The sequence below is a fragment of the Nitrospira sp. Vd2 genome (assembly GCF_979581665.1).
On sequence record NZ_CEFZSK010000017.1, the window covers coordinates 1 to 55,378 of the forward strand.

A 55,378-nucleotide genomic window follows, 5' to 3' on the forward strand; every position below is an offset into this window, starting at 1 on the left:
ATCCTGGCCAGCGTGGCTCGATTTTGTCAGCGCACTTCAGAGACAGGACACTAGGTATGGAAGATTCCGATATTTTTGCTGGTAGTCCAATCCATAGCCCACCACGTACTGATCAGGAATTTCGAACCCGACATAGTCAATCGTGACGTGTTTGCTGCGGCGCGTCGGTTTGCTCAGGAGCGCGCACACCTTGATCGACTTGGGCTTTCGTTTCTCGAGCGTGTTGATGAGAAATTGGACGGTCAAGCCGGAGTCGACGATATCTTCCACCAACAGCACATCGCGGCCCGCGATATCCTCGGTCAAATCGGTCACCATTTTCACCTTGCCGGAACTCTTCGCTTTGCCGGCGTAACTGGTGACCACGAGGAAATCCACCCGGAGCGGAATCCGAATCGCACGGGCCAGGTCCGCGTAGAACGCATAGGCGCCTTTCAGGATCCCGACGAGAATCAGATCGCGCCCGTCGTAATCGGAGGTAATTTGCCGGCCGAGTTCGCGAATCCGCGTCCGCATCTGCTCTTGCGTGACGATCGGCCGTCCGAAGATCCGTTCCGTGGTCATGGCTTCTCCTTCGCGACGGTCGCGGTCTGTTCACTCACGGTCAGACGCAAGACGCGCGTGGTGGAATCGGTCACGCGAAACCGATGGTCGAGGTGATGGCCGACGACCCACACGATACCCTCCGGTGCGACGACGAGTGGAACGCGATGCCGGAGATCACGCGGGACCCGTCGATCAGTGAAGAGATCTTGCAGCTTTTTTTGCCGTCCGCCCAATCCTAACGGGCAAAACCGATCCCCACGCCGCCAGCCACGAACGTTCAGCGTTAAGGTCAACCGGTCGGCATCGACCATGGCACGCAATGGGTCGTGATCCATGCAAAACGGCTCCTTTCGATCCCAGTGTACCAAATCAGCCGAGATCCGCTGACGTGTTGCCGGCCAGTCGATCATGGACGGAACGGGCAGCGCGACGCTCTCCTCCTGATGAATGGACGGGAGCCGCCCCTCAAACTCCCCCCCATCCGTTAGGCGCAAGATCCGCAACTTGTCATAGTCATGACTGACGTGGATGCCGGCGAGAACAGCCGAACTGCCCGATGGGAGATCCCCGGCGCACCGCAGCGTCTCGGATACCGCGGCCAGTGAGGGAGGATAAGCAGTGCCGGAGACTCGCTGCAGCGCCTGGCGGACGATCCGGCGTTGCAGTGCGAGAGGCTGTAACAACAACAAGTCACGATGCAGCACCAACTGCCCAGACGCCTCTTCCGCCGTCAGGGACTGCAACGCTCCCGCCGCAGTGTGATCGAGATATCGGTCCTCATCTCGCAAGATGGCCGCCTGGCGGGCGAGCACCTCGACGATCGAGGGATTGACTTCACGGAACAGCGGTAAGATCCGGTGGCGAACGAGATTTCTTCGATACTTCACCGTGCGATTACTCGAATCCTCGCGATGGGCAAGGCCGCGTTCGCCAAGGTACTGGAGAATCTGCCGACGAGTCACCTCAAGCAACGGCCGGATGAAACCGGGCGGCCGCGTCCACGGGATGCCGGCCAAGCCGCGAGTCCCCGTCCCGCGCAACAGCCACAAGAGCACGGTCTCCGCCTGGTCGTCGAGCGTATGGCCGAGCGCCACTTTCGTCCAACCCTCTCGTCGCTGGATAGTTTCCAGCGTCTGATATCGAAGAGTCCGTGCCGCCGCCTGTCGCGAGGCACCGTGCCTGGCATCCGACGGAAACGAAAGTGATGTGCAGAGACACGGGATGCCGAGTCGACGACAGAGATCGACGACGAACTTCTCATCCGTATCGGACTCCTCGCCACGCAGCCCGTGATTCAGGTGCACACCTTTCAATGTGAGATCAAACGAAGGAGCCAACTCGTGAAGGACCGACAACAGGGCGACTGAATCCGCACCCCCCGAAACCGCGACCAGGACGCGATCACCACGCTGAAGAAGGCGGTGGGCACGAATCGCCTGGACGACCAATCTCCTCATCGCCGGTTGCCGTTCCGTTACCATGGTCATTCGGTTACTCCAGCGCCATTGTCGGTACAGCCTTCAATGCTTCGCGTGCCTGGCGTACATCGAGGCTGATTTGAGCTGAGAGTTCCGCCCCGGTCTCAAACACCATATCGCCCCGCAAGCGATCGACGAACCGCACGCAGATCTCTTCTCCATAGAGTGCGGCCTGCTCATCCAGCAAATAGACTTCGAGCAACCGCTCGCCCGGACCGAACGTCGGGCGCGTGCCGATATAGGCCACCGAATCGTAGACACGCTCCTTCCACAGCGTCACGGCCGCATAGACGCCGTCACCGGGAATGACGCGCTCCGGCGGCAGGCGCAGGTTTGCGGTCGGCCAGCCCAAGCTCTGCCCGCGCTGCTCCCCGTGCAACACGCGACCTTTGAGCTCATAGAGCCGGCCCAGACAGGCCGCCGCCTCTCGGACTTGTCCTTGCTGAATCAGCGTCCGAATCCGTGTCGAGCTCACGATTTCTCCCTCGACGGTAACCGGGGGGACGGCATGCACCATGAAGCCGCCCTGCGCGCTGAGCCGCACGAGATCGGGCAGACGACCCGCACGCTTTGCGCCGAAGGCAAATTGCTCACCGACGAACAACTCGCGCACCCGCAGCGTATCGTGAAGGATGCGGGACACAAACGCTTCCGGCGCCAGCGCGGCAAAGGCCGGATCGAACGGCAGGCACAACGTTTCGTCGATTCCGAAATCCTGAAGTCGCGCCAGTTTTTCCTCCATCGAGATCAACAGCCTCAGCGGCGTCGTGGGGGAGAGCACGCGGAGCGGATGGGGATCGAACGTCAGCACCATTGCGGTGCCGTCTTTGGCCCGCGCCGTCTTGATCACCGTGTCCAACAGCTGCTGATGCCCGCGATGGAGGCCGTCGAAATTACCGATCGTCAAGACGGGATACGGTTTCGGGGTATAGTCGGGCAGGCGGCGGATCAGATTCATGGACAGAGCGCACTCACCCGTTTAACACCTTGGCCGCATCTTTCGCGAAGTAGGTCAAAATCAGATCGGCTCCCGCGCGCTTGATCGAGGTCAATGACTCCATCATCGCTCTTGGTTCGTCGAGCCAGCCCGCCCGCGCCGTCGCCTTGATCATGCTGTACTCGCCGCTCACCTGATACGCGGCGACCGGATGCTGAAACCGCTCCCGCGCCGCGGCAATGATATCCAAGAACGGCAGGGCCGGCTTCACCATGATGATGTCCGCGCCCTCCTCGATGTCCAGCTCGATCTCCCGGATCGCTTCCCGTGCATTCCCCACATCCATTTGGTAGGAGCGGCGATCGCCGAACTTCGGGGAGGAGTCGGCGGCATCACGAAACGGCGCATAGAAACAGGACGCGAATTTCGCGGCATACGCCATGATCGGCACATCGGTGTAGCCATGACGGTCCAGCTCATCGCGGATGGCCGCGACGCGTCCATCCATCATGTCGGACGGTGCGACTATATCGGCACCCGCCTCGGCGTGCGTCCTCGCCATGGCGCGAAGACAATCGAGCGTTTCATCGTTGATGATTCGGCCGTCCCGGACGATCCCACAGTGGCCGTGCGTGGTGTACTCGTCAATGCAGACATCGGTGATCACGACCAGGTCTGGCAGCCGATCCTTGAGCGCGCGCACCGCTTGCTGCACGATGCCATTCTGGTCGTAGGCCGACGTCCCGCGCTCATCCTTCCGATCCGGGATGCCGAACAGGATGACGGCCGGCACCCCGGCCAGATGCACCTCGGCCGCTTCCTTGATCAAGAGATCCACCGACCACCGGTATTGCCCGGGCATCGAGCCGATTTCTTCGCGCCGGTCCCGGCCGGTGGTGACGAACATCGGATAGATGAAATTCGAGGGCGAAAGCGTCGTCTCGCGCACCATCCGACGCAGCCCTTCACTCTGCCGGAGGCGCCGCAGACGTTGAGAGGGAAAGCCCATGCTATTTCCTCGGCAGATTCGTCAGAAAGACGACGAGATCACGCACGGAGATCATGCCGACCAACTTGCCGTCGCGTGTCACACCCAGATGACGCAGGTGCTCGCGGGCCATGAGGTCATTGGCGTCCAACAAGGTCTTGTTCTCCTCGATCGTGACGATCGGCGCCGACATGATGTGCTCGACGACGATTTTCGAGGGATCGCCGCCGACCGCCACGGCGCGGCGGACCATGTCCGTATCGGTCACGATCCCGATGATGTCCTTCCCACGTGTGATGAACAAACTGCCGATGTTGCGATCGCGCATGATCTCGGCGGCCTTTCGGACATCCGTATCGCGATCCACCGTCACGAATTTTTCTGCCGGGATCATGAATGACTTCACGGGCACCATGCGTTCATCCTCCTTCTCCTTCTCGAATGCCTATGACCGATGTGAACGAATGTATTCCACGACACCGTCCACCATCGCTGGGATCGTATTTTCCTTCGCCAGAATGGCGACTCGTAACCCTTCTGCTTCCGCCGTCTGCGCGGTAATCGGCCCGATGCAGGCGACCGACACGCCAGCCGTCAAGGCGGCCAACTCGTCCCGGGTCTCGAACAGCGCGCAGAAATTCTTGACCGTTGAGCTGCTCGCAAACGTGATGACGTGTATCGCGTGCTCGCGCAACTGTGCCTTGAGCCGATCGACTTCCAGCGCCGGCCGAATGGTACGGTAGACGGTGACGACGTCGACGTGCGCGCCCGCGGCACGCAATTGCTCAGGGAGTATTTCTCGTGCGACCGCGGCCCGGGCAATCAGGATGCGTTGCCCCCGCACAGTGCCTTGCGTGATCGCCGAGATCAAGCCTTCCGCCTGAAATTCTTCGGGCACGAGGTCGGCTTTCAATCCATACCGACTGAGCTCCTGCGCCGTCCGAGGCCCGATGCATGCGAGTCGCAGCCCGGCCAGCGCCCGAGCATCGCGACCGCGTTCGGTGAGGCGGGTCATGAACGGCCGGACGCCGTTGACACTCGTAAACACGAGCCACTGATAGCGGCTCAAGTCCTCAATGGCCGCATCGACCTCTCGCCAGTTTTCCGGCGGCACCATTTGAATGACCGGATACTCGATCGGCTCCGCACCTTGCTCGGCCAAGAGAGAGGACAGTTCACCCGCCTGTTCGCGTGCACGGGTGACAAGAATGCGGGTCCCGAACAAGGGGCGCGTTTCGAACCAATTCAACTTCGGTCTCAGCTTGACCACGTCGCCGATCACAATGGTCGTCGGCGGCTCAAGCCCCGCGCGCTGCGCCTTCTCCACGATATCGCTCAGCGTTCCCGTCACGGTTCGCTGGTCGGCGCGACTCCCCCACCGGATCAATGCGACCGGAGTATCGTGGCGCTTGCCTTCCTTCGTGAGTTGTTCAACGATGGTCGGCAAGTTCTTCATCCCCATGAGGAAGACGAGCGTCCCTTCCGCCGTTGCCAGGCGCGGCCACTCCAACGCCGAGGCTCCCTTGACCGGATCTTCATGACCAGTCACGAAGGTCACGACTGAGGCCAGCGTGCGATGGGTCACGGGGATGCCGGCATAGGCCGGGACGGCGACCGCGGACGTGACGCCGGGCACGACCTCGAATGGGATCGACGCATCGGCGACCGCTTCTGCTTCTTCCCCTCCCCGCCCGAACACGAACGGATCACCGCCCTTCAACCGCACCACGGTCTTTCCTGCCCGCGCCTTCTCGATCAGCATGCGATTGATGGCGTCCTGAGATTCATAGTTCCCTCGACCGCGCCGGCCGACATAAATTCGCTCCGCTTCTGCTGGTGCATACTGGAGCAAGGCCGGATTGGCGAGGTAGTCATAGACGATGACGTCGGCGCGTGCTAAGCAATCCCGTCCCCGCAAAGTCAGTAAACCGGGATCTCCGGGGCCGGCTCCGACAAGAAACACCTTTCCGGCTGCGTGTCTGATGGCATCAACCTTGAGCGTAGATCTCGCGGAGAATGCCGTCCCCGCCCTTTGCAAGCAAGCGTTCCGCCAACTCGGTCCCCAACATCCGAGCGTCCGAGACGCTGCCTACCACCGTATCGCGAACAATCCTCTTGCCGTCCACACTCGCGATCAATCCATCGAGATGCAGCCGGTCATGATCGATTCGCGCGTGCGCCGCGATCGGGACCTGGCACCCGCCCTGCAGCCGATCCAGCACGGCCCGTTCGGCTGCGACGGCCACATGAGTGACCGGATCATCGAGGGTCGAGAGCAACTGACGCACGAACTGATCGTCTCGTCGCCCTTCGATGCCAATCGCCCCTTGCCCCATTGCCGGCAGGCTGATGTCCAACGGCAGGTACTCGGTCACCCGGCCCTCCCATCCCATCCGTCGCAGGCCGGCCGACGCAAGAACGATCGCGTCGTAATCCCCTTGCTGCAACTTTCGCAACCGCGTATCGAGATTGCCGCGCAGCATCTCGATGTGCAGATCGGACCGCACATGCAGAAGTTGCGATTGGCGACGCAGACTACTCGTACCAATCTTGGCCCCCGTCGGCAATTGGCTGAGCGGCAGATGATCGCGGCTGATCAATGCGTCCCGCGGATCTTCGCGCGGCGGAATACAGAGGATCTCCAACGGCTCCGGCAAGACGGTGGGTACATCTTTCATGCTGTGGACGGCGAGATCGATCTCTCCGCGGACCAGCGCTTCCTCGATTTCTTTGACGAACAGCCCTTTGCCGCCGACCTTCGCCAGCGGGACATCGAGGATTTTGTCCCCGGACGTCTTGATCCGCTGGAGCGTCACGGTGACGTGTGGAGCAATGTCGCGGAGGCGCGATTGCACCCACTCCGCCTGCCAGATCGCGAGTCGGCTCCCGCGTGTGCCGATGACCAGCGAGGCGCGTGATGCGGCCGCGTGGGCCGTCATCGCCTTCCCTCGTCATAAGGGCTGTGAAAGGGGGCGTCACGGGCACCGGGTAGCTTTTCACGGTCATCGACCTGTTTCGTCGGGATCGGCACCATTTCCCGGTAATAGGACGACATCAGCACAAAACTCAGCAGCGCCATGATCACGACCAAGTACGCGAGGACGTCCCAGCGAAAGCCTGGCTTCGGTCGGTAATCATGGCCGCAGCGCGGGCAGTCCGGAACGGGATCGTGGCCCAAATAGGTATGCCGGCATGACGGACACGTAAAAAGTTTGGGAGGCGGCACGGATCACCACACCTGTTCACATCGTACAACGATTCGGCGGCGTGGCTTTGGGCCGATCATCCTCAGTGCCAGCACACGCCCTCGGCGCATCCTTGACCGGCGTCGAGCCATGCGGTGAGAGACCCGGCTCATCGACGAGGCTGAAGAACCGCCGAGCGGCTTCGATGAACAAGGCGCCACTGGCGGAGTCGGCTTCCGCTTTGAGCGTCACAACCGGCCCGTGGAGCAATTTGTTCACGACCGCTCCCGCCAATGCTTCGATCGCTTCGCGATCCTGGAGGGACAAATGCTTGAGCCGGCTCAAGGTTCGTTCCAGTTCGGCCTGTTTGATCTCTTCGGCGCGCTTGCGCAAGGCGACAATCGTCGGCGTGACCTCCAACGATTTCATCCACTGGCGGATCACGTCGACTTCCTCTTCGACGAGACGTTCGGCCTTCCCCGCTTCGGTCCGGCGCTCTTCCCGGTTTTGCTCGACGCGCAACTCGAGATCGTCGATATCGAACAGAAAGGCATTATCGATCTCCTTCACGCCGGGATCGATGTTGCGGGGCACAGAAATGTCGATGAGAAAAATCGGCCGATTCATGCGCAGGCGGACCGCGCGTTGGACGTCCTCGGCTCGGATCAAAGAGTGCGAGGCGCCGGTTGAGCACAGCACGATATCGGCTTCCACCATTTCCTGCCGAAAATCTTCGAATGGAATCGCCGTGCCGTTGAAGCGCTTGGCGAGATCGATCGCACTCATGGCATCGCGGGTCGTGATCATGACCCGACGGACGCCGTTGTTCACCAAATGCCGAGCCGCCAGCTTCGCCATCTCCCCCGCCCCCACGAGCAAGACCGTCTTCTCACCGAGGTTCGAGAAGATCTTCTTGGCCAGTTCGACCGCCGCATAGCTGACTGACACGGCCGCCTCCGCAATGCGAGTCTCCGTCCGGACGCGCTTGGCGACCGAGATGGCCTTCTTCACGAGCTTGTTCAGGATCATCCCGCTCGACTTATGAGTCAGCGCGGCTTCGAAGGCATCTTTGAGTTGACCGAGGATCTGCGGCTCGCCGACGACCATCGAATCCAGACTCGAGGCCACGCGAAACAGATGAGTGATCGCCCGTTCACCCGTGTGCCAATAGAGATGTGGCGTGAGTTCTTCGGACGACAAGGCCAGATGCGTATCGGCGAAAAACGCCTGGACGCCGGCGTAGCCGACCTCGACCTCGTCCACAACCGCGTAGACCTCGACTCGATTGCACGTCGAGAGCAACATGCCCTCTCGGATCCCGGCATAGCCTGACAGGCGGTGCAAAGCCTCCCCAAGCCGGCTCTGCGGCACCGCCAGCTTCTCCCTGATTTCGATCGGGGCCGTCTTGTGGCTCAGTCCGACGACGATGATCTGCATCCTGCTAGACCCCTGAGCCGTGCCCTTTGAGCACAATCCCCATGAACGTCAGGATCACGCCGGCAAAACCGATGATCGTCAAGTACGCCGCCCGCTTCGCCCGCCAGCCCACGGTCAATCTCCCGACGAGCACTGCGAAATAGAAGACCCACGTGACCAATGCCCAGGTCTGCTCGGGATTCCAGTTCACGAAGGTGCCGCGCGCAAACTCCGCGGAGACCGCACCGACGATGATGCCCAATGTCAATAACGGAAAGCCGAGCACGATGGATTGCTGGTTGAGATGATCCAAAAAATCCAGCGGGGGTAGCTTCTTATAAAGGATGTTAAAACGCTTGGACTTGAGCAACCGATCCTGAATCAAGTACATAATGCCGGCGACGAAGGCGACGGCGAAGCCGACGGTGCCCAAAATGCTCAACGTCACGTGCAGCCACAAGGTCTTTAAGACCGGCTCCAGTGTCGAGACCTCTTTCGGCAGTGCGGCGGCCGACAGCAACGAAATCACGGCGAGCGGTAGAATGAACGACCCGAGAATATGAATCCGGTGCCGCAACTCGACGAACAGAAGAACGAAGACCAGACACCACGAAAAAAACGACAGCGCGTCATGCGAACTGGAAAGCGGGATATGGCCCCCGCCCATCTGACTGATCAGCGCGGCGGTGTGAGAAGCAAAGCCAATGGCGGTCACGATCAACGACACCTGGGACAGCGCTTCCGAACGCCGGACGAGATACGCGAGGTAGAACCCGGTGCCCACGAAATAGAGCACGAGCGTGGTCATAAAAAGAATGACCGACATGAATCTATCCTCGCAGAACTTCTGGCAAAAGAATAGTGATGGATAAGCGGTGGATTATAGCTGCTTAAAAAATAACGCGTCAAGGAATCGCGCGGAGATCGATCGATGCGAGATAGTCGCGCAGTGCTTGCGCGGTGCTGGGAAAGGCCAAGTCGCTCCACGGGAGATCAGAAGGAGGGAAGATCTTCGCCTCGAGAGTTTCATCACCGGCGGCGACGGTGCCGCCGATCGCTTCACCTATGTAGACAATGATGATGACGGGGTGCTCGGCATACGAATAGATGTTCAAGAGGCGCGTGACCTTGACCTCCAGGCAGCTCTCCTCGCGCGTCTCTCGAACCGCCGCTTCCTCGACCCGCTCTCCACGGTCGACGAACCCGCCGGGGAAGACCCATTTCCCGTATGCCGGCTCGATGGCGCGGCGGACAAGGACCAAACCGCCGTCCAGTGACACGATCGTCCCGACGGCCACTTTCGGGTCAAGAAAGAAGATGAAGCCGCAAGCCAAACAGACGAGGCGGTCGGGTTCGCTCGACTTGACCGAACGCCGCGCGAGGCTCCCGCCGCATTTCGGGCAAAATGAGTAGTCGGCCTTGGCCCAATCTTCGTGGGTCTGTACGAGACCCTCGGGTTCCATTCGGCGCCATTCCATTCGGACTGGGGGCCGATCTTAGCACAGTTGACGGGACCGGCAAAACATCAGCACTGCGACTGGATTTCAGTCGCGATTCTGTCGCGCACACCGGCTCCGCGAGCGTGGGGCCGTAGTTCATGGCCGGGATCCTCTACGTCGTGGGGACACCACTGGGTCATCTCGATGACCTATCGCCTCGCGCGCTTTCAATACTTCGCGACGTCGACTTTATCGCAGCCGAGGACCCGGCCGTGACCAAATCGTTGCTCGATCGCCATGATATCGCGACGCCGGTCACGAGCTACCAAAACCTCAACAAGGAGGCCAAGACGCCGGTCATCCTCAAGCGCCTGGAAGAAGGCGAGACGGCAGCCCTCGTCTGCGATGCCGGCACTCCGGGCATCGTCGACCCCGGCTGCTTCTTGGTTCGCCAAGCGCTGGACCGCGGCATCACAGTCAGCCCGATTCCTGGACCTTCGGCTGTCACAACAGCGCTCTCGGTCTCGGGTCTGTCAGCTGATCGGTTTCTCTTTCTGGGCGCATGGCCTCACGGTGTGGTGCAACGGCGGAAGACGCTTGCCCGAATCGCGGCAGCCGAAGAGACAAGCGTGCTCTTCGTGTCCGGTTCGGAACTCGCTCACCTGCTGTACGACTTTGAGGACCGATTAGATCGGCGCCGAATCGTCCTTGTCCTCGACGCCACGACGCCGGAGGAATTGGTCATCGCCGGAGATGCCAGGCGATTGGGCGCCTTCATCGAGGCACACGATCCTGTCAGGGAATCGACGATCGTGATCGAAGGACAAGGCCGAAGCAGACCGCGGGCAGAGAAGAAACGTATGAAAGGGAAGATTAGTCGTCGTCGCGCTTTCGGATCATGATACGGAACGAACCGTTGTATGGTTCCTGGCGCAGTACCGTGTGGCCGTCATCTGCCACGCTGCGAGGCACATTACGGATCGGATCGCCGTCATCCAAGATCACCGCCAAAATCTGCCCAGGCTCCATCGTCTCAAGTTTGAGTTTCGTCTTGACGAAGTTGTATGGGCAGATCACGCCGCGTAAGTCGAGCTCCGCGCTCACGTCCGATGTTGCGCTTCCTTCTTGTTCGTTCACGTCTGGCGTCACTTCCATAATAGGAGCGCCGAAGCGTTAATCGCGCGTCGGCAATCTTACCAAATCGGCAATCTTACCAAAAATGAAGAGGGCGGCCGGAAGCCGCCCTCTCCTTCATCCATGCATCGAGGGATGAGAATTACTGCTTCACGAGGTTAGGCTTATCCGCTCCACCGTAGTCGCTGCGGTTCTGAGTGCCGTAGCCCCAGCCCGGCTGCGGCTCACACTGCCAGCACGGCGCGGCGCCCGTCACTTCACCGATCGTGCTCACGATCCCGGACTGAATCTCGCCCGGCAGAACCTGCCCGACGACGCCACCGTGGCTCGATGCATTCTCGGTGATGATCCCGCGCTCGGTCTTCGGATCAGGCCGCTGACCCAGCCCGCCGAACCCGGCCAATTTCTCGTTGCCCCGGATCACGGTAATTTCACGGATGAACTTCTTTCCCGTTCCATACGGCTGCTTGTCAGTCGTCTGCTCGCGCGCCTGGATCATCACGTCGTCGCCGGTCTGGATCGTCTTGATTTGATCCATGTTCGTTTGATCATCAATGTAGGCCACGAGTGCGGACATCGCACCGGTTCCCGCCCGGCCTTCGTCATGGGAACTCCCGCCGGTCTCGAGAAGGATCTTGCCGCCGGGGATGTCGATGCCAAGAATGCGGCCGAAGATCGTTTCGGGCTGCGACAACCGCTCCAGGAGGGCATTCTTGTCCCAAATTTGGGAGCGAGTGCCTGTACCGGACGATTCACCGACGCCGGTACCAAAGCCGGAGTGCTGCGGCAGACGCTCCTGAGCAGACGCGATTCCGACAGAGCCTGCAAGCAGGATCCCTGCTCCCAACGCAATGACTTTACGCATGTGCTGCCTCCTTGTAAGTGATAAAGATGATGATGGACGACGAAAACAACGATGGGATATGCGGCAACGAATCATAGACGGGCGAAATATAAGCTAACCTTTTGGACCTGTCAAGCAAATTTCCTCTAATTCTCCGCCGGCTAGCGGCATACTAGGCATGAACGAATCCGCACGTGGTGCCCGGAGGGAGGGTCGAACTCCCACTCTCTTGCGAGAACCGGATTTTGAGTCCGGCGCGTCTGCCAGTTCCGCCATCCGGGCCTAACGGCGCTCGATCTTCTACCATTGATGGCGGAACCCGGTCAACGCCTCGCTCGCTCTTTTCATCGGTCCGAACAGCGTGATAAGATGCCACTTCTCGGACGGCAGGAGGTACTGATGAACCAGGTGCAGTGCGTGAAATGCGGCAAGGCCGGCGAAGCGATCACTGATCCTCTGTTTCTTGGACGCCTCGAAGCCGAGGTCAAGTCCAAAGTCTGCAAAACGTGCTGGAAAGCTTGGGAAGGCATGCGGGTGATGGTGATCAACGAATATCACGTCAACCTAGGCGATGAAAGTGGGCGGGAGTTGGTCCGCAATCAAATGAAGGCGTTCTTGAACCTGTCGGGTCAACCCGTAGACACATCCAAGATCGACCAGAACTACCGCCCTCCGCAGTAAAGCGGGTGCCCGAGTTCCTCCTCCCCATACTTACGCGACAATTGCCGCTTTCGCCGGATCGAAAGGGTATGACGCCCTGACGGTCCACCGTCCACGTTTGGCATTCGACAGATCGGTACTCGATGGCCTTGTTGAAAGATCGGGTCGTGCTGATCACCGGCGCCGGGCGCGGAATCGGCCGCGCCACCGCCGAACTGTTTGCCCGGGAAGGCGGACGCGTCGCGATGTGCGCGCGCACGCAGTCGGAATTAGAGGCGACGGCCGCTGCCATTCGTGCAGCGGGCGGTCAGGTCATGTCCCGTCGAACGGATATCGCCGATACCGGCCAGGTGGACGAATTGGTTGAAGCGGTTCTCGCCCACTATGGTCGCCTCGACATTCTCATCAACAACGCCGGCATTCTTGGACCTCGCACATCCATCCTCGAGTATCCCCGGACGGACTGGGCCACCGTGCTCCAAGTCAATCTCACCGGAACCTTCTATGTCTCGCAATCGGCGGCACATGTGATGGTTCGGCAGCGATCGGGGACGATCATCAGTCTGTCCTCATCGGTCGGACGACGAGGCCGGGCAGCCTGGGGCGCCTATGCCGTCTCGAAATTTGGCATCGAAGGGTTGTGCCAGGTGATGGCGGAGGAATTGCGGCCCCATGGAATCCGCGTGCTGACCTTCAATCCGGGCGGTACCCGCACACACATGCGGGCGGATGCCTATCCCGAGGAAGACCCGGCGATGGTACGCTCGCCCGATGAGGCCGCTCGCGCGCTGCTCGTGCTCGCTATCGATCCCTCACTTGATCTCTCCGGTCGCGCACTCAGTCACTCAGACCTTTGAGGCCATACGCTCGCGTCATTCGTTGACAAAGGTCGAAAATCAGTGATAGATTGACGCCTGAATCATGAGAAATCTCGTTAAGTTGTAGTGAAAGGGCCCTCCGATGATTACACAGATGAAGGTCCGGGGCCTGATGTTCGATCCTTATAACAATGCCTACATCGTCATTTTGCGTGACGAGGACCGCTCGGAAATGCTCCCGATTTGGGTCGGAAAAGCGGAAGCGAGCTCGATCAGTTTCGCGCTGGAAAACATCGCCACACCGCGGCCGATGACACACGACCTGATGAAGTCCATCCTCGACACAGTAGACGCCAAAGTCATCAGCGTCGTGGTGACCGACATGAAGGACAACACCTACTACTCGAAGATCCACTTACTGTACGAGGACAGCGAGTATTCCATCGACTCTCGACCGAGTGATGCCATCGCTCTCGCGCTGAGGACCGACGCACCGATTTTCGCGAGCGAAGACGTCATTCGGAAACAAGCATCCGAAGAATTGGACCAGTGGCTGGAAAACCTGAAGCCCGAAGATTTTGGCAAGTACGAGACGTAGAGTTTCGGCTCCTCCCTCCTCGCTTCGACACATCATCCCAAGCCAGGCTTCTGGGCGGGTTTATGGGTGGTTGAAGCCCAGGATCGGTGGCGCACGCTAACCTGAGACCAGAGGCATGGAAGAAGCAGCGTCAGCGGGTCTCGTCCGACTCCAGGTCCACGGGGTCATCGAAGACGTCAATACCGAGACTCGGATCGTCATTCTGAGGGACGAGGAGAATTCCGAAGTATTGCCGATCTGGGTCGGTACCGCCGAAGGCAACGCGATCCGTCTCGCCATGGAAGGCATCATGACGCCCCGGCCCATGACGCACGACCTGATCCGAAGCTTTGCCGAGCACCTCAATCTCAAAGTCTCCCGTGTCGTCATTACCGAAGTGAAGAACAACACGTACTACGCCTCGATTCACCTGATGGCCCGGGAGTCTGAACGCACTGTGGATGCCCGCCCGAGCGATGCCATCGCCCTTGCGCTGCGAACCGGCGCGCCGATTTACGTGACGGCCGACGTCCTCCGTCAGCGGAGCGGCGGCAAGCTCGAAGCGTGGCTCGAAAAACTCGACTTGAAGCAATTCGGCAAACATGAAGTGTGACGTCGACGCACGAAGCGTGATGTGAAGGAGCGATGAGGAGAAGCGCATGAAAACGTATCTCGCCAAACCCACCGATGTGACGCGAAAGTGGCTGGTCGTCGATGCAAACGGAAAGACGCTCGGTCGTCTCGCCGCCCGTGTCGCCGGGTTGCTGAGGGGCAAACACAAACCCACCTTTACGCCGCACGTCGATACGGGTGACCATGTTGTGGTGATCAATGCCGAGAAGATTCATTTGACCGGCAACAAGTTCAAATCCAAGACGTACACCTATCACACCGGGTATCCCGGTGGGCTGAAGACGTTGACGGCCGAACACATTCATGCGAAAAACCCGACCACGCTGGTGAGCGAGGCGATCAAGGGCATGCTGCCCAAGACGCCGTTGGGGAAACAAATGGCCCGCAAGCTGAAAGTCTACGCGGGTCCTGACCATCCGCACACGGCGCAGCGGCCGGAAGCGGTCAGCCTCTAACGCCACTCACACTTCGATCCAGGGAGGAGACAGGACAGATGGCCGCAGCGACACATTATGCAACCGGGAAACGAAAGTACGCGATCGCCCGTGCGTGGGTGACCGCCGGGAACGGTGAGGTCACGGTCAACGAACGGCCGCTGGAAGAATATTTCCCGCGGTCTACACTCAGAACCCAGATCCTCTCCCCACTGGAAGTCACCGGCATGGCGGGCAAGTGTCGCGTGCTGGCGACGCTGTCTGGCGGCGGGACGACCGGGCAGGCGGGCGCCCTTCGTCACGCCATCGCACGTGCACTCGTGAATCTGAACCCGACGCTGCGTGAGCCGCTCAAGAAGGAAGGCTTTCTCACCCGCGACTCGCGCGTGAAGGAACGAAAGAAGTACGGACAGAAAGGGGCGAGAAAGCGCTTCCAGTATTCGAAGCGCTAAGGGCCGGCGTGCGGTAGTGTCAAAAGGAAGGCCCTCGGGCCTTCCTTTTTTTATGCCCGCTTCTTTTTATGTCCGCTTCGCAGACGTAGCGAAAGGGAGACGGCCGTGTTGAATGAAAAGGTCCGAATCGCGGTACTCGGCGCCAGTGGGTATACCGGAGGGGAACTCTTGCGCCTCGTCGCGGCGCATCCCCGCATCGAGGTCCTGGCCGTCACAGCCGAAAAAAATGTCGGGACACCGCTGGCCTCCGTCTTCCCGTCTTTAGCCTCGGTCCTTCCGCCACTCCTTCTCGAAGCCGTTGACATCGAATCCTTCGACAAACGCGTCGACGCCGTCTTCCTTGCACTCCCGCACACCAAATCGCTCACGCCCGTGGCGGAATGCATCGCGGCCGGCAAGAAAGTCGTCGATTTGAGCGCGGATTATCGGTTGACAAATCCGGTCGTGTACCAGAAGTGGTACGCCACGAACCATCCGTACCCGCACCTACTGAACGAAGCGGTCTATGGATTGCCGGAACTTTACCGCGAGCCGATCCGCAAGGCTCGCCTCGTCGCCTCTCCCGGCTGCTATCCGACCGCCGCAATCCTTCAACTCGCGCCCTTGGCCGCGAATGGCCTCATTGAGCCCGGATCGATCGTGATCGACGCGAAGTCCGGCATTTCAGGAGCAGGGCGCTCTCCGGCACTCCCCTATCATTTCCCTGAAGTGCACGAATCGACGGAGGCCTATAAGATCGGTCAGCATCGGCACATCCCGGAGATCGAGCAGGAGCTGGCCCTGCTGTTTGCCCGTTCGGCGACGGGCGTGACGGAACGGCCGGTTGAAATCGTCTTTACTCCCCATTTGGTGCCCATGAACCGCGGGATCCTGAGCACGGCGTATTGTCGCTTGCGGCAGGAGGTGCCGCTCAACGACCTTCGCACAATCTACCGAGACTTTTATCGCGGAGAACGGTTCGTCCGGTTCCATGATGGGGACCTGTCCCCAAATCCTCGGCATCTCCGCGGCGCCAATTTCTGTGATCTCGGCGTGTTTCTGGGCCGCCCCGGTTGGGTCGTGACGGTGGCAGCAATCGATAATTTGATCAAGGGTGCCGCCGGGCAAGCGCTTCAAGCAATGAACCTCATGTGCGGATTCCCGGAGGACATGGGATTGCAGGGGGCAGGAGTCTTTCCGTGATCCGGCGCAGTCCACGCTCAGTCGCTCCTCATGGGGCGAAACGAACCGGCCTCGTTCGGGGCGGCGTGACGGCGCCCAAAGGGTTCTCAGCGGGCGGCGTGCATTGCGGAATCAAAAAAGCGTCGGTGCTCGATCTGGCCTTGATCGTCTCTGATGAGCCGGGGCCGATTGCAGGCGTATTTACATTGAACCGCTTTCCAGCGGCGCCCGTGCAACTGGACCGAGTGCATCTCCAACGCGGCCTCGGGCAGGCCATCATCGTCAACAGCGGCAATGCCAACGCCTGCACGGGAGAAGGCCTGGCAGACGCCGAGGAAATGGCCAACCTCGTCGCTCGCCGCCTCAATATCCCGTTACATACCGTATTCGTCGGCTCCACAGGCGTGATCGGCCGGCCTTTGCCGATGTCTTGTATCCGGCGTGGCCTCCCGGCTTTGATGAGTCGGGTTCGGAAGACCGGCGGACATGAAGCAGCACGGGCGATCCTGACAACGGATCTGAAAACGAAAGAGGTGGCGGCGGCGGCCCAGATCGGCGGACAGACGGTCACAGTGGGCGGCATGGCGAAAGGCTCGGGGATGATCCACCCCGACATGGCCACGATGCTGGCGTACGTGACGACGGATGCGGCCATCGAGCAGCCGCTGTTGCAACGGGCATTGGTCACCGCCGTGAACCGCTCGTTCAATTGCATCTCGGTCGACGGTGATACGAGCACGAACGATACGGTGCTGTGTCTTGCGAACGGATTCGCCAAGAACCAGCCGATCGCAGCCGACACACCGGCCGCGGAAGAGTTTCAGCGGCTGCTCGACGCCGTGTGCTTTGAACTCGCGATGAAAGTGTGCCGTGACGGCGAGGGCGTGACGAAGGTGGTTCGGATCATCGTCAGCGGAGCCAAGACGCAGGCCGACGCTCGACAGGCCGCCAAGACAATCGCGACCTCGAACCTTGTCAAAACCGCCCTGTTCGGGGAAGACGCGAACTGGGGGCGGGTCATGGCGGCGCTCGGCCGTTCGGGCGTCCCACTCGATCCTGACCATGTCAGCCTCTCGTTTGATGGGGAGGCCATGGTCAAGAACGGAGTCGGCCTAGGGGCAGACGCCGAACGCCGCATCGCCCGGGTGTTCCGTCGTCCGGAATTTACGATCGCCGTCGATTTGGGACAGGGCACATCATCGGCGGAAATGTGGACGACCGACCTCTCCTATGACTACGTGAAGATCAATGCGTCGTACCGATCGTGACGATGTCCGAACTGGCGCAACTCGTTCTTAACTTGAAAAGAACCGACGACTGTGTTAGCGTTTCAACGCTTTACGACTGACAACGTTCTGCAACCACCGCCCGCGTCCAGCGGGCACCTTATCCAAATCCACATTGGCGTGTAGGCACGCCACGTTGCTTGGGAATAAGGGGGAGACCTCTCGTCCGCTTGTACGGATGCTCCGCAAGCACGGAAGGAGGTGACGGCATGATCACGATCCGAGAGTTGCTCGAAGCAGGCGTCCATTTCGGCCATCAGACCAACCGTTGGAACCCGAAAATGAAACGGTTCATTTTCGGCGAGCGCAACGGCATCTATATCATTGATCTCCAGCAAACCGTCGAGCGGTTTCAGGCGGCGTATGATTTCGTCCGCGATACCGTGGCGGCCGGCGAGTCAGTGCTGTTCGTCGGCACCAAACGCCAGGCGGTCGAGATCATCGAAGAAGAGGCCAAGCGCGCGAAGCAGTTCTACGTGAATCAACGCTGGCTCGGCGGGATGCTGACGAACTTTCAGACGATTCGCCGCAGCATCGACAAGCTGAAGAAGTTTGAGTCGATTTTGGCGGATAGCGGCCACCAAGGGTTCACCAAGAAGGAATTGGGGCAGATGGAGAAGGAACGCGTCAAACTTGAGAAGACGCTCAGCGGCATCAAAAACATGACCCGCCTCCCCGGTGCCGTCTTCGTGCTCGATACGCGCGTCGAACGCATCGCCGTGCAAGAAGCGAATCGGCTCAGCATTCCGGTCGTGGCCATCGTCGACACCAACTGCGACCCGGACGGGATCGACTATCCGATCCCCGGCAACGATGACGCGATCCGGTCGATCAAGCTCATCGCTTCCCGCATCGCCGACGCGTGTATCGAGGGCGGACACCTTCGGGCGCAGCAGGAGGAACGCGAGAAGACCGAGGCGCTTCCCGTGGCCGACATGCGGGTCGCCCGGACAGCCCCCGTCGAAACCATTCCGGCGACGGCCTGAGACGGCGTGGTCCCAGAGTGAGAGAGGAGAGCGAGCGGCATGGCAGGCAATACGACACTCGTAAAGGAACTCCGTGAGAAGACCGGCGCGGGCATTCTCGATTGCCAAAACGCGCTGAAGGAGAGCGGCAACGATCTGGAGAAGGCCATCGAGCACTTGAGGCAAAAAGGCCTCGCGACGGCGCAAAAGAAGGCGGGGCGCGAAACGAACGAGGGGACGATTGCCGCCTACATCCATCCCGGCAATCGCATCGGCGTGCTCGTCGAGGTGAATTGTGAAACGGACTTCGTCGCGCGCAACGAAGAGTTTCAAGCCTTCGTGAAGGACTTGGCGCTGCAGATCGCCGCCGCAAGCCCCTCGTATGTTCGGCGCGAGGACATCCCTCCCGCCGTCATCGAGAAGGAAAAGTCGATCTACCAGGCGCAAGCCAAAGAGATGGGCAAGCCGGAAGCCGCGTGGCCGAAGATCGTCGAGGGCAAGGTCGAAAAGTTCTACCAGGAGAGTTGCCTGCTGGAGCAGACGTTCATCAAGGACCCGACGACGACCATCAAGGATCTCCTGACGCAGAAGATTGCGAAGATCGGAGAGAACATCAGCATCCGCCGGTTCACCCGCTATCAATTAGGCCTGGAATGACCGCTGCGAAGTACCAGCGGATTCTTTTGAAGATCAGCGGCGAGCTGTTGGCCGGCGATCAAGGATACGGCATTCATCCCAAAATTCTCGATGACCTGGCGAATGAGATCAAAGCCGTCGTCGCGATGGGCGTCGAAGTGGCGATCGTCATCGGCGGCGGCAATATTTTTCGCGGCATCGCGGCCAGCGCGAACGGCATGGAGCGATCCTCCGCCGACTATATGGGCATGCTCGCCACCGTGCTCAATGCGCTCGCGCTTCAGAACGTCCTCGAGCAGAGGGGCATCGTCACACGGGTGCAATCCGCGATCGAAATGCGTCAGCTCGCCGAAGGCTACATTCGACGCCGGGCGATTCGCCATCTCGAAAAGAAGCGCGTCGTGATTTTTGCCGCGGGAACCGGCAATCCATACTTCTCGACGGACACCGCCGCGGTGCTTCGGGCCATGGAAATCGGCGCGCAAGTGATCATGAAGGGCACGAAGGTCGACGGCATCTACGAAGCCGATCCGGTCACCCATCCCACCGCTAAGAAGTTCAACGAGCTCCCGTTCCTCTCCGTGCTGAACCAGAATTTGAAGGTCATGGACTCCACCGCCATCACCTTGTGCATGGACAACAATCTCCCGCTGATCGTCTTCAACCTCAAGGAACCGGGCAATCTGCTGCGAGTGGTGCAAGGCCAACGGATCGGCACCCTCGTGACCGCCGGCTCCCGGTGAGCGAGGCCTCATGGCGAGCGACGTCAAACGCAAAGCCACCGAGCGCATGGAGGCCGCGTTGGAGCATTTGAAGCGCGAGCTCGGCGGCTTGCGGACGGGTCGCGCCTCCACGACCCTGCTTGATACGATCAAAGTCGATTATTACGGCACGCTGACGCCGCTCAAGCAGGTGGCCAATGTCGCGGTGCCGGAAAGCCGTTTGATCACGGTCCAGCCTTGGGAACCTCAGCTCATCCGTGAGATTGAAAAGGCCATCATGGCGTCGGGATTGGGGTTGACTCCGGCGAACGACGGCAAGATCATCCGCATCCCGGTTCCCCCGCTCACGGAGGAGCGACGCAAAGAGCTCATCAAGGTGTGTAAGAAACACGGGGAGGAGACGAAGATCGCGTTGCGGAATATTCGCCGTGAAAGCAACGAGGAATTGAAGCATCAGCAGAAGGACGCAAAGCTCTCGGAGGACGAGCTCCGCAAGGCTGAGAACGAAGTCCAAAAACTGACGGACCAGTATGTGCAAAAGGTCGATCAAATCCTCAAGAAGAAGGAGGAGGAGATTCTCGAGATCTAGTCTCTCCCGGTGCGAGCACACACGTCCCATAGCGAGCCGTCGTCAGCCTTGCCGCCCACCCGGGCCCTGATCGATCTCTCGGCACTCGCTCACAATCTCGACCAAGTCCGACAACACATTCCCCCAGCCTGCGAAATTCTTGCCGTGGTCAAAGCCGATGCCTATGGGCATGGCGCGATCCCGATCACCCACGCCCTGAGTACGCTCGGCGTCCGCCGGTTTGGAGTCGCGACGCTCGAGGAGGGCATTGCGCTGCGTACGGCAGGGATCAATGCGACCATCCTCGTCATGGGGGCCCTGCTCCCTGAGCAATGCAGCGAAGTCGTCACACACGGTCTGACGCCGATTGTGCACGATTCGGCTATTGTGGAGGCACTGGCCCGTCACGTTCACGAGCACGCGCGCTACCCGGTGCATGTGAAAGTCGAAACGGGTATGGGTCGCCTCGGTCTCCTCCCCGGCGAAGTCCTTTCTGTCCTTCGCCTGCCGGCCTTCTTTGGACGCCTCTATCCAGAAGGATTGATGACCCATCTCGCCGATGCGGATAATACCGACAAGACGTATACCCATCTACAACTTCAACGGTTCCAGGCGACGATCGACGACGTGAAACGCGCGGGCATCCACATCCCGCTGATCCATGCGGCCAACAGCGCCGCCGTCCTGTTTCATCCCGCGTCACACTTGACGCTCGTCCGGCCCGGCATCATGCTCTATGGCTATCACACGGCCGAGGGCGCACCTCTTCCCATCAAGCTGAAGCCGGTGCTGAGCCTCGTCACGCGGGTCGTGCAAGTCCGGACGTTGTCGGCCGGTGAGCACGTCAGTTATAACCGCAGCGGGACGATCACGCGGCCCAGTCGCATTGCGGTCTTGCCGGTCGGGTACGCCGACGGCTATAATCGATTGTTGTCGAATCGTGGCGCCGTCCTCATCAGGGGCCGCCGCGCGCCGATTATCGGCAGGGTCTGCATGGACATGACGATGGTCGATGTGACCGACGTTCCGGACGCCGCCGTCGGAGACGACGTGGTCTTGATCGGCCGGCAAGGGGGCCTCCGTTTGACTGCCGCACACCTCGCCTCCTGGTCCCAGACGATTCCCTATGAAGTGTTGTGCGCGCTCGGCCCACGAGTCGCACGGCTCTATCGGCAGGCGTAGACCAAGACGCGCCGTCCCGCTCAGGGACGATTGTCCCTCGCCATCCCCCTCCCCTATAATAAACGGATGCTGTCGCTTCGCCTGCCAGGACGAATGACGTACCGCACCCTTGAAGACCGGCTGCTGAATACGTTGCTGGTCGTGCAGGAATTTGCCGAATTGACCGGTCAAGCCATTGCAGGGTTGACGCGATCGCGCCGCTATGTTCCCGAAATGATCCTTCAGATCGACCGCGTGGGCGTCGGCTCTCTGTTCATCGTGATTTTGACCGGTCTGTTCACGGGCATGGTCCTCGCCCTCCAAGGCGCGATTCAGCTCGAGCCGTACGGGGCGACGATTTATGTTTCCCGCTTGATCAGCACCTCGGTGGTCCGGGAACTGGGCCCGGTCCTCGCGGCACTCATGATCGCGGGCCGGGTCGGGACGGGAATCGCCTCGGAAATTGGATCGATGAAGGTGACGGAGCAGATCGACGCCCTGCGGGCCGAGGGGAGCGATCCGATTGCCAAGCTCGTGACGACGCGCTTGGTCGCCTGTGTGCTCATGATTCCCCTGCTCACCATTTTGACGGACGCCATCGCGATCGCCGGCGGTTGGGTCATTGCTACCATGACTCTGAGCATCGATTCCTACTTTTACTGGACCTGGGCGCTCGAAGCGCTCGTCCCAGGTGATGTCGTGCTCGGCCTCGTCAAACCCGCCGTCTTTGGATTCCTCATTGCCATGGTCGGGTGCTACTCGGGCTTTCACACCCGCGGGGGGACGGTGGGGGTCGGTCGCTCGACGACGCAGTCGATGGTGTCCTCCTCGATTCTCGTCCTGGGCAGCAACTTTCTCCTGACAAAGCTCTTCATGGCGTGGTAGCGATGCTCCGTCTCCAACACGTATCACTGACCCTCGGGGACCGCGAGGTGCTTCACGATATCTCGTTTCACGTGGCGGCAGGGGAAACAAAAGTCATCGTGGGCGCCAGCGGCTCCGGGAAGACAACAGTCCTTCGTCTCATTCTCGGCCTCTACCGGCCGGACCGAGGATCGATCACGATCAACGGCATCGACATCGCGAAGGCCAACGAGCGTGCGCTGCGCCACTGCCGCGAGAAGATGGCCATGGTGTTTCAGAGCGCCGCGTTGTTCGACTCACTGACCGTGGGTGAAAATGTCGGCTACCGCTTACGCGAGCGGGGCACCGTCCCCGAGGCGGAGATCGACCGAATCGTCAGGGAGAGTCTGCGCTTTGTCGCACTGGAAGATGTGATCGACAAGATGCCGGCCGAACTCAGCGGTGGGATGCGCAAACGGGTGGGCATCGCGCGAGCCCTGGCGAGCGGGGCCGGCATCATTCTCTATGATGAACCGACGGCCGGGCTGGACCCGATCAACACCTGCCTCATCAGCCGGCTGATCCTGAAGCTCAAGGGGAAACACGCGACGCAGATCGTCGTGACTCACGATCTGGAAACCGGGTGTCGGGTGGCCGATTCCATGTTGATGCTCCAACAGGGCCGTGTCATCTTCGAGGGCACGCCGGAGGAACTGAGGCGCTCGGAAGATCCCGATGTCCGGCTCTTCATCGACCCCGGCAGTGTCTTTACACCGGAGGCGGGTACTCTGTCATTGGCCCGCCGCCCTCCGACGACGGTCTAACAACGGACACCATGCCACGCCCATCACTACGATGGTCCCAAGTCAAAGTCGGCGCGGTCGTCGTGATCGCCATCGTCTTGCTTGCGGCGGCGATCATGAATATGAACCACGGGCTCACGTTCATCTCACGCCAAGTCCAACTGAAGGCTCTCGTCAACCACAGCCAGGGCCTGAAGGTCGGCGGTCCGGTGCGCTTCAACGGCGTCGATGTAGGGAATGTCCGCGACATTCGGCTGGCCGAGAACTCTGGCGGTGTCGATATTTTCTTTACCGTTCATCGTTCAGTCATGCCGCACCTTCACGACGACGCGACGGTCGCGATCAAGGCGCTCGGCCTGTTGGGCGACAAATTTCTCGATCTCTCCCCCGGCACGGCGGATCATCCGCCGCTCACGGCGACACACACCCTCGTGGGAAAGGCCGACGGGGATGTCACCGGACTCGCTTCCGAGGCCGGCGTCACGCTTGACCGCCTGAACGAGGCGATCGGCGACTTGCACCGCATCCTTGCGTCCATCAGCCAAGGACAAGGCACCGCCGGAAAACTCGTGGCCGACCCAAGCCTCTACGAACGCTCTCAGCGTCTGTTGGAAAAACTGGAGGCGGCGTCGGAGAAGGGACTGGAGGTGATCGACAAGGTCGAACGTGGGGAAGGCACGATCGGCCGCCTCGTGGCCGATGAAGCGTTCTATCGCCGGGCCGATCAGGCGCTGACGGAGCTCACCGAATTGACGCGCCGCCTGAGCAATCAGAACGGGACGCTCGTCAAGCTCTCCGACCCCGCGCTGTATCAACGCCTCGATAACTTGACGACGCGGGGCGAGCAGATTTTATCCCGCATCCAGAGCGGTGAAGGCACGGTGGGAAAATTAGTGACGCAAGACGAACTCTACGGCCGTGCGGACAAGCTGCTCACCGAGCTGGAACAACTGGTGGCGGACGTCAAGCGGCATCCGACCAAATACTTTCGCCTGTCCTTGTTTTGATTGAGTCCGGCGGGGGGAACCGGCCGAAAGTGACCGCGGCTTTGGGCTAGGTTCGAAGGGTCCGCTTCAATCGTTTCTCCACACTTGCCGTCTTCACCGATAACCGCCCCCTGTGACCCTTTCGATAGTCGATCTTGATCGTACAGGAGATCCGGTTACAGTCTTTCCGCATGCGTTCATAGCAGCGGCGAACGACGTCCATCACCTCGTCCCATTCGCCCTCCAAGACCGTCCCCATCGGATTGAGCCGGTACTCGATGCCGCTCTTATCGATAATATCGAGCGAGCGAGCCACATACTTGCCGACGCTTTCACCCTTGCCGAGCGGCGACATGCTGAACTCGAGGAGAACCATCACACCTCCCTTCTCATGCTTATTGCGATACTTCCGTGCGGCTGGCCGCTCGCCATGCCGATGGATACGTGACTGTCCCGGACAGCTTGAACCCTTCCACGGCTTCCCGCAATTGGGCGCGTCGACGCTCGGGATCGGGCTCCTCGGCCTGCGACGCTTCTCGGAGTTGCCTGAGCCAGTCCAAAAACGCTTCGAACTCGTCATCAAACAGGGCCGCGAGATCCTGCCGAAGCCGCGCGGCCAAAGCCGGCGCGACACCGCTCGTGCTGATCGCGATCCGCAGATGTCCGCGGCTCACGAGTGCGGGCATCGTACACGTCGACAGGTCCGGTCTATCGGTCGAGCAGAGAAGAAACCGCTCTTTCAGCGCGAGTTCGTAGAGCGAGCGCGCGTAATCCGTATCGGTCTTCTGCGCATTGATGACGAGCGTCACACCTTCCCCATCGCTGGCCCGGAACGTGCGCACCCGATGAATGATCTTGCCGGACGCCGCCAGCTTTCGCAGCGCATCGTTCAACGTGGGATTGATCACCGTCACTTTCGCCCCCGCTTGAAGCAATCGCTGCACCTTGTCGGCGGCTTCCTCGCCGCCGCCCAACACCAGGCACAACCGGCCTTTGACATCGATGGAAAGCTGAAAACCCGGATTCACAGTCATATGTCCCTCACAATCGGGCGATATCTTACCGCAGGCTCAATTCGGACGTAAACGCTCTTTCCAAACGCCCGTTCGCTGCCTGTATAATGCGCGGCCAATGACCGGCCAGGAAGGAGACAGGAAAAGATGAAGAGCGACACCATGCGTGCTGTCGGAATGGCCGGCGGCATCATTCTATTTGCCGCCATTGCGGCCTGGCTGGGATTGGCGCATAGCTGTGAGCAACAGGGAAGCGGGGTCATTGCCGGGAAGGTACGCATCGAGCCCGAATTGGCCGCGAAGTTGGCTCCCACCGACGTGTTGTTCGTCATCGTCCGGCGGCCCGGCGGCATGCCGCGACCGATTGCCGCCAAGCGCATCGACAATCCGCGGTTCCCGGTGTCATTCGAGATTACCAGCAAAGATGTGATGGTGGAGGGTTCAGAGCTGCGGGGAATGGTCGACGTCATTGCCCGCGTGGATAAAGACGGAACCGCTGGCCCGCCTCAGCCCGGGGACATGGAAGGACGGTTTGAGAAGAACCCGACGCTGCCGGGAGCGCGGGATATCGAGATCGTGATCAATAAAGTCTATTAGACTACGGGCGGGATTCGACTAGCACCACCAACGCAGAGAGCTCAGAGTCAAGCTGACGTTGCCTCACCCATCCGCCGGATCGGCATCCAATTCCATGTTCCAATAGAGATAGTCGCGCCAGCTCTCGGGGGCGTTCCGGATCCCGATCGTAATCGTGATCACCGGATTCCAACGAGGCTTGACGGGCTTTCTGGCTAGGCGCATGCCGGCTTCCTCCGGCGTCCGGCCACTCTTCTTATTGTTGCAGCGCCAACAGGCCGTGACGATGTTTTCCCACGTCTTCCGGCCGCCTTTGGCGATCGGCACGACGTGGTCGAAGGTGAGGTCCTCGGTTTTGAATCGATGCTTGCAATACTGGCAGGTGTACCCGTCGCGGGTGAAGATATTAATGCGAGAGAACTTGACGGCCCGGTGGTTGTCTTTGAGCTTGACCAGCTTCAGCAACCGCATGACGGCCGGCAGCTTGATCGACACCGAGACGCCATGAATCTCCCGGTCGTAAACCTCGAGAACTTCGACCTTGCCTTGCCATAAGAGTGAAATGGCCTTTTGCCAATGGAGTACCCGGAGCGGTTCGTAGCTCGCATTCAGCAGCAGCGTCAGCTCCAACTCATTCCCCTCCTCTCGCTGAGGGACGGCAACATCCCGTTACCAGGCAAACTCCCGTTACCCTGCCACATTTCCTTCAATAAATCAATTCCTTGGCACGCCGGCGAGCGGGAGCAGAACTTGCAGAATCGACTCCACACCTTGTAAAGTAGCAAATTTTCACGGTGGATATGAAGTTGTTCGAGGCGGCGAAGGCCTCCGACATTCCGATTGGTGGGTGCGTCTCGGTCGATGTGGGAGGGATGGGGCTTGCGCTCTGTAACGTAGAGGGCACGATTTATGCCGTCGACAATACCTGCCCGCATGCCGGTGGGCTGCTGGGTGAAGGATGCCTGGTTGGAGAGGTTGTCGAATGCCCGTGGCACGGTTGGAAGTTCAATGTGCGGAGCGGCGAGCGGCCGCAGAACCCGCAGATCACCGTGGAGCGATTCCCGGTCCGCATCGTCGACGGCACCGTACAGGTCGAACTGCCTGATCGCTAGCCCGCATTATTCATGACGGGTCGTCGCGAACTTTGGGACCGGGCGCGTCCAACGGGAAAGAGCCGTCTTGGCGGCTCGGGGTTGGGTGGATGAGATACGCGCCCGGGGCGGGCGGGTGTGAAGGCGGAGCCGCGCGAGAGACGGGCAAGCGCAGCCGCGAGGGAAGGAGGCATACTCACTGCAGTATGTTGACTGACTGACCGGCGAGCACGCCCATCGCAGCAGCGAATCGACGATTGCAGCAAAACTGTTCATGAATAATGCGGGCTAAGTCGCCTGCCTTTCTCTGTGCTCCTCCGGCGGCATCACCGTGGTCGCTGGCAATGTCAGGGGGTCGATACGACGGGTGGCGACGTCGACGCGCCACAAGTAATTTCGCTCGAACCATTCGACCGTCGTCTGTTCCCGAATGGTGACCCGGACGACATAAATCCCCGGCGCCTCGCGCTCCACCCGCCATTCGCCCAATCGCACGCCGCGTCCTTGCTCGGACAGCATTTTCACGCGCTCGTCGATCGCTTGTCGGATGGTTGGCGCATGCTGCGCCCGATGCGTCTGCACCAACGCCATCGCTTCCGCCGCGCCTGGGTCCGCCAGGGGGTTCACAAAGGGCGGCTTGAAGATGAAGTATGCCGTCGCGGCGATCATGAGTATTCCAAAGACGCCGTAATGAATGATCTTCACCCACGGAAGTTGTCGCATATGAAAGCCGGTGAGAGCCGGGCGTTCGTCCTCGAGAACGAAGACATGAAAAAGGATAGAAGGCGTACCGAAACGCTGTCAACGCAGGCGAAAACCGGCCACCCTGCTTGACAAGGCTGCGCGCGCGTATGGTACAAGTAACGCCTCGTTCATCGCTAACCGCCTGCAGAAACAATGAAATTTTTCTTTTACGCCGACAACCTGAACGTCACACAACTGAAACGACGCGCCCCCGAGCATCAGTTCGTGGCGAAGGCCTATTTGCCCGATCACACCATTCAGTTTTCGCGCTGGTCGTCCCAATGGCGCTGCGGGCTTGCCAGCGTCAGCCCGTCGCCCGGCGAGCGCGTGTGGGGAATCATCGCGGACGTCACGGAGGAGGACCTCAAGATCCTCGATACGTTTGAAGAGGAAGTCCCGCCGAATGCCTTTCGTCACGTACAAGTCACGGTGATCACCGAAGCCGGCGACAAAGAACTCGTGACCACGCACATTGCGACACCGATCGGCAAGTTCAAGCCGAAGGAGCATTATCTGGAATGGATCATCAAGGGCGTCAAACACTGGAAGCTGCCCGACGAATGCCTGCAGATGTGGCACGGATTTATGCCGAAGACCAGTTGACACACGGAGCAACGGACCCACGCAGAGACAGGAGAGCGCATGCCGAAACCAAAGTATCACATCATCGTCTGCACCAATTCCCGGCCGCCGGGACACCCGAAGCCGTCCTGCGGAGCCGCCGGCTCGGCCAACCTGCTCATGGCCTTCAACATGGGGTTGATGGAACGAGGTTACCCGCCGGGCCAAGTCCTCGTGACCGGGTCAGCCTGCTTGGGACCGTGTGAACAGGGGCCGACCGTCGTCGTCTACCCCGACGCCACGTGGTACTCCAAAGTGCAGGAAGGAGATGTCGCGGCGATTCTGGATGAGCACATCGGGAAGGGCACGCCAGTCGAGCGGCTGAAGCCGAATTCCGTGTGGGCATGACATGGCACACGTCGACGCGGGACAACGCACGCATCACGAGCACAAGGCGCAGGCGCCCCGGCGCGTGGCGTGCGTCGTGATTACGTGTAGCGATACCCGGACGCCTCAGACCGATACGAGTGGACAAGTGATGATGCGTCTGTTGAAGGAGTGCGGCCACGAGGTGGCGGGCTACCACGTGGTGAAAGACGAGCCGTCGGAAATTACGGACCTCATCAAGACGTCGGCGGCCGATGATGCCGTTCACGCCATTTTGATCAACGGCGGAACCGGGATCGCAAAGCGCGATTCGACGTTCGAAGCGGTCGATGCGATGCTGGAGAAGCGTTTGGTGGGATTCGGTGAGATTTTTCGTTACTTGACCTACCAAGACATTGGGTCACCGGCGATCATGAGCCGGGCCACCGCCGGGGTCTACCGCGGTCGCATCATCTTCTCGACGCCAGGCTCCGAATCCGCCGTCCGCCTCGCCATGGAAAAACTCATCCTGCCTGAACTCACGCACATCGTGCAGCAACTCAATAAGTAAGTGCCTCGCGTTACGGGCGCTCAAAAAGGTCAGCCAGCAAGGCCGCAGGTGAGAAAAAACCGGAGGCGTACCCTCCGGGGTACGTTGAGGATTTTTTCGAGCCGAGAAAAAAGCTGGGTGCCTTTTTCAGCGTCCCGTTAATCCTGCCCGATCTTCGGCTCCGAGACCCGCTTAAAATGCACCAACAGATCACGGACCGACACGACGCCGACGAGCTTGCCCTGTTCGGTGACCCCGAGGTGCCTCACACCGAGGTCACCCATCATGTCATGGGCGTCTTGCACGGTGCGCATCCCCTCAATCGACACGACCGGACTCGTCATGATCGTGGACACGGCCGTTTTGGCGAGATCCACGCCCTCCGCCGCCGCACGGCGGACCACATCGGTGTCCGTCAGAATCCCGACAATGCTCCCGGCCTTTTCGACGAGCAACGAGCCGATCCGCTCGTCGCGCATCCGCTTGGCCGCCTCCTTGACCGACGCATCATAGTTGATCTTCTTCAATTCCCTGCGCATGACCTGTGAGATGTTCGCCATTCCCGCCTCCGTTCCTCGGTCGCCGGTCAAAATGTCATTTCGCCTTCGATCATCATCACCGCCTGCCCCCCGACTTTCACCGACTGAATCGCGTCGTCTTCGGATTCCACTTCGATAAAAATCCGCGATGGGCGGTCCACTTCGTACCCTTGCTCGGCAATCATCTCCGTCACCGGTCTCACCTCGACCACGCCGTTCTGCACCAGGTAGGCCCCCAGCGCCCCGCTGGCGCTTCCGGTCGCCGGATCTTCCACGACACCGATCGGTGACGCAAACATGCGCGTGTGGACCGTCGAGAGCTGCTCCACCGTGATCGTCGTAAACACCATGATGCCATTGGCGCCGTGGCGCGCGCACAGTTCATTGACCGCCGTCGTATTCGGCACGATCGACTTCACGGCGGTGAGTGTGCGGACGGGCACGATGATCACCGGCAATCCGGTCGACACGAGCTGAATCGGGAATTTGCTGGCTATCTGACCTTTCGCAAGACCCAGGGCATTCGCAATTTCATAGATGTCCTCGACGGCATCGATTTGCGCAAGAAATTCCGGCTTGGGCTGCGACATGACGACGCGATGAATGTTGCCGCTGCGGACGTGCAATTCCACGGGAAACAGTCCGATGTTGCACTCATGGAGCACGCGTGTCACCGGTTCACTCAACGGCACACGTTTGAGCATCCCAAGGACATAGAACGCGCCGATCACCGGATGACCGGCGAAAGGGATCTCCTGCGTCGGCGTGAAGATCCGGATCTTGACGGAGGCGGCCGGCTCGGTCGGTGGAAAGATGAACACCGTCTCCGACAGGTTCATTTCTCGCGCGATCTGTTGTAATTCCTGATCGGTCAACTCCTGCGCGTCGGGAACGACCGCGACCGGGTTGCCGCCAAACGGCAGCGTCGTGAAGACATCGGCCTGATAAAACTTCAGGACTCGGCGCTCCCCGTTCATCATCGTTCGGCTACTCTAGGTGACGCCCGGAGCAATGTCAACGCGACGTCGATTCAGGATCGCCAGCGGTGAATAGGATCACCGAGAGGAATCTAGGCGGAGACGCGCAAGGTTTCGTAGGACTGCGTGAGCGGATTGCGGACGTAGTCTTCGATGTAGCTGCGAAGCAGCCCGTTACGGTACAAGCGTTGGTTGGCGAATGTCGTGTCGATCTTGTGTAGAACCTTGACCTTCACACCCGTCTTCTTCATGAAATCCTCGAGCGTCACGCCGGCGATATCGGTGTAGACTCCCCGCCCGGACTGCATGACGCATTTGGGGACGTGGATCATTTTCTGACCGTTGAGCGCGCGCGCGATGTCGTCGAAGGTCAGCAGAACGGTGCAGTCCGAATCCCCGCCGAGCGTGGCATTCGGCACCATGAGAAATTTGGCCCGGTTCTTCCGGTACATGGTGAGAATCTTGTAGACGCTGCGGGCCATGACCACCACATCCTTCTTCTCCAGTTCCAGGGAGTCGAACAGACTCACGATACGGCGCCGATTGAGAAACGCCGTGATCGGCGCCTCGGTGTGAATGGTTTGAAGATTGGGGAGACCGGCATCATAGATACGTTCGGCCTCCTCGGGGAGAAAGGTTCGTCCTTGCCGCATGAGCGCGGCCGTCTCGTCCTTCAGACCGCGCACCGGGGTGAGGCATCCCATCCACAGCACGCACTTTTGATTGATCCGCGAAATCTCGATCGCGTCGTCCGACATCGTGTGGCGATCGAACGAATAGAAGTTCGCCGACGAGACGGCCGGGCCGTCCAGCACTTTGAGCACGTGTTTGACGGACGGCGCGTGCGGCATCAACTGCTGCCGATAACGGCCGAGCGTGATCACCGACAATTCAAAATTGATCCGGCCGGGATACTGTGCGGCGAGTTGATGGATCTTCGGCACGTGAACGAAGCCGACCGTGAAGAACTGGATGTTCTTATCGGTGTACTTCAGAAAGTCTTCGACCCATTCCATCGCCTTCGGATGGAGAAACAGATCGGTCCACTCCATGTACTCATTGCCGCCGAGACACCAGAACTGAAGCGGGTCGGTCGGTTTCTTGCTGATGTAGTCGAGCATGTACTTCCAATCCTCATCGCTGGTCTTGGGCGGCTCCAAGGTCTCGCGATAGGAATGATCCAGCTCGTAGCAGAACTCGCAGCGGACCGGGCACGTCTTCCCCAGGCTCAACGGGATTTTCCCGGCGTCCATCTCCCGACGCAGGACGTCGCGGTAGTTCTTCTCCGAGAAAATCTTCTTCGGCTGGATCAACGGCAGCGGTGCGGTGATCGGCATGATGACTCGGTTGACTCGCTCGGTTGACTCATGGTCTTACAGTTTGCCACAGTGACGAGAGGCATTGCGAGAGGCGCCAGCGTGGAGGAACGACGGATGACAGCAGAGACGATGGATCAGGCGCTGAAGCTGTTTGCGCTGACGCGGCCGTTTACGCGCGAGCAGCTCGACCAGAAGCGCCGTGACCTGCTCGCCACCTGGCACCCGCATCGGTATGCGAATCTCACGAACAACCCGCGCAAGTACATGCAGATGTACAAGAAGGGCGAAGCGATGACGAAGGAGATTCAGGCGGCGTATGAGTTGCTGCTGGCGCAGTTAGAGAGCGAGGAGCGTGGGTAACAATGCGTCACGACACGCCGTGGCTCACGACCCTGGCCATCGCCGGCTCGCCTTCACGTGCGGATTCCGCATCGCCGCGAGCGACGGGCCAAGTGACCAGGCCCGAGACGCTTTCGCGATTTCCCTCCTCTTGCAACGCTTGCGTCGCATAGATCTGCGGCAGCCGGTTCGTCCCGAACTTCGAGATGTAGAGGAAGACGTGTTCGCGGGCGTTCACCCGCACCGCCCACGGCGCAAAGTCGTTCTGATAGAACTCCTCGCAGAGCTGCATGGCTTCCAGACACGTCACCCCGCCCGGCTCGTTCAATGTGTAGTAGTAGTCGAGCGGCAGGTCGTACTCGTCCTGTTTGTGGATCGTAATCCCGAACCGGTCAGGATCGCGCACCATCGGCGTGTGCCGGTACGCGACGAAATAGAACAGCTCCACCGAGTGGATGTTCGCCTTGTTGTCCAGCAGGAACTGACGCGTCTCCTCGGCCTCTTCGCGTGTCTCGCCGGGAAAACCGTAGAAGGCCATCACGTGATTCCAGATGCCGGCTTCGGCGGCCAGCTTCAAATTCTTTTCGATCGTCGCCTTCTTGACATGCTTGTCCATCAGGTTCAGCACGCGCTCGTTGGCCGACTCCATGCCGTAGTACATGGTGCAGCAGCCGGACTCACGAATCAGCCGCCACAGGTCGGGATCGTTGAGGCTTTCCTCGAACCGGATCAGCGTCGTCCATTTGATGCCGATCTCCTGATCGACCAGCAACCGCACGACCTTTTTGAGCAGCGCGGGGGGATACGATTCATCGGCAAAGAGAAAATGCTGGGCGCCGTACTTGTCCTTGAGTGCCTTGATCTGCTGGACGACCTGCTGCGCCGAGAGCCCACGATACTGGTCGAAGTACCCCTGCCCGTGATCGCAAAAGGTACAGCGCCCCCAGTAGCAGCCGCGCGTCGCCAGATACGGCAGAATGCGCGTCGGCACGAAATAGCTGTCGAGCGGCAGACCGTCGAAGTCGGGCAACGGCAAGGCCGACAGCTTCTCGGTGTGAATCTCCTGATTCACGTGAATACCGGTCTCATCGCGCCGCATCAAATTCGGCACTGACTCGATCGGTCGCTCGCCTGCGACGGCCTCGAGCAGCCACAGCAACGCGCGCTCCCCTTCGTACATGATCGCGGTATCGAAGACCTCGCTGAAAAACCGCTCGTGCTTCGGAAATTCTTCTTGGAGCCGGGTGATGATGTTCCCGCCGACCGTCACGTGAATATGCGGGAACGCTTCCTTGATCATCCGGCAGAACGTGAGGCCCGCCAAGAGTTGCATCTGCGTGCCGATGGAAATCCCGATGACGTCCGGCTGCTCTTTGCTGACCGCCGGCAAGACGAGTTGCCGGCAGACGTCCCGGTAGACGTTCACCTGCTCGTCGTCCAGACAGGCAAAGACTTCCTTCGACACCCCCGGCCGATAGCCGAGGTTGCTCTCCATGGGATAGAAGACGAGCGACGCGGGATAGTACGCGGCCGAGATGTAATGCATGACCTCGCGAAACGTGTTCAGCGCCCATTCGAGCTTGGCGGCGTCATAGAAGTCTTCGCTGCGCGTGATCCGCTTGGCTTCCATCGCGCGCTCGGCCAGATCGAACACGTCGAGATCGGCTTTCTCGTCCAGGACCCGCTTCTGCTCCTCTTCCTGCTCGCTCAGCAAGCCGGCGGAGGCTTTGGCTTCCAACTCGCGGATCTGCATCGCCATCCGCGCCTTCATCCAGATGAGAAAGGTGTCGCTGAAGAAGAGGTCGTACATCTCGATGTTGATATCCCGCTGCACGACCTCGTGACCATGCTCCCGCAGCACGGCGGTCAGACTGGGCAACGCCAGATACGGCGCCGTCGGCACCCACTCAGGCGGGAACAGGAGCATCGCCTTGAGCTTTCGCCCGGTGCCCGCTGTCTTCTGCCCCTCGATCTGAATCAATCGCGCACTCATGTTCCGTCCGGCCCGGCTCCTAAGCCACTTCCCTCTGCCCTGCTACCGCTCGACGCCCAAGCCCACCGGCTCATCGAAGCGGGGCTTGAACTGTAACACCGGCAAACGGTTCGTCCCGAATCGCGCAATGTACAGAAAGATATACTCTCGAATGAAGATGCGCAGGTCCCAGCCGGGATGGTGGTTCCGCTCGAATTCTTCGAACACCTGCTCGGCTTCTTCAACGCTCAATCCCTCTTTCACGGTGTAGTAATAGTCGAGCGCCAAGTCCCACTCGGGATTCTTGTACGGCGTGACACCGAACTTCTCGGGGTTCTTCGCCACCGGCGTGTGCCGGCTGAGATCGAAGGTACCGAACCCGATCGAGTGGACAAGGTCCTTGTTCTCCTCGAGGAAGCGGATCGAGTCCAGCGCGTCCTCGCGACGCTCACCGGGGAAACCGAAAAACCCCATCACATGATTCCAGATCCCGGCGTTTGCCGAGAGCTCCAGGCTTCGGCGGATGACCTCGGTCGTCGTCGCCTTGTCCATCAGCTTGAGCACCCGTTCGTTGCCCGACTCATAGCCGAAATGCAGATACCGGCAGCCCGACGCCACGGCGTCCTTCCAGACCGCCTCGTCCAGCAAGCTCTTCTCGAACCGCATGTGCGTCGTCCACTGGATCTGGAGATTCGCATCCAAGAGACCCCGGGTGAGCTTCCGGAAGAGCGCAGGCGGGTACGACTCGTCGGTGAAGTGAAAATGCCGCGTGTGATACTTGTCCCGGAGCCCGCGAATCTCGTCAATGATCTGGTCGATCTTCTTGGTGCGATAGCCGGCCGTATAGCCTTCGCCGTGATCGCAAAACTCACAGCGGCCCCAGTAGCAGCCACGCGTGGCGAGATACGGGAGAATTCGCGTGGGGACGAAATACTTCTCCAGCGGCAGCCCGTCGAAATCAGGCGGCGGCAAGGACGCCATGTCCTCGGCATAACTGAGCTGTGAAGTGTGGATACCCGAGGCATCGCGATAGATGAGATTCGGGATGCCCGCCATATCACGCCCCGCCCCCACCGCCTCGACGAGCTGAAGAAAGGCCGTCTCACCTTCATAGATCACGGCGCTGTCGAACAGCGCGAAGAGATCGTGCTTCTCGGGCAAGACATCGCGCAGCCGGGTGACCGTATTGCCGCCGATCGTCACGTGGATGTCCGGGAAATGCTCTTTGATGAGCGCACAGAACGTCATCGACGAGAACAATTGCTGCTGGAGCACGATCGAGATGCCGATCACATCGGGCCGCTCGGCCTCGATCGCGGGTTTGAGCAGATGCTCGAAGACATCGCGATAGACGTTGACCTGCGTATCGTGCACTGCATCGAGCACTTCCGAGGAGACGAATACTTTATAAGAGAGATCGGTTTCCATCGGCGGCATGCAAATGCGGGCCGGCGCGTAGACCAGGGAGATCGCCTGCGTGACCTCGCGGAACACAGTGATCGCCCATTCCAGCTTGTCGGCGTCGTAGAACTCTTCTCCGCGCACGATCCGCTTGGCGGTCTCGGCCTTTTTCGTCAGCTCGGCAATGTAGTCGCGCGTGAGGTCACAGAGGGCGAGTTGGACGTCCCGCTCCCATTCGGCGAGCTCTCGTTTCCGCGAGAGTTTTCGGTACCGATCAAGCTGCTGCGGGACCCGCCGGAGCACACGCTTCAAGAAGTCCTCGCTGAAGTACCAATCGTACATTTCGAGGTTGATGTCTTTTTGAATCACCTCGTGGCCGGCGGCTCGCAGCACGGCGGTGAGGGTCGGGAGACTCAGATAGGGTTCCGAGGGGTACCAGTCGGGGGGGTAGACGAGCATCACCTTCGTTTTTCGGCCGCTCGCCGCTTCCGACGCTCGACGGTGCAGCTGAATCAGCTCCAGACTGGCCCGCGTGCCTTTGGAATATTCGACTTTCATACCGACACTTCTCCCTTAGGAATCGACGGCTTGAGCATTCTAAGTGGCGATCGACGGCAAGGTCAAGCGACCGTCGCCCCATCAGTCGTGATGATCCCGCCTATTTTGATGGCGCCGATGCCGTGATCTCCTCGTAATACTGCTCCAGCACGCTGCTTCGTTCCGCTTCGACGATCACGAGTTGCCGCTGATCGAAGGTGTTCGCACAATAGAGATACCGAATTGATTGACTCTGCCCCAACTCCACGTGCATCTGGCGGCCTTCCCGGCCCTCTCGCGTGACCTCCTTGAGCACCCGGCGTTCCGGCATCAATGACCACGTCAGTTGCGCCCAGGGCGAATGATTCTCGTAGAGCGGCTGAGCAGCGAACTCACCGGACGGCCCTGCGGGTGCCGCTCTCGCCAGCACCGACTCCACGACCGAGGAGTCCGTTCCAACCCGGGCGACCGCCTCACGATGTCCCGTAATGACTCCCGACGAGGCACGGGCTTTGACGTAGACATACCCGAAACAGCTGCCCCAGCGACCGGTCTCGAATGACACGATGCCATGGCGTGCATCGCGAAGCGTCAGGTGATGATCCCGGGTGCGCCCCGGCAACCGGGCCAGAACCGACTCGCCTATCTTGCCCTGGCAAATCTGAAGATCGTCGCCATTAATCCATTCTGGGTCTTCGTACCATTCCATGCCGGTCGGCGTCGTCGCGCGACTCACGACGAGCAGCGGTCCGTCCTCGGTCGGCTCATCGATGCTCAGGTACCGGATCGGGAGCGGCGGCTCGATCAGCGCGAATCCACGAGCCGCGAGCGCCCGCTGAAACGGCACCCGCCGACCAAGCTGCCGGACTTTTTCAAACACGATCAAGCGACCCTCCGGCAGCAAGCGTGCCGCCAGTCGGTCCAGCCGGAATCCGAGTCCGGTACGCTGCTCGAACTGGCGCTGCAGGCTGCGCGTCTCCGAGCGATCGAAGGTCCACCATCCAATGCTGGGCAGACCCGGGTCGTGCTCCGACTGCAACAGCGCATGGGATGCGATCGCGACATCGGACCGATGCAGATCCGGCGGTTCATCCAGCTCTGAACATTCGAAGACCACATTCTTCAGCTCGAGCTGGGCAGCCCGCTCTTTCGCGATCGCGATCGACCGAGGCGAGCGATCGAGTCCGACGAATTGTGTTTGCGGAAACGACCGTGCATAGAACGTCGTCAGAATGCCGGGACCGCACCCGAAGTCCAAGACGCGGTCCGCCGGTCGGAGTCGTTCGGCGATCAAGGGACCGACGGCCATGTAATAGTCGTAACGCTGACTGTAGAGGACCGGAAGAATGTGGGGGCTGGCCGAGGCGTCATAGAAGGCGATGTCGGCTTCCCGAGGCTGGGCGGACCGGCGCTCTTGAACGAGGCGGTTCAGGGTCGTGAGATCGGAGGGTGCAATCGCCTGGCGTTGCCAGCGATCGTATTCGGCGCCCGAATGGATACGCTTCAGTCCCCACCAGGCGAGATGGCCGGCGAGCGCCTGTTGGAGGTCTGTGCGGAACACGGATCAAATCGAAGTGCTGAGTATAGAGTGCTGAGCGCTGAGTGAACAAACGAGGGTCATGACTACGAGGGCCGCTTCAGCATGATTGCGTCCTCATACGTCACGGGGACGGGATGAGGTTGGCGGAGTTGCCCGGTGCCGAGCACGACGTATTTCTCACACGTCAACTGAGCAAGTCCGATCGGTCCGCGAGCATGAAGACGGGCCGTGCTCAACCCCACGTCGCCACCTAGGCCGAACTGCTCGCCGTCATGGAATCGGGTCGACGCATTCACGAGGACCGCCGACGCATCGACTTCCTGCGTGAACCGCATCGCCGTCGCATAATCCCGTGTCACGATCGTCGCGGTTTGCACCGGACCGTACCGGGCTATGTGCTCCAACGCCTCGTCGAAGCCCGTCACGACCTTGATCGCGAGATCGGCAGCAAGGAACTGCTGAGACCAGTCTTCCTCGGTGGCCTCCTTCACGTTCTTATACGAGCTGAAGGATTGCGAGCCGATGAGGGCCACGGTTTTGGGACAGCCGCGAACTTCCACCCGGAATTCATCGAGGAGCCGGCGCACCAATGCCGGCAATAACGGCCGGGCCGTGTTCTGATGGACGAGCAGGGTGTCGAGCGCGTTCGCCGCTTTGGCGTCCTGCACCTTCGCGTTCACGACGACGTTTTGCGCGAGCGGCAGATCGGTATCGGCATTGATGTAGGCGACCGTGACGCCGCCATCATGGCAGAGGACGGGCACGCGGCTCTGCTCCAGCACGGCTTTCCTAAGCGCGGCGCTGCCTTTTGGAATGATGGCATCCACCATTTTGGGTTGACGAAACAACTCCGCGGCCGCCTCCTTCTCGGGCCGTTCGATGAACGTGATCCCGCCGATCGGAAGGCCCGACTGCTCCGCCGCGTGCCGCCACCAGCCCGCAAGCTTTGCCGTCGTCTGCGTCCACTCGGCCCCGCTCCGGTAGACGCACACATTACCGGCTTTCAGGCACAGCGCGACGACTTCCGTCATGACGGACGGTCCAAATTCCGAGATGACGCCGATGACGCCGATGGGAGACCGCACGCGGCTGACCTGCATCCCGTTCGGGCGGACCGTCATCTCGGTCACTTCCCCAACCGGGTCGGGCAATTCGGCAATCCGGTACAAGGTCTCGATCAACTGCTTGACGTCATCCGCATCCATGCGGACCCGCTCGACGGCCTCTTTGACCCGATCCTTGTTCGTCTCCCCTTCGAGCGTCTTGCCGACCTGTTTGACATCCTGCTCGTTCGCCTCGAGCAACGACTCCTCATGCTCGCCGATCAAGTCGGCGACGGTGCGCAAGACCTGGTTCTTGGCGGTCGTCGAGAGCCGAGCCATCGGACGAACGGCCTCTCTTGCCTTCTTCAGGAGATTGGTGACGACGATCTTGACCGGGACTTCAACCATGTTTTCCCTCGACGAGCGGAATTGGACTATAGCACGCGGTTTTTCGAGCAGTCAAAACGCGCTCCCGTTGCGCCGCGATGCGGGGACACACCGGTGATCCCCTTGTTCCCCGTCGCCTTGGTCACTTAGAATGCCTTGGCTGCTATGACGCCGGACGACGCCCGCGCCTACTACAATTACCTGCTCACGCTCTGTATCCGGAAGGAGGAATCGTTCGGGCCGCTCGCCTTCAGCTTTTTGAAAGAGCACGACCTCGAGCGGCTTCGGCTCACGCCGGAAGAGCAGTTCAATCTGTACATGGCGACGGCGGAGGTCTTCGCCGACGAGCCGAAGCGCTACAACCACAAGCTCGAGTGCCTGCAGAAAGCGTCTGCCATCCTTCGGCGCACGTCCTACGACAATCCGGACCTCGCACGGCAACTGCTCCATGAAATTCAAAAAACGTCGGCCGAATGGGAGCTCTACAATGAAGCGATGCGCGCGCCACGCACGGCGGCCGTGCCGCCGGCCGAGAAGCACCGCATCGTCGTCGAGACCGATCTGCCGGACTATTTTCTCGTGACGGCGCAGAAGCGCGCCTCGGCGTACTACCAACAGAAGTTCAAGCTGCCGAAGGACGCGAAGACCGCGCAACATTTTCCCAGCCAGCACCGCAAATTCGAGTCCGACAACCCGAGCGTCCACAAAGAGTTTGCGGGCGCGTGCGCGCCGTTCATGAGCGCCCGAACCGGCGGCTTTCATCTCATGCTGCCGTTCGATCTCAAGATCAGCCGGCGGCCCGACGATCCGTTGGACGCGGGGCTTCGCATCTGGTACGCGAAGATGGGCTATTCGTTTCCGTTGCGGTACGACCTCGGAAAGCTGGTGAGCTATTACGACGACCAGGTCGTCGACGTGGCGTTGGACGACCCGCACTTGCTGTTCGTCTCGGTATCAGAAGTGAAGGAGCGCGAGCTGGGACAGATCGAGCGCCGCATGCCGGACGACGTCCCTCAAGAGATCGGCCTCCCGCGCGCCTTCCTCGATGCCACCGGGACACTTGGCCCCTATGTGCAGGTCGTCTGCAATTTCAAAGTCTGGTTCGATGCCAACGCGGTGGCGCTGCTGATCCAAGGGGCGCCCGACCTACACGAGTACGGCCTCGAAGGCGCGGCCGGCTTGCTCACCCGGACCTACGCCACCGAGAAGATCCACGCGTATGCGCCCTCGTCACGGCAACCCTGGCAGGACGGCCTCAGCTTCAACTTCGTGAACATGCATCTCCAATTGCTGCCGGGCGTTGACACCGCCGTCGTCCCGTACAACACGCCGATCTTCTCCGTGTACCCGACGCTCGGCTGGCAACACTACGCCTTTGCGGACGCGCGGGAGCTGACTCGATGATCGATCTGCGGAGCGACACCGTCACGAGGCCCACCCCGGCGATGCGTGAAGCAATGGCGCGTGCCGAGGTCGGCGACGACGTCTATGGCGAAGATCCAACCGTCAACCGCCTCCAAGACATGGCGGCGGCCCTGCTCGGCAAGGAAGCGGCCCTCTTCGTGCCGACCGGCATCATGGCGAACCAACTGTCGGTGCGGGCGCAGACGAAACCAGGCGACGAAGTGATCATCGAGGGCCGGTCACACATCGTTCGGTACGAGCATGGCGCGGCCGCGGCCCTCGCCGGTGTCCAGCTCCACTGGGTCACGACGGAGCGCGGCATCATGACGCCGGCGCAGGTTGAAGCGGCCATCCGCCCGAAGGATCCTTACAGCCTGTCGACGGCGTTGATCTGTCTTGAGCAGACGCACAACAGCGGCGGGGGCTCGATCTACCCGCTTCACGTCATCCAGCAGATTCACGCCGTCGCGCATCGGCACGGCGTTCCCATGCATTTGGACGGCGCGCGGCTGTTCAATGCAGTCGTGGCGACCGGCGTGCCGGCTGCCGAGTACGCGCGCTCTTTCGACACGGTATCGTTTTGCCTCTCGAAGGGCTTAGGCGCGCCGGTGGGCTCGGTCATCGTGTCGCATCGGCGGACCATCGAACGCATCCGGCCATTGCGGCGAATGTACGGTGGCGGGATGCGGCAGGCCGGGATTCTCGCGGCGGCTGGCATCTATGCCTTGGAACACAACGTCGGCCGCCTGAAGGATGATCATGCCAACGCGAAGCGGCTCGCGCAGGCACTCCAAAAACTCCCAGGTGTCACCGTGAACCCCGAGCATGTCGAGACCAACATTGTAATCTTCGAGGTCGCCGGCACGCGTACGGCGGGAGAGATCGTGAGGGATTTAAAAGCGGCCGGCGTACTCCTTAACGCCGTCGGGCCGCGAAGCTTCCGGGCGGTGACTCATCTCGACGTCTCGGCCGCCGACATTGACAGCGTCGCGGCCATCTTCGAGCGCGTGCTCGCGGGGCGGTAAACCACGGACCGATTCAGACGGCAATCGAGGGGTGCGGCTGTGGGACCGCACCGGCATCCGCCGGTCCGTTCGGCCGTTCCTGCTTGGCAGCGTCCGGCGAAAGATTCACGTGATCATGCTGATGCTGAATCGTGAAGCCGGGTCCCGTGATCAGCGTGTAGGTGGTCGTTGCCGGACGCACGTCCACTTCCAACACTTGAGACCGGTACGTCAAACGGAACCGCAGCCGGTCCAAGCCGGGTGGCAGTTTCGGGCGGAAGGTCAACTCACCGTTTCCGTCGCGCATGCCGGCAAAGCCATAGACGAAAATCATCCACACGCCGCCCATCGACGCGATGTGGCAACCGTCTTTGACGTTGCCGGCGACATCGCCGAGATCCATGAGCGTCGCGACGCGGGCGTACTCCAACGCCTTGGCCATATCCCCGACTTCCGTCGCAATGATGCTTTGGATGCACGGCGACAGCGACGAATCGTTCGTCGTGAGCGGATCGTAAAACTCGAAATTGCGCTTCTTCAGCTCGGGCGAGAACTGATGCCCGAGCAGGAACATGGCCAGCACCACGTCGGCCTGCTTGATCACTTGATGCCGGTAGATGGTCAGCGGATGGTAGAAGAGCAGCAGCGGGTATTTGTCGGACGGGGTATGCTCGAAATCCCACGGCTCTTGCTCTAGGAATTGATCGTCCTGCGGCGTGATGCCCAACTCCTTGTCATACGGAATGTACATGTGGTCCGCCGCCCGCTTCCAGGCTTCGACTTCCCGGAAATCCAAGCCCGTATCGTGCACCAGCGCGGCGAAGCGCTCGGGATCACGATCTCGCAAACGTTCCACCGTGGCCGCCGCATAGCGGAAATGTTCGCGCGCCATCAAATTCGTATAGGCGTTGTTGTCGACCACCGTATTGTATTCGTCCGGGCCCGTGACCCCGTGGATGCAGAACTGACCGCCTCGGCGTGGCGAGTAGAAGCCGAGGTTGCACCACAGGCGGGCGGTCTCGACCAGCACCTCGACGCCCTCGTGGAACAGGAACTCCTCGTCGCCGGTGGCCTGTACGTATTTGTTCAACGCGTACATGATGTCCGCGTTGATGTGATACTGCGCGGTCCCTGCCGCAAAATACGCCGACGCTTCTTCGCCGTTGATCGTTCGCCAGGGGTACATGGCACCCGGATGGTTCAACTGCCGTGCGCGTGCACGTGCATGGTCCAGCATGCCGTATCGGAACCGAAGGAGATTTTTCGCCGCGCGCGGCCGCGTGTAGATGAGGAACGGAAGGACGTAAATCTCCGTGTCCCAAAAATAATGCCCCTCATAGGCCTGCCCGGTCAGGCCTTTGGCCGGAACGCCGGTGTTTTCGGCGCGCGCGGAGGCTTGCAAGACGTGAAAGAGATTGAAGCGAATCGCCTGTTGCACGGCGGCCTGTGACGCGCGCACATGGTGAGGGTCCACGGTCACCTGAATGTCGCTCTTCTGCCAAAACTCCTGCATGTACTGCTCCTGACTGTTCAGGAGGCTTGCAAAGCCGTCCGCGACACCGCGGTCGATGGTGCGCTCGACCCTTGCGCACATTTCCTGGGGCGGCGCCGTGTGGCTCGTATGATAGGCCATGTACTTGATCAGCGTAATCGGGCGGCCGGGCTCGGCATCGACGCTGACGACCACCTGCCCCGCATCTTCGGTGTGGTGCGTTTCCCAGTTCGAACTGCACGGCGTCTCCAGCACGTGGTCGATTGCACAGGAGAGGATCATTCGGCTCTTCTCCGTGGCATGGCACAGCACGATGCGTTGGCCCTTCGCGTAACTCATCCGTGGGTGCAGCACCTTCCCATGGAAATACTTGGCCTGCCTTGGATCGTGACTGTTGCGTTGCGGCGCCGGCTCGTTCGCGATCATCTCCGATGAAATGACGACCGGAGCGGCGGCATTCAGCACCGTGACCTGATAGAAGATCGCGGCCAAGTGACGATGCTCGAACGAGATGAGCCGCCGTGACTTGATCAGCACGTGCTTGCCGCCCGGCGTTTCCCACAAAATCTCACGGTCCAGCGTGCCGGACTTCATGTTCAATCGGCGGTCGAAACGCAGGACATGGGCATGCGCCAGCCAAAAGGGCTCGTCATCGACGTAGAGCTTGACGATTTTCGTATCCGTCACATTGACGATGGTCTGGCCGGTTTGCGCCAATCCATACGCCTCTTCCGGATAGAGGATCGGCCAGGCTTCATAAAACCCATTGATGAAGGTGCCGTTCTGCCCGATGGGCCCTCCTTCCTCGAAGCACCCCCGCATGCCGAGGTAGCCGTTGCCGAGCGCGAACATCGTCTCGCCCTGCTCGAGCAGACTTGGCATGTATTGCTTCTCGACGACGTTCCACTCGTCCGGTGGATAGATGTGCGGAGCGGGACGGAAGCGTGGGTGATGGATCATAATCCTTCAGGCTGTGATGGTGACCGGCCGGGCCACCTGCGACCGCTGCTAGGCGGCTTGGCTCGGTAGCAATTCCGCAAGGTCTTCAACAACGATGTCGGCCCCGTGTTGACGTAGCGCGTCCGCCTGTCGGCGGCGATCAAGGCCAACGACAAGGCCGAAGCCACCGGCGCGGCCGGCCGCGACCCCTGCCTGTGCATCTTCAATCACGATGGCGCGCAGCGGCGATACATCCAGCCGCCGCGCCGCTTCCAGAAAGGTATCGGGCGCCGGTTTGCCGGCGAGATGCAGTCGGTCGATCTCCACGCCATCGACGCGGGCATCGAAGAGCGACAGCAAGCCGGCCGTCTCAAGAATATCCGCGCAGTGACGGCTCGAGGAGACGACCGCCGTCTTCATTCCGAGCTCCTTCACCAGTCGGAGGTAGCGGACCGTGCTTGGATAGACTTCGACCCCGACCTCGCGGAGTGCCGTTTCGAAGTACTGATCCTTCTTGTTGCCCAAGCCACAGACCGTCTCGCGATGGGGCTCATCGGCGGGTGTTCCCCACGGCAAGGAAATCCCGCGCGACTCCAAGAAGCTCTTCACGCCGTCGTACCGCGGCTTGCCGTCGACGTACACGCGATAGTCCTCTTCGATATCGAAGGGCCGGCAGTCGATGGGGAGCTCGCTCCTGCAGCGAGACAAGAAATCATCGAACAACCGCTTCCACGCCGCGGCATGGACCGCCGCGGTCTTCGTAATGACACCGTCGAGGTCGAACAGAACCGCATGAAACCGCGTGGTGTCGGCGATCGCCGGCATCGTGACGCTCATGATCTTTCACAGGCAAGTCTGACGCCAGTCTGTCGCGGCTTAGATCGTTCTCGCTATCGGACAACCAGAACGGAATTGTAGGGCTCGGTCGAATGCCGCGACAACGACAGATGGTCTTCGAGGAGGGACTTACTCCGCACTCGTGGTCACGCGCATGGGCTGGGGCGCGGGAGGCAAGGAAGAAGGAAACCGCTCGTCGAGCACGGGCCGGCCCTGCCAGTTTGGCATCAATGAGCCGATGAGCATGCCGGCTCCGGCAACAAGGAACCCGACGAGCTGAGGCGGCCAGACGGAATCTTGCGGCACAAGCAGTTCGAGCGTGATCCACGTCGTGAGTCCGCCCCCGATCGCCAACACGGCACCTTGGATGCTCGCGCGTTTCCAATACAAGCCGGCCGCCAGCGGGACAAAGGCGGCGACGAGCGTGATCTTATACGAGTTCTCGACCATCTTGAAGATGCTGGCATTCGTGTTCAACGCAAAAGCCAGCACGATACAGGTGAAGCCGACCATGACGGTGCGCATCGTACGCAAGAACAGTCGATCGGACATCTGGGGAAACATACTCTTTATGATGTTTTCACTGAACGCCACCGAGGGCGCCAACAACGTCGCCGAGGAGCAACTCATGATCGCGGAGAGCACGGCTCCGAAAAAGATGATCTGCGCGGGGATCGGTGTGTAGTGCAGAATCAGGGTCGGTAAGATGAGCTGCGAATCTTGCTGAAGCAAGCCCGTGAATTTCGAGGGATCGACCAGCATGGCGGAATACGCCAGAAACATCGGCACGAACGCGAAGAGGAAGTAGAGACTGCCGCCGAGCACCGAGCCCCGTATGGCCGTGCGTTCGTCCTTGGCGGAGGTGATCCGTTGGAAGACATCCTGCTGTGGGATGGAGCCCAACATCATGGTGAGCCAGGCGCCGATGAACGGAATCCAGGCCCGGGTGCCACCATTCGGGAAGAAGTCGAGCTTGCCCGCCTCGGCCGCATGGTGAAGCACCACGCCGATTCCGCCCGTGAGCCCGCTGATGACCGACGCGATGTAGATCATCCCGCTCATGATGACCGTGATCTGTACGAAATCGAGAATCGCAACCGAGAACATCCCGCCCAAGGTCGTATACGTGAGAACGATCGCCGCGCCCAACACCATGCCCAACGGTTGGCTGACCGCACCATCGGTGACCATCGAGAAGACGAGCCCCAGCGCCTTGATCTGCGCGGAAACCCAGCCCAAGTACGAGATGACGATGCACAGCGTACAGAGGACTTCAACCGTTCGGTTGTAGCGCAGGCGATAGTAGTCGCCGATCGTCAGGAGATTCAGCCGGTAGAAGCGGCTGGCGAACAACAGCCCCGCGAGGATCAAACAGAGGCTCGAGCCGAACGGATCCGCGACGACGCCTCGGAGCCCGTCCTTTACGAACGTCGCCGAGATGCCGAGCACCGTCTCGGCACCGAACCACGTGGCGAAGACCGTCGCGGTCACGACGGGCAACGGCAGGCACCGCCCCGCAACCGCGAAGTCCTTTGTGGTGTGGACGCGGGTTGCCGCGTACAAACCAATCCCGACCGAGACGAGGAGGTAGAGGATGACGAAGCCAAGGATCATGGGTTCGCCAATGCGACGGATGAGGCTAAGACGGTCTTATGGCCATTCCGTAAGAAGTATAGATGATGACGAAGAGAAAGCCGGGCGGATTCTAACGGGGGCCGATCGAGAAGGCAACATCCTCGTTTTGGCGCGACAGGAACCGCGCGGTGAACCACCTGCGGGCCGGGACGCGCCAGAGTTGTGGCCAACGGCGACATTCAAGAAATAGAGTCGCGGAGCGACGCCGCTTCCGGGGCTCGGCCGCCATGACCCGTTGGTAGGTCTGGCGCGCCACGGTAGATGGTTGTTCACCGCGCGGTTCCTGTCGCGCCAAAGACGGCGTCCAACGGAGTCGCACATCTTCTCTCCCTTGTCGCCACTCGGACAACGGGCATTCCCTTACACATTTCTTCTCCGATGGTCCACTTATGGCGGGCGGGCTTGACGCTGCACGATCCATCCCACGACGGTGTCACGACTGGGTCATCACAGCGTTCCCAACCGCCACGTGCAGTGCCTCCTTTTCCTCTTCACGTCTCTTCTCTTCGCATCACCAGTCTCCGGGGAAGAACCGCGCACCCCCGTGGCCGGCGAAGCATTTCATACCGAAGTCTTCGGCGAACCCGTGTTCGTGCCTGGCCGAGACCGACGGCAGGTCACGGCGGTGAACTTCGGCGTCATGTGGATTCCCAACGGCCCGACGTTTTTGGAAGTCCTGCCCTTCGGGTCGCTGTATCTGTGGCGAAACTGGGACGACGGCCATCACCGCCTACGCGCGACGATTGCGGCGGCCGTGAACGATATCAATTACAACATCGGCTCCCACGAGTTGAAAGGCCTGGAGCTCGTCTTCACGTTCGACAATATGATCATCCCGCTCGGCCGGTCGGAATACGTCGAGGGGCAGCGGATCGAACCGGTCGAAGTGGAGTGGAACTATGTGTATGCCGGTTTGGGTCTCGGTTATCGGCGACTGCTCGCGCCTTGGCATCAGGACAACGCCGCGGAAATTACCCTGACCTACGAACCCGGATACCGATGGTTCCAGCGCACCCGCGGGACTTCGCCCAATTTCATCGTCCCGTCGGATACGTATGAAGGGCGGGCACACCTGCGCCTTCGCGTGGATACGTTGGAGCGGAACGTGATGGAATTGCCGCACCGCGGCTACGCGTTCGGAGGCGACCTGATCTACGCCCATCGGTCCCATTGGGAACCGTGGGGCGGCGTGGCCTTCCCATCTCCGGACGTGCACAAGGAAAAGGACTACCTGGCTGCCAGCGCTTATGCCGTGGCGGCGGGAGGCGTGCCGTTTGTCGCGAGCGAGCGCCACCGGGTCATTGCGACGGGGTATGTCGCAACGGGCAGGAACCTGGACCGCTTTTCAGCGTTTCGCCTGCCCGGCCGTCCCACCGGCTATGAGTGGGAGGCCCTTTCGCTCCCGTTGATGCCGGCGGTGGCCTTCAACGAATTATTCCCGCGCCGCTACTACATTGCCAATGTCCAGTACCGATACGAGGCCCTGTTTTTCCTGTATCCGTACATCCGTGGGACGTTTGGGGTCGTGGACCGTCCGCGGTTCGGCCCGGATGGTGAGATCCGCTTTCAAATGGACGCACTGCCGGCGATCAGCGGCGGGGTGATCAGCGGCGCGCCGTGGCGCTCACAGATCGAACTGAACTATAGCTACAACTTTGGCATCTTCCGCGACCCTGGCGGTCACATCACGGAAGGAGGCCACGGGTTCTTTGCCATGTGGTCGAAGGAACTGTGATGGCGCTGTTATCGACCATAGGTCGCAGTCAGCGTCCCTTTGGCTAATGCGTTCTGATTGAGATAAAAGCCCACCATCGCGCCCGACGCCTCTTGCTTGAGCGGAAGCTGATCGACCTTCAAGGCGTAGACGGTAAAGATGTACCGGTGCGGCTTGTCGCCCGGAGGTGGACACGGTCCGCCGTACCCGGGTTGGCCGAAATCGGTCATGCTCTGAATACTCCCGGGCGGAGTCGCGCTGCTGTCCGGCTTGCCGGCCCCGGCCGGCAATGTGTGGACGCCAGGCGGGATGTTGAAGATCACCCAGTGCCACCAGCCGCTTCCGCTCGGCGCGTCGGGATCGTAGACGGTCACCGCGAAGCTTTTCGTATCCTTGGGCGCGTGCTCCCAATGGAGCTCGGGCGAGACGTTCCCGCCCTTACAGCCGAATCCGTTGAAGACCTGCTCGTTCCCGATAGTGCCTTTGTCCTTGATCGTCGGACTCGTGAGATGAAACTCTGCTGCGAAGCCGGAGGAGACGACCGATACAAGAAAGATAACGGCTAACGACCACATCACTCACCTCCTGTCTCTATGCCCGGGGCTCTGCAGCGGGCTCTTCAACACGTGTCCCAACAAAACTCCAAAGGGAAGGAGGTCGTGAACTTGCCGGCCGCCCTCAGGAGGCTGGTTTACGTCAGTGGGATCCGAGTCTTGTTCCGTGCCAGCCACGTGTCGAAGTCTTGCAACTCTGGATTGAGCCTGCGGGCGATCTTCGGATCGCGCGCGCCACAAAAGATCTCCTGAAAATCGCGTTTGAACTGAAACATGTTGCCGAGATCGTCGGCACCGGGAAAGCCGAAGGTGCGATACACCTCAGGCGTCACGGCGTGGTACCGGACCTCTTGACCGAGTGCGTGGCTGAGCTTTGCGGCCATTTCAGCGCTGGTCAACTGTTCGCCGGCGATCCCCACGGTCTTTCCGACATAGTCGTTCCCCTGTTTAAAAATGCCGAACGCGCATTTCCCGATATCCTCCACCGCGATGCCGGGCAACTTCTTATCGTCCATCGGCAAGGTGATGGTGAGCTTGCCATCCGCTCCTTTCTTCGGACCCATCCCGAAGTAGATGAAATTCTCCCAATAGAACGACGTGAGCAAAAACGTGGTTGGGACGCTGAGCTGCCTGAAGAACTGATCCGCTTCGCCCTTCGCGTCGAAATGCGGGACCTTGTATTTGCCCATCAGCGTCGGCATCCGAGTGTCCGCGAGTGGCACCCACCGTCGGGTGTCCTCCAGCGTTGACCAGATCACGTGAGACACGCCGGTCTCCTTCGCAGCCTCGGCCATTGCGTTCGCCTGCGCCAACTCACGTTCGGGAGAAAAATGCTCCCAGTAATTGGTCACGCAAAAGGCCCCGCCCGCTCCTGCAAACGCTTTTTTGATGGTTGCACGATCATCGAGGTTCGCCGCAACGATTTCGACACCCGACGACGCCAGTTCCTTCGCCTTGGTAGAGTTCACGTCCCGTGTCAAGGCGCGCACGCTGAACCGGCCGCTCTTGTCCGCGAGAATCGCACGGACGAGTCCTCCACCCTGCATGCCCGTTGCCCCAACGACGGCAATGATTGTCCGTTGTGCCATCACGCCCCCGATCCGTGAAGGCTAATCGCTAACACAGCCGAAGTGACGAGAACAAGACGAAAGGAATTGCGTACTGAAGGAGAGAATGAGCTTGCGAAACAAGTGAAGGACGCCTTGGCCCTCGAAGAGGAGGACCAAGGCGTGACCGCTACTGACCGCCTCCGGTCTTCCCCGTCTTTCCTTGTTTGCTCGCCTTCGGCGCTTCGTCATGTGGACCGAGATGGCTGTCCCGGCCACCGGTGAGATCGGCGCCCGTGTTCGTCTGCGGCGACATCGATTGTTGATTGACCAATTCTTGACCCTGCTGGGTCTTATCCGACCGCTGCTGTTGAAACGCCTGCCGCTCTCCCGCACCGCTGCGCCCGCCGCCGCTCGGTTCCGCGGCGAAGCTCGGTGTGGAAAAGGCACACGCAGCAATCAAGGAGCAGAAGGCCGTCGCTTGTAGGAACCGGCTCATGCATTCCTCCTTCGAAAAAATAATCACGAGCCTACACCCCAACGTGGCGCTTCGTCTGTCAGTCGTCATTGCGTTTCAGATACCGAGTTGGGGATGGTGGAAGGCCGGTGGGTGTGAGCCGCCGGATGAAGGCCTAGGCAATCATCGAAGAAGAGAGGCGCGGTGACGTTTTAAGACAGGCTGGACGATGGAGAGGTCACGGCTTCCGCAGCCCGGGCGAGAAGCGTTTTCAGATCGAAGGGCTTCCGGAGAATTTGGCACCCATATTGGTAGGCTCCCAGTCTTTGCAGCCGCTCGTCAGAATACCCCGAGATCAACAAGGTGCGGAGCGAAGGGCGGAGAGCGACCAACTCACGGACGAGCTCAAGGCCGTTCGCAACGCCTTTCACGTCACCGCCTCGCCGGGCCACTTCCTCCGGCACTAACCCCACGTCGCTGATCAACAGATCGATCTGACCGCCATAGGTGCGACACAGATGCAGGGCATCCGTCCCGTTGGCCGCAAGAAGAATGTGCCATCCGTTCGCGCGCAGACCGTTGGCCAGGATCAATCGAATGGACGGGTGATCATCAACCAAGAGAATCGTCCGCTGCTGTGGCAGGGTCTCCGTCCGGCTTGCGACGTCACCTTCACGTTTTTCCATGATCGTCAGACCTTCCCTTTCGTTTTTGATTGAAACCCGCACGAGCGGCAGACCGTGTAGCCGGTCAAGGTCCCGGCAAACCCGACCTCCTGCTCCACATCACGGTGGGGGCAGGGCAAATCACCCAGGTGCTTCCAAAGCTGTCGTAGGCCTTCGGCGACGCTTTCCTTCACAGACACCTCCTCGGCTGACAGCGAGATGTGTTGCTAAAAGATAACAGGCGTGGCGTCCCGGCCAATAGGGCAGAAGTCGTACGCCCATCGCGAATGAAACATGGAGGAACGAGAGGGAAAGCGGCTAAGGCGCGCCTCTGAACACCTCAGCGTCAGGGCGATTAAATATCGAGCTTCAATTGAAGATATTGAGCAATGTGTTTGCTCATACGATCTTTTCAACTATTGACACCCCATGCATTCGCATGTAACCATTGGATACATGCGATCGATCGCCTCCCTGGAAATCCCGTCGTTCACAATCGCCGTCTTGCGGCGATATGATCCCTCGCTTCGCCATCGTCCAATCGGGATTATCTCCCCAGACGCACCGACACGGCTTCGGGTGGTCTCCGAGGAAGCCTCGGCGGACGGCGTTCGTCCCCGCATGCCGATCGACTTGGCCCGGCGGCTCTGCCCGTCACTTCGTCTCGTCACGCCTCCGCCCGACCGGATCGCGACCGCTCAGGAAATGGTCCAAGCCGTTGTTCGACGATTTGCCCCGGTCTGGGAGCCGGTTCACCCCGGTCATGTCTTCCTGGACTTGACCGGCACGCAGCGGCTCCTCGGGCCGTCGATCGACACGGCGGCGCGGATCGAACGCGAAATCCAACGCGACCATGGCTTACCCGCAGTCGTCGGTCTCAGCACGAACAAGCTCGTCTCACACGCCGCCGCGGGGATCATCGGCCCTTCCCACCTCTGCGAAGTCCGGCCCGGTGAGGAACAGGCATTCCTCGATCCGTTACCGGTGACGGCCCTCGATCGCTGTCTCGAAGCACTCTCGCCGCACACGCGCGAATTACTGACCGATCTCAACCTTCGCACACTCGGAGCCATCGCCGCCGTTCCCCTCCCCCACCTCGAATTGGTCCTTGGGCGTACGGCCGTCGTCCTGCACGAATGGTCGCACGGCATCGATCGTTCGCCGGTGCTTCCTCTCCTCAAGCAGCCGTCGGTCGAAGAGTCTGTCACGCTCATGCCCGTAGAGGTCGATGCGCATCGGCTTCGGGACAGCGTGTATGGCTTGATCGACCGAATCTGTAGGGTGTTGCGAGCGCGAAGTTGCGGATGCGGTCGCTTGCGGCTGATGCTTCGATACGCCGATCAGATGGAAGTGCGGAAGCGTCAGACGGTCGCCCCGCCGAGTGCCTGGGAATCCGAGCTGTATGGTCAGGCGACCGCGTTGTGGGAACGGGCATGCCGGCGCCGCGTTGCGGTTCACCAAATCACGCTCGCCGCCGAGGCGCTCGTCCCCATCGATGCACGACCGGACCGCCAGCTCTCGCTGTTCGAGGATCATGACGTCACCGCCGGACAAGATCGCCGGCAACGATTGGCACAGGCACTCGACCACCTTCACTCTCGATTCGGCGAACGCGCGATCCGCTGGGCACGATCATCGGCCTGCCCGCCACCTCGAGCCCGCCGTCACCGACCGTGATGCGATGGCCTCATTCACCCACCTGCACGTTCATTCGGAGTATTCGCCGATGCGCGGGGTCTCGACGATCGAGTCGCTGTGTGCCGCGATCCGCGCCCAAGGCGGGAGGACGCTTGCACTCACCGATACGAACGGCCTGTACGGAGCCATCCGGTTTCTCGAGCTTGCGCGTCAGTATGAGTTGAATCCGATCCTCGGCGCGGAACTCACGACGGACACACATCGCGCGCTTCTGCTCGTCAAAACCTTGGACGGCTATGCGAATCTCTGCCGGTTGTTGTCCGCGCGGCACACCGATCCGGCCTTTGATCCGATCGACGCCGTCGCACGCTTCCGCGACGGCTTGATCGTGCTGACCGACGACGAGCGAGCGCTCGCGAGCTGGATGCAGCACTCGAAGGAAGACCTCTATGTCGAACTGACACCCGGATCGGAGATGCACCGCGCGGTGGCGTGCGCCCGCGGGCTCAGCCTCCCGCCGGTCGCCACGAACCGCGTGCACTTCATTCACCCGCAAGAATTCACCGTTCATCGCCTCCTGCGCGCCATCGCGCTCAACACGACCTTGTCGCGCCTCTCACCCGAGGCCTCCTGCGCACCCACGCACTGGCTCATGCCGCGCGCGCGACTCGAGCGCGCGTTCCCTCATATCCCGGAGGCGCTTGACAACACCATCCGAATCGCGGAAGCGTGCCGCACCGACTGGCGATTCGGCGAGACGATCTTTCCCACGTTTCGCCGGCTCTCCGATCACGACGCGTTTTTCGTGTTGCGGGAGAAGGCCTATGAAGGAGCGAGGCGGCGATACGGCACGGTGACTCGAGCCGTCCGCGATCGTCTCGAATGCGAATTGCACGTGATCCGCGACAAATCGTTCGCCCATTATTTTTTGATCGTCGAGGAGATCGTCCGGCAAGCGCCGCGAACGTGCGGCCGCGGGTCGGTGGCCGCCTCGATCGTCTCCTACTGCCTGGAGATCACCCACGTCGATCCGCTTCGTCATCATTTGTTTTTCGAGCGCTTCTTGAACCCCGGCCGGAAGGATCCGCCGGATATCGACATTGATTTTCCCTGGGACGAGCGCGATGCGCTCATCAAACGGGTCTTCAAGCAGTACGGGGGCGAGCGGGCTGCGATGGTTGCCAACCACAACACACTGGGCCTCCGTGCGGCGATTCGCGAGGTCGCCAAAGTGTACGGGCTTCCGGCCGAGCATATCGGCCGCGTCTCCGCACTCGTCATGCGGCGGAAGGATTTTCTCTGGTTCGAGCGACAAGCGACGGCGGCGCAATGGGCCGCCCGCCTCGCGACCGACCTGCGCCTCGACGCCCCGTGGGCGGACATCCTGACCGCGGCCGTGTCGGTGCAAGGGCACCTGCGCCACCTCTCGGTGCACTGCGGCGGCATTGTGATCGTGCCGGAGGAGCTCCGTCGGTACGTGCCCGTCGAAGTCGCGGCGAAAGGCGTGCCGGTCATTCAATGGGAAAAGGACCAGACGGAGGAAGCGGGCCTCGTCAAAATCGACCTGCTGGGGAACCGCTCGCTCGCCGTGATCCGCGACGCACTCGCCGCCATCGAGCAGAACACCGGCCGGCGCATCGACTACGCCGCCTGGGACCCGCTCCACGACCCGGCCACGTGCGACCTGATCCGCCGCGGCGAGACCATCGGCTGCTTCTACATCGAATCACCCGCCACCCGCTTGCTGCTCAAAAAATTGTGGGACGGCATGCCGGCCGAGCAACGGGCGGCCGCCGACGTCTTCGAATACCTCGTGATGGTCTCCTCGCTCGTGCGGCCGGCCACCAACCATTTCGTCGATGACTTCATCCGCCGCGCGCACGGCGAGCCGTATCGGCCCCTTCACCCGCTGGTCGAGTCGATCCTCGAGGAGACTCACGGCATCATGGTGTATCAAGAAGACGTGACGAAGGTCGCGATGGCGCTCGCCGATTTTTCGCTCGAGGACGCCGACCAACTCCGCAAGGTGCTGAGCAAGAAGCACAAGGAGCGGCAGCTTCGCGATTACCATGCCCAGTTTTGTCGCGGGGCGGCGAAGAACGGGGTGGTGCCGGCGACGATCGCGCGCATCTGGGACATGATCATGAGTTTCGCCGGCTACAGCTTCTGTAAGCCGCATTCGGCGAGCTATGCGCAGGTGTCGTTCAAGTGCGCCTATCTCCGCGCACACTACCCGGCCGAGTTTCTCGCCTCGGTGATCAGCAATGAAGGCGGCTTTTACTCGACCTTCGCCTATCTGTCGGAGGCCCGGCGCATGGGGCTCACGATTCTGCCGCCGGACGTCAACGCGAGCGACCGGGCATACA

Annotated in this window: 60 protein-coding genes and 1 tRNA gene (1 of these 61 cut by a window edge); 28 read left to right on the top strand and 33 right to left on the bottom strand. The window is 60.6% G+C overall.

What is annotated here, in order from left to right; genetic code table 11:
- Nucleotides 1–36: 36 nt before the first annotated feature.
- From hpt to AC1U7K_RS08435, 11 genes are all read right to left on the bottom strand, one after another.
- On the bottom strand, nt 37–564 hold the full coding sequence (gene hpt / locus AC1U7K_RS08385; protein WP_480250663.1) for a hypoxanthine phosphoribosyltransferase: 528 nt from the start codon (nt 562–564) through the stop codon (nt 37–39).
- A complete protein-coding gene (gene tilS, locus AC1U7K_RS08390) occupies nt 561–2,033 on the bottom strand; it encodes a tRNA lysidine(34) synthetase TilS (protein ID WP_480250664.1) in 1,473 nt (490 codons plus the stop codon). The genes hpt and tilS overlap by 4 nt, the downstream gene beginning before the upstream one ends.
- A gap of 4 nt (nt 2,034–2,037) precedes the next feature.
- Nucleotides 2,038–2,982: a bifunctional riboflavin kinase/FAD synthetase gene (locus AC1U7K_RS08395; protein ID WP_480250665.1), complete on the bottom strand. Its 945-nt coding sequence runs from the start codon at nt 2,980–2,982 to the stop codon at nt 2,038–2,040.
- Between the two features lie 13 nt (nt 2,983–2,995).
- Nucleotides 2,996–3,970: a porphobilinogen synthase gene (gene hemB / locus AC1U7K_RS08400; protein ID WP_480250666.1), complete on the bottom strand. Its 975-nt coding sequence runs from the start codon at nt 3,968–3,970 to the stop codon at nt 2,996–2,998.
- Between the two features lies 1 nt (nt 3,971).
- A complete protein-coding gene (locus tag AC1U7K_RS08405) occupies nt 3,972–4,364 on the bottom strand; it encodes a CBS domain-containing protein (RefSeq protein ID WP_480250667.1) in 393 nt (130 codons plus the stop codon).
- 30 nt (nt 4,365–4,394) lie between these two features.
- The gene (gene cobA / locus AC1U7K_RS08410) at nt 4,395–5,912 is read right to left on the bottom strand and encodes a uroporphyrinogen-III C-methyltransferase (RefSeq protein WP_480250668.1); all 1,518 of its coding nucleotides are present in this window, start codon (nt 5,910–5,912) and stop codon (nt 4,395–4,397) included.
- 25 nt (nt 5,913–5,937) lie between these two features.
- Nucleotides 5,938–6,888, bottom strand: coding sequence for a hydroxymethylbilane synthase (gene hemC, locus AC1U7K_RS08415; protein WP_480250669.1), 951 nt, complete (start codon nt 6,886–6,888; stop codon nt 5,938–5,940).
- Entirely contained in the window at nt 6,885–7,175 is a 291-nt protein-coding gene (locus AC1U7K_RS08420) for a hypothetical protein (RefSeq protein WP_480250670.1), read from the bottom strand. The genes hemC and AC1U7K_RS08420 overlap by 4 nt, the downstream gene beginning before the upstream one ends.
- A gap of 16 nt (nt 7,176–7,191) precedes the next feature.
- Complete coding sequence (gene hemA, locus AC1U7K_RS08425) at nt 7,192–8,571, bottom strand: glutamyl-tRNA reductase (protein ID WP_480250671.1); 1,380 nt, start codon at nt 8,569–8,571, stop codon at nt 7,192–7,194.
- Between the two features lie 4 nt (nt 8,572–8,575).
- Nucleotides 8,576–9,376 carry a cytochrome c biogenesis protein CcsA gene (ccsA, locus tag AC1U7K_RS08430; RefSeq protein ID WP_480250672.1) on the bottom strand — a complete coding sequence of 267 codons (801 nt, stop codon included), beginning with the start codon at nt 9,374–9,376 and terminating at the stop codon, nt 8,576–8,578.
- 79 nt (nt 9,377–9,455) lie between these two features.
- Nucleotides 9,456–10,013, bottom strand: a complete 558-nt coding sequence (locus AC1U7K_RS08435; protein WP_480250673.1) for an NUDIX domain-containing protein — start codon at nt 10,011–10,013, stop codon at nt 9,456–9,458.
- A gap of 134 nt (nt 10,014–10,147) precedes the next feature.
- Between AC1U7K_RS08435 and rsmI the strand changes: the two genes are divergently transcribed.
- On the top strand, nt 10,148–10,891 hold the full coding sequence (gene rsmI / locus AC1U7K_RS08440; protein ID WP_480250674.1) for a 16S rRNA (cytidine(1402)-2'-O)-methyltransferase: 744 nt from the start codon (nt 10,148–10,150) through the stop codon (nt 10,889–10,891).
- Here the strand turns inward: rsmI and AC1U7K_RS08445 are convergent.
- The 3 genes from AC1U7K_RS08445 to AC1U7K_RS08455 all read right to left on the bottom strand — a co-directional run bounded on the left by AC1U7K_RS08445 (nt 10,863) and on the right by AC1U7K_RS08455 (nt 12,249).
- Nucleotides 10,863–11,126 carry a sulfurtransferase TusA family protein gene (locus tag AC1U7K_RS08445; protein ID WP_480250675.1) on the bottom strand — a complete coding sequence of 88 codons (264 nt, stop codon included), beginning with the start codon at nt 11,124–11,126 and terminating at the stop codon, nt 10,863–10,865. The genes rsmI and AC1U7K_RS08445 overlap by 29 nt on opposite strands.
- A gap of 139 nt (nt 11,127–11,265) precedes the next feature.
- The gene (locus AC1U7K_RS08450; RefSeq protein WP_480250676.1) at nt 11,266–11,988 is read right to left on the bottom strand and encodes a hypothetical protein; all 723 of its coding nucleotides are present in this window, start codon (nt 11,986–11,988) and stop codon (nt 11,266–11,268) included.
- Nucleotides 11,989–12,162: 174 nt separating this feature from the next.
- Nucleotides 12,163–12,249 (bottom strand) — tRNA-Leu (locus tag AC1U7K_RS08455).
- Nucleotides 12,250–12,366: 117 nt separating this feature from the next.
- On the opposite strand from AC1U7K_RS08455, the gene AC1U7K_RS08460 reads away from it, so the two are divergent.
- The 16 genes from AC1U7K_RS08460 (at nt 12,367) to AC1U7K_RS08535 (ending at nt 24,693) form a co-directional block, all read left to right on the top strand.
- Nucleotides 12,367–12,648: a Fe(2+)-trafficking protein gene (locus tag AC1U7K_RS08460; RefSeq protein WP_480250677.1), complete on the top strand. Its 282-nt coding sequence runs from the start codon at nt 12,367–12,369 to the stop codon at nt 12,646–12,648.
- 122 nt (nt 12,649–12,770) lie between these two features.
- On the top strand, nt 12,771–13,484 hold the full coding sequence (locus tag AC1U7K_RS08465) for an SDR family NAD(P)-dependent oxidoreductase (protein ID WP_480250678.1): 714 nt from the start codon (nt 12,771–12,773) through the stop codon (nt 13,482–13,484).
- A gap of 103 nt (nt 13,485–13,587) precedes the next feature.
- Complete coding sequence (locus tag AC1U7K_RS08470) at nt 13,588–14,043, top strand: bifunctional nuclease family protein (protein ID WP_480250679.1); 456 nt, start codon at nt 13,588–13,590, stop codon at nt 14,041–14,043.
- Between the two features lie 115 nt (nt 14,044–14,158).
- Entirely contained in the window at nt 14,159–14,635 is a 477-nt protein-coding gene (locus AC1U7K_RS08475; RefSeq protein WP_480250680.1) for a bifunctional nuclease family protein, read from the top strand.
- A 46-nt stretch (nt 14,636–14,681) separates the two neighbouring features.
- On the top strand, nt 14,682–15,110 hold the full coding sequence (rplM, locus tag AC1U7K_RS08480) for a 50S ribosomal protein L13 (RefSeq protein WP_480250681.1): 429 nt from the start codon (nt 14,682–14,684) through the stop codon (nt 15,108–15,110).
- Nucleotides 15,111–15,148: 38 nt separating this feature from the next.
- Nucleotides 15,149–15,541: a 30S ribosomal protein S9 gene (gene rpsI / locus AC1U7K_RS08485; RefSeq protein WP_480250682.1), complete on the top strand. Its 393-nt coding sequence runs from the start codon at nt 15,149–15,151 to the stop codon at nt 15,539–15,541.
- A 105-nt stretch (nt 15,542–15,646) separates the two neighbouring features.
- Complete coding sequence (gene argC, locus AC1U7K_RS08490) at nt 15,647–16,723, top strand: N-acetyl-gamma-glutamyl-phosphate reductase (RefSeq protein WP_480250683.1); 1,077 nt, start codon at nt 15,647–15,649, stop codon at nt 16,721–16,723.
- Nucleotides 16,720–17,970 (top strand): bifunctional glutamate N-acetyltransferase/amino-acid acetyltransferase ArgJ, encoded by a 1,251-nt coding sequence (gene argJ / locus AC1U7K_RS08495; protein WP_480250684.1) that lies wholly within the window; start codon nt 16,720–16,722, stop codon nt 17,968–17,970. The genes argC and argJ overlap by 4 nt, the downstream gene beginning before the upstream one ends.
- 227 nt (nt 17,971–18,197) lie before the next feature.
- On the top strand, nt 18,198–18,974 hold the full coding sequence (gene rpsB, locus AC1U7K_RS08500; RefSeq protein ID WP_480250685.1) for a 30S ribosomal protein S2: 777 nt from the start codon (nt 18,198–18,200) through the stop codon (nt 18,972–18,974).
- A 39-nt stretch (nt 18,975–19,013) separates the two neighbouring features.
- The gene (gene tsf / locus AC1U7K_RS08505) at nt 19,014–19,610 is read left to right on the top strand and encodes a translation elongation factor Ts (RefSeq protein WP_480250686.1); all 597 of its coding nucleotides are present in this window, start codon (nt 19,014–19,016) and stop codon (nt 19,608–19,610) included.
- On the top strand, nt 19,607–20,332 hold the full coding sequence (pyrH, locus tag AC1U7K_RS08510) for a UMP kinase (protein WP_480250688.1): 726 nt from the start codon (nt 19,607–19,609) through the stop codon (nt 20,330–20,332). The genes tsf and pyrH overlap by 4 nt, the downstream gene beginning before the upstream one ends.
- A gap of 10 nt (nt 20,333–20,342) precedes the next feature.
- Entirely contained in the window at nt 20,343–20,900 is a 558-nt protein-coding gene (gene frr, locus AC1U7K_RS08515) for a ribosome recycling factor (protein ID WP_480250689.1), read from the top strand.
- A 48-nt stretch (nt 20,901–20,948) separates the two neighbouring features.
- On the top strand, nt 20,949–22,061 hold the full coding sequence (gene alr, locus AC1U7K_RS08520) for an alanine racemase (RefSeq protein ID WP_480250691.1): 1,113 nt from the start codon (nt 20,949–20,951) through the stop codon (nt 22,059–22,061).
- A gap of 93 nt (nt 22,062–22,154) precedes the next feature.
- Complete coding sequence (locus AC1U7K_RS08525) at nt 22,155–22,925, top strand: MlaE family ABC transporter permease (RefSeq protein WP_480250692.1); 771 nt, start codon at nt 22,155–22,157, stop codon at nt 22,923–22,925.
- A gap of 2 nt (nt 22,926–22,927) precedes the next feature.
- Nucleotides 22,928–23,707, top strand: a complete 780-nt coding sequence (locus AC1U7K_RS08530) for an ABC transporter ATP-binding protein (RefSeq protein WP_480250693.1) — start codon at nt 22,928–22,930, stop codon at nt 23,705–23,707.
- Nucleotides 23,708–23,718: 11 nt separating this feature from the next.
- Nucleotides 23,719–24,693, top strand: a complete 975-nt coding sequence (locus AC1U7K_RS08535; RefSeq protein ID WP_480250694.1) for an MlaD family protein — start codon at nt 23,719–23,721, stop codon at nt 24,691–24,693.
- Nucleotides 24,694–24,739: 46 nt separating this feature from the next.
- Here AC1U7K_RS08535 and AC1U7K_RS08540 read toward each other — a convergent pair whose 3' ends face one another.
- The gene (locus AC1U7K_RS08540) at nt 24,740–25,048 is read right to left on the bottom strand and encodes an MTH1187 family thiamine-binding protein (protein WP_480250695.1); all 309 of its coding nucleotides are present in this window, start codon (nt 25,046–25,048) and stop codon (nt 24,740–24,742) included.
- A 19-nt stretch (nt 25,049–25,067) separates the two neighbouring features.
- On the bottom strand, nt 25,068–25,706 hold the full coding sequence (locus AC1U7K_RS08545) for a precorrin-2 dehydrogenase/sirohydrochlorin ferrochelatase family protein (RefSeq protein WP_480250696.1): 639 nt from the start codon (nt 25,704–25,706) through the stop codon (nt 25,068–25,070).
- A 126-nt stretch (nt 25,707–25,832) separates the two neighbouring features.
- Here AC1U7K_RS08545 and AC1U7K_RS08550 point away from each other — a divergent pair, with 126 nt between their 5' ends.
- Complete coding sequence (locus AC1U7K_RS08550) at nt 25,833–26,282, top strand: c-type cytochrome biogenesis protein CcmI/CycH (protein ID WP_480250698.1); 450 nt, start codon at nt 25,833–25,835, stop codon at nt 26,280–26,282.
- Between the two features lie 63 nt (nt 26,283–26,345).
- On the opposite strand, the gene AC1U7K_RS08555 is transcribed toward AC1U7K_RS08550, so the two are convergent.
- The gene (locus tag AC1U7K_RS08555; RefSeq protein ID WP_480250699.1) at nt 26,346–26,891 is read right to left on the bottom strand and encodes an HNH endonuclease; all 546 of its coding nucleotides are present in this window, start codon (nt 26,889–26,891) and stop codon (nt 26,346–26,348) included.
- 170 nt (nt 26,892–27,061) lie between these two features.
- Here AC1U7K_RS08555 and AC1U7K_RS08560 point away from each other — a divergent pair, with 170 nt between their 5' ends.
- Nucleotides 27,062–27,373 carry a Rieske (2Fe-2S) protein gene (locus tag AC1U7K_RS08560; RefSeq protein WP_480250700.1) on the top strand — a complete coding sequence of 104 codons (312 nt, stop codon included), beginning with the start codon at nt 27,062–27,064 and terminating at the stop codon, nt 27,371–27,373.
- Between the two features lie 267 nt (nt 27,374–27,640).
- On the opposite strand, the gene AC1U7K_RS08565 is transcribed toward AC1U7K_RS08560, so the two are convergent.
- Entirely contained in the window at nt 27,641–28,075 is a 435-nt protein-coding gene (locus tag AC1U7K_RS08565) for a hypothetical protein (protein WP_480250701.1), read from the bottom strand.
- 174 nt (nt 28,076–28,249) lie between these two features.
- On the opposite strand from AC1U7K_RS08565, the gene AC1U7K_RS08570 reads away from it, so the two are divergent.
- From AC1U7K_RS08570 to AC1U7K_RS08580, 3 genes are read left to right on the top strand one after another with little or no spacing between them, the layout of a single operon-like run.
- Entirely contained in the window at nt 28,250–28,699 is a 450-nt protein-coding gene (locus tag AC1U7K_RS08570; protein WP_480250703.1) for a gamma-glutamylcyclotransferase family protein, read from the top strand.
- Between the two features lie 39 nt (nt 28,700–28,738).
- Entirely contained in the window at nt 28,739–29,065 is a 327-nt protein-coding gene (locus AC1U7K_RS08575; protein ID WP_480250704.1) for a (2Fe-2S) ferredoxin domain-containing protein, read from the top strand.
- 1 nt (nt 29,066) lies between these two features.
- Entirely contained in the window at nt 29,067–29,594 is a 528-nt protein-coding gene (locus tag AC1U7K_RS08580) for a MogA/MoaB family molybdenum cofactor biosynthesis protein (protein WP_480250705.1), read from the top strand.
- A 137-nt stretch (nt 29,595–29,731) separates the two neighbouring features.
- Here AC1U7K_RS08580 and AC1U7K_RS08585 read toward each other — a convergent pair whose 3' ends face one another.
- The 3 genes from AC1U7K_RS08585 to AC1U7K_RS08595 all read right to left on the bottom strand — a co-directional run bounded on the left by AC1U7K_RS08585 (nt 29,732) and on the right by AC1U7K_RS08595 (nt 32,426).
- Entirely contained in the window at nt 29,732–30,133 is a 402-nt protein-coding gene (locus AC1U7K_RS08585) for a CBS domain-containing protein (RefSeq protein WP_480250706.1), read from the bottom strand.
- A 26-nt stretch (nt 30,134–30,159) separates the two neighbouring features.
- Nucleotides 30,160–31,092, bottom strand: a complete 933-nt coding sequence (locus AC1U7K_RS08590) for a PhzF family phenazine biosynthesis protein (protein ID WP_480250707.1) — start codon at nt 31,090–31,092, stop codon at nt 30,160–30,162.
- 89 nt (nt 31,093–31,181) lie between these two features.
- A complete protein-coding gene (locus AC1U7K_RS08595; protein WP_480250708.1) occupies nt 31,182–32,426 on the bottom strand; it encodes a hypothetical protein in 1,245 nt (414 codons plus the stop codon).
- Between the two features lie 96 nt (nt 32,427–32,522).
- On the opposite strand from AC1U7K_RS08595, the gene AC1U7K_RS08600 reads away from it, so the two are divergent.
- A complete protein-coding gene (locus tag AC1U7K_RS08600) occupies nt 32,523–32,768 on the top strand; it encodes a hypothetical protein (RefSeq protein ID WP_480250709.1) in 246 nt (81 codons plus the stop codon).
- A 7-nt stretch (nt 32,769–32,775) separates the two neighbouring features.
- On the opposite strand, the gene AC1U7K_RS08605 is transcribed toward AC1U7K_RS08600, so the two are convergent.
- The 4 genes from AC1U7K_RS08605 to AC1U7K_RS08620 form a co-directional block, all read right to left on the bottom strand.
- Nucleotides 32,776–34,740 (bottom strand): B12-binding domain-containing radical SAM protein, encoded by a 1,965-nt coding sequence (locus AC1U7K_RS08605; RefSeq protein ID WP_480250710.1) that lies wholly within the window; start codon nt 34,738–34,740, stop codon nt 32,776–32,778.
- Nucleotides 34,741–34,782: 42 nt separating this feature from the next.
- A complete protein-coding gene (locus AC1U7K_RS08610) occupies nt 34,783–36,678 on the bottom strand; it encodes a B12-binding domain-containing radical SAM protein (RefSeq protein ID WP_480250711.1) in 1,896 nt (631 codons plus the stop codon).
- A 100-nt stretch (nt 36,679–36,778) separates the two neighbouring features.
- Nucleotides 36,779–38,218 carry a class I SAM-dependent methyltransferase gene (locus AC1U7K_RS08615; protein ID WP_480250712.1) on the bottom strand — a complete coding sequence of 480 codons (1,440 nt, stop codon included), beginning with the start codon at nt 38,216–38,218 and terminating at the stop codon, nt 36,779–36,781.
- Nucleotides 38,219–38,280: 62 nt separating this feature from the next.
- Nucleotides 38,281–39,648, bottom strand: a complete 1,368-nt coding sequence (locus AC1U7K_RS08620; RefSeq protein WP_480250713.1) for a glutamate-5-semialdehyde dehydrogenase — start codon at nt 39,646–39,648, stop codon at nt 38,281–38,283.
- 144 nt (nt 39,649–39,792) lie between these two features.
- Here AC1U7K_RS08620 and AC1U7K_RS08625 point away from each other — a divergent pair, with 144 nt between their 5' ends.
- Nucleotides 39,793–41,031: a hypothetical protein gene (locus AC1U7K_RS08625; protein WP_480250714.1), complete on the top strand. Its 1,239-nt coding sequence runs from the start codon at nt 39,793–39,795 to the stop codon at nt 41,029–41,031.
- On the top strand, nt 41,028–42,056 hold the full coding sequence (gene ltaE, locus AC1U7K_RS08630) for a low-specificity L-threonine aldolase (RefSeq protein WP_480250715.1): 1,029 nt from the start codon (nt 41,028–41,030) through the stop codon (nt 42,054–42,056). Before AC1U7K_RS08625 ends, ltaE begins: the two co-directional genes overlap by 4 nt.
- Before the next feature lie 13 nt (nt 42,057–42,069).
- Here the strand turns inward: ltaE and AC1U7K_RS08635 are convergent, their stop codons facing one another.
- The 3 genes from AC1U7K_RS08635 to AC1U7K_RS08645 all read right to left on the bottom strand — a co-directional run bounded on the left by AC1U7K_RS08635 (nt 42,070) and on the right by AC1U7K_RS08645 (nt 46,917).
- Complete coding sequence (locus tag AC1U7K_RS08635) at nt 42,070–44,487, bottom strand: glycoside hydrolase family 65 protein (protein ID WP_480250716.1); 2,418 nt, start codon at nt 44,485–44,487, stop codon at nt 42,070–42,072.
- Between the two features lie 48 nt (nt 44,488–44,535).
- Nucleotides 44,536–45,303 (bottom strand): beta-phosphoglucomutase family hydrolase, encoded by a 768-nt coding sequence (locus AC1U7K_RS08640; protein ID WP_480250717.1) that lies wholly within the window; start codon nt 45,301–45,303, stop codon nt 44,536–44,538.
- Nucleotides 45,304–45,432: 129 nt separating this feature from the next.
- Nucleotides 45,433–46,917 carry a high affinity choline transporter 1 gene (locus AC1U7K_RS08645; RefSeq protein WP_480250718.1) on the bottom strand — a complete coding sequence of 495 codons (1,485 nt, stop codon included), beginning with the start codon at nt 46,915–46,917 and terminating at the stop codon, nt 45,433–45,435.
- A gap of 565 nt (nt 46,918–47,482) precedes the next feature.
- Between AC1U7K_RS08645 and AC1U7K_RS08650 the strand changes: the two genes are divergently transcribed.
- Nucleotides 47,483–48,673 (top strand): hypothetical protein, encoded by a 1,191-nt coding sequence (locus tag AC1U7K_RS08650; RefSeq protein ID WP_480250719.1) that lies wholly within the window; start codon nt 47,483–47,485, stop codon nt 48,671–48,673.
- Between the two features lie 8 nt (nt 48,674–48,681).
- Here AC1U7K_RS08650 and AC1U7K_RS08655 read toward each other — a convergent pair whose 3' ends face one another.
- The 5 genes from AC1U7K_RS08655 to AC1U7K_RS08675 form a co-directional block, all read right to left on the bottom strand.
- On the bottom strand, nt 48,682–49,227 hold the full coding sequence (locus tag AC1U7K_RS08655; protein WP_480250720.1) for a YbhB/YbcL family Raf kinase inhibitor-like protein: 546 nt from the start codon (nt 49,225–49,227) through the stop codon (nt 48,682–48,684).
- A 116-nt stretch (nt 49,228–49,343) separates the two neighbouring features.
- On the bottom strand, nt 49,344–50,294 hold the full coding sequence (locus AC1U7K_RS08660; RefSeq protein ID WP_480250721.1) for an NmrA/HSCARG family protein: 951 nt from the start codon (nt 50,292–50,294) through the stop codon (nt 49,344–49,346).
- A 148-nt stretch (nt 50,295–50,442) separates the two neighbouring features.
- A complete protein-coding gene (locus AC1U7K_RS08665; protein ID WP_480250723.1) occupies nt 50,443–50,751 on the bottom strand; it encodes a hypothetical protein in 309 nt (102 codons plus the stop codon).
- Between the two features lie 170 nt (nt 50,752–50,921).
- Nucleotides 50,922–51,395, bottom strand: coding sequence for a response regulator (locus tag AC1U7K_RS08670; RefSeq protein ID WP_480250724.1), 474 nt, complete (start codon nt 51,393–51,395; stop codon nt 50,922–50,924).
- A 5-nt stretch (nt 51,396–51,400) separates the two neighbouring features.
- A complete protein-coding gene (locus AC1U7K_RS08675; protein ID WP_480250725.1) occupies nt 51,401–51,568 on the bottom strand; it encodes a hypothetical protein in 168 nt (55 codons plus the stop codon).
- Between the two features lie 235 nt (nt 51,569–51,803).
- Between AC1U7K_RS08675 and AC1U7K_RS08680 the strand changes: the two genes are divergently transcribed.
- Together AC1U7K_RS08680 and AC1U7K_RS08685 are read left to right on the top strand one after the other, a co-directional pair.
- Complete coding sequence (locus AC1U7K_RS08680; protein WP_480250727.1) at nt 51,804–53,051, top strand: DNA polymerase Y family protein; 1,248 nt, start codon at nt 51,804–51,806, stop codon at nt 53,049–53,051.
- A 4-nt stretch (nt 53,052–53,055) separates the two neighbouring features.
- Nucleotides 53,056–55,378, top strand: partial view of a DNA polymerase III subunit alpha gene (locus AC1U7K_RS08685; RefSeq protein ID WP_480250728.1) — the 5' portion only. 725 nt of this gene lie beyond the right edge of the window; the window shows 2,323 of its 3,048 coding nt (coding positions 1–2,323); its start codon is at nt 53,056–53,058; its stop codon lies beyond the right edge, outside the window.

Excerpts from the sequence above, each read along its gene's own strand:
- hpt (WP_480250663.1), bottom strand. The coding sequence starts at position 564 with ATGACCACGGAACGGATCTTCGGACGGCCGATCGTCACGCAAGAGCAG.
- tilS (WP_480250664.1), bottom strand. The coding sequence starts at position 2,033 with ATGACCATGGTAACGGAACGGCAACCGGCGATGAGGAGATTGGTCGTC.
- AC1U7K_RS08395 (WP_480250665.1), bottom strand. The coding sequence starts at position 2,982 with ATGAATCTGATCCGCCGCCTGCCCGACTATACCCCGAAACCGTATCCC.
- hemB (WP_480250666.1), bottom strand. The coding sequence starts at position 3,970 with ATGGGCTTTCCCTCTCAACGTCTGCGGCGCCTCCGGCAGAGTGAAGGG.
- AC1U7K_RS08405 (WP_480250667.1), bottom strand. The coding sequence starts at position 4,364 with ATGGTGCCCGTGAAGTCATTCATGATCCCGGCAGAAAAATTCGTGACG.
- hemC (WP_480250669.1), bottom strand. The coding sequence starts at position 6,888 with ATGACGGCCCACGCGGCCGCATCACGCGCCTCGCTGGTCATCGGCACA.
- hemA (WP_480250671.1), bottom strand. The coding sequence starts at position 8,571 with ATGCAGATCATCGTCGTCGGACTGAGCCACAAGACGGCCCCGATCGAA.
- ccsA (WP_480250672.1), bottom strand. The coding sequence starts at position 9,376 with ATGTCGGTCATTCTTTTTATGACCACGCTCGTGCTCTATTTCGTGGGC.
- AC1U7K_RS08435 (WP_480250673.1), bottom strand. The coding sequence starts at position 10,013 with ATGGAACCCGAGGGTCTCGTACAGACCCACGAAGATTGGGCCAAGGCC.
- rsmI (WP_480250674.1), top strand. The coding sequence starts at position 10,148 with ATGGCCGGGATCCTCTACGTCGTGGGGACACCACTGGGTCATCTCGAT.
- AC1U7K_RS08450 (WP_480250676.1), bottom strand. The coding sequence starts at position 11,988 with ATGCGTAAAGTCATTGCGTTGGGAGCAGGGATCCTGCTTGCAGGCTCT.
- AC1U7K_RS08460 (WP_480250677.1), top strand. The coding sequence starts at position 12,367 with ATGAACCAGGTGCAGTGCGTGAAATGCGGCAAGGCCGGCGAAGCGATC.
- AC1U7K_RS08465 (WP_480250678.1), top strand. The coding sequence starts at position 12,771 with ATGGCCTTGTTGAAAGATCGGGTCGTGCTGATCACCGGCGCCGGGCGC.
- AC1U7K_RS08470 (WP_480250679.1), top strand. The coding sequence starts at position 13,588 with ATGATTACACAGATGAAGGTCCGGGGCCTGATGTTCGATCCTTATAAC.
- AC1U7K_RS08475 (WP_480250680.1), top strand. The coding sequence starts at position 14,159 with ATGGAAGAAGCAGCGTCAGCGGGTCTCGTCCGACTCCAGGTCCACGGG.
- rplM (WP_480250681.1), top strand. The coding sequence starts at position 14,682 with ATGAAAACGTATCTCGCCAAACCCACCGATGTGACGCGAAAGTGGCTG.
- rpsI (WP_480250682.1), top strand. The coding sequence starts at position 15,149 with ATGGCCGCAGCGACACATTATGCAACCGGGAAACGAAAGTACGCGATC.
- rpsB (WP_480250685.1), top strand. The coding sequence starts at position 18,198 with ATGATCACGATCCGAGAGTTGCTCGAAGCAGGCGTCCATTTCGGCCAT.
- tsf (WP_480250686.1), top strand. The coding sequence starts at position 19,014 with ATGGCAGGCAATACGACACTCGTAAAGGAACTCCGTGAGAAGACCGGC.
- pyrH (WP_480250688.1), top strand. The coding sequence starts at position 19,607 with ATGACCGCTGCGAAGTACCAGCGGATTCTTTTGAAGATCAGCGGCGAG.
- frr (WP_480250689.1), top strand. The coding sequence starts at position 20,343 with ATGGCGAGCGACGTCAAACGCAAAGCCACCGAGCGCATGGAGGCCGCG.
- AC1U7K_RS08525 (WP_480250692.1), top strand. The coding sequence starts at position 22,155 with ATGACGTACCGCACCCTTGAAGACCGGCTGCTGAATACGTTGCTGGTC.
- AC1U7K_RS08530 (WP_480250693.1), top strand. The coding sequence starts at position 22,928 with ATGCTCCGTCTCCAACACGTATCACTGACCCTCGGGGACCGCGAGGTG.
- AC1U7K_RS08535 (WP_480250694.1), top strand. The coding sequence starts at position 23,719 with ATGCCACGCCCATCACTACGATGGTCCCAAGTCAAAGTCGGCGCGGTC.
- AC1U7K_RS08540 (WP_480250695.1), bottom strand. The coding sequence starts at position 25,048 with ATGGTTCTCCTCGAGTTCAGCATGTCGCCGCTCGGCAAGGGTGAAAGC.
- AC1U7K_RS08545 (WP_480250696.1), bottom strand. The coding sequence starts at position 25,706 with ATGACTGTGAATCCGGGTTTTCAGCTTTCCATCGATGTCAAAGGCCGG.
- AC1U7K_RS08550 (WP_480250698.1), top strand. The coding sequence starts at position 25,833 with ATGAAGAGCGACACCATGCGTGCTGTCGGAATGGCCGGCGGCATCATT.
- AC1U7K_RS08560 (WP_480250700.1), top strand. The coding sequence starts at position 27,062 with ATGAAGTTGTTCGAGGCGGCGAAGGCCTCCGACATTCCGATTGGTGGG.
- AC1U7K_RS08565 (WP_480250701.1), bottom strand. The coding sequence starts at position 28,075 with ATGCGACAACTTCCGTGGGTGAAGATCATTCATTACGGCGTCTTTGGA.
- AC1U7K_RS08570 (WP_480250703.1), top strand. The coding sequence starts at position 28,250 with ATGAAATTTTTCTTTTACGCCGACAACCTGAACGTCACACAACTGAAA.
- AC1U7K_RS08575 (WP_480250704.1), top strand. The coding sequence starts at position 28,739 with ATGCCGAAACCAAAGTATCACATCATCGTCTGCACCAATTCCCGGCCG.
- AC1U7K_RS08580 (WP_480250705.1), top strand. The coding sequence starts at position 29,067 with ATGGCACACGTCGACGCGGGACAACGCACGCATCACGAGCACAAGGCG.
- AC1U7K_RS08585 (WP_480250706.1), bottom strand. The coding sequence starts at position 30,133 with ATGGCGAACATCTCACAGGTCATGCGCAGGGAATTGAAGAAGATCAAC.
- AC1U7K_RS08590 (WP_480250707.1), bottom strand. The coding sequence starts at position 31,092 with ATGATGAACGGGGAGCGCCGAGTCCTGAAGTTTTATCAGGCCGATGTC.
- AC1U7K_RS08595 (WP_480250708.1), bottom strand. The coding sequence starts at position 32,426 with ATGCCGATCACCGCACCGCTGCCGTTGATCCAGCCGAAGAAGATTTTC.
- AC1U7K_RS08600 (WP_480250709.1), top strand. The coding sequence starts at position 32,523 with ATGACAGCAGAGACGATGGATCAGGCGCTGAAGCTGTTTGCGCTGACG.
- AC1U7K_RS08605 (WP_480250710.1), bottom strand. The coding sequence starts at position 34,740 with ATGAGTGCGCGATTGATTCAGATCGAGGGGCAGAAGACAGCGGGCACC.
- AC1U7K_RS08610 (WP_480250711.1), bottom strand. The coding sequence starts at position 36,678 with ATGAAAGTCGAATATTCCAAAGGCACGCGGGCCAGTCTGGAGCTGATT.
- AC1U7K_RS08620 (WP_480250713.1), bottom strand. The coding sequence starts at position 39,648 with ATGGTTGAAGTCCCGGTCAAGATCGTCGTCACCAATCTCCTGAAGAAG.
- AC1U7K_RS08625 (WP_480250714.1), top strand. The coding sequence starts at position 39,793 with ATGACGCCGGACGACGCCCGCGCCTACTACAATTACCTGCTCACGCTC.
- ltaE (WP_480250715.1), top strand. The coding sequence starts at position 41,028 with ATGATCGATCTGCGGAGCGACACCGTCACGAGGCCCACCCCGGCGATG.
- AC1U7K_RS08635 (WP_480250716.1), bottom strand. The coding sequence starts at position 44,487 with ATGATCCATCACCCACGCTTCCGTCCCGCTCCGCACATCTATCCACCG.
- AC1U7K_RS08640 (WP_480250717.1), bottom strand. The coding sequence starts at position 45,303 with ATGAGCGTCACGATGCCGGCGATCGCCGACACCACGCGGTTTCATGCG.
- AC1U7K_RS08645 (WP_480250718.1), bottom strand. The coding sequence starts at position 46,917 with ATGATCCTTGGCTTCGTCATCCTCTACCTCCTCGTCTCGGTCGGGATT.
- AC1U7K_RS08655 (WP_480250720.1), bottom strand. The coding sequence starts at position 49,227 with ATGTGGTCGTTAGCCGTTATCTTTCTTGTATCGGTCGTCTCCTCCGGC.
- AC1U7K_RS08660 (WP_480250721.1), bottom strand. The coding sequence starts at position 50,294 with ATGGCACAACGGACAATCATTGCCGTCGTTGGGGCAACGGGCATGCAG.
- AC1U7K_RS08665 (WP_480250723.1), bottom strand. The coding sequence starts at position 50,751 with ATGAGCCGGTTCCTACAAGCGACGGCCTTCTGCTCCTTGATTGCTGCG.
- AC1U7K_RS08670 (WP_480250724.1), bottom strand. The coding sequence starts at position 51,395 with ATGGAAAAACGTGAAGGTGACGTCGCAAGCCGGACGGAGACCCTGCCA.
- AC1U7K_RS08680 (WP_480250727.1), top strand. The coding sequence starts at position 51,804 with ATGCATTCGCATGTAACCATTGGATACATGCGATCGATCGCCTCCCTG.